The sequence below is a fragment of the Pseudomonas sp. Leaf58 genome, assembly GCF_003627215.1.
GTDB lineage: Bacteria > Pseudomonadota > Gammaproteobacteria > Pseudomonadales > Pseudomonadaceae > Aquipseudomonas.
This window is the reverse complement of sequence record NZ_CP032677.1, coordinates 1,489,665-1,543,879: the sequence shown is the minus strand read 5'-3', so window position 1 is coordinate 1,543,879 and position 54,215 is coordinate 1,489,665. Positions and strand designations below refer to the sequence as shown.

Annotated in this window: 55 protein-coding genes and 6 tRNA genes (2 of these 61 cut by a window edge); 30 read left to right on the top strand and 31 right to left on the bottom strand. The window is 62.8% G+C overall.

Annotated elements, in window-relative coordinates; translation table 11 throughout:
* Positions 1–444, bottom strand: the 5' portion of a protein-coding gene (locus DV532_RS07195; protein WP_056797353.1) for a glutathione S-transferase. 180 nt of this gene lie to the left of the window's left edge; the window shows 444 of its 624 coding nt (coding positions 1–444); the start codon lies at positions 442–444; its stop codon lies off the left edge, out of view.
* A gap of 235 nt (positions 445–679) precedes the next feature.
* Here DV532_RS07195 and DV532_RS07190 point away from each other — a divergent pair, with 235 nt between their 5' ends.
* Entirely contained in the window at positions 680–3,127 is a 2,448-nt protein-coding gene (locus tag DV532_RS07190; protein ID WP_056797356.1) for an acyl-CoA dehydrogenase, read from the top strand.
* A 67-nt stretch (positions 3,128–3,194) separates the two neighbouring features.
* Here DV532_RS07190 and DV532_RS07185 read toward each other — a convergent pair whose 3' ends face one another.
* On the bottom strand, positions 3,195–4,700 hold the full coding sequence (locus tag DV532_RS07185; protein WP_156675859.1) for a hypothetical protein: 1,506 nt from the start codon (positions 4,698–4,700) through the stop codon (positions 3,195–3,197).
* Positions 4,701–4,882: 182 nt separating this feature from the next.
* Here DV532_RS07185 and DV532_RS07180 point away from each other — a divergent pair, with 182 nt between their 5' ends.
* Positions 4,883–5,287, top strand: coding sequence for a PA2817 family protein (locus DV532_RS07180; protein WP_056797363.1), 405 nt, complete (start codon positions 4,883–4,885; stop codon positions 5,285–5,287).
* A gap of 219 nt (positions 5,288–5,506) precedes the next feature.
* Positions 5,507–5,992, top strand: a complete 486-nt coding sequence (locus tag DV532_RS07175) for a fimbrial protein (protein WP_162241112.1) — start codon at positions 5,507–5,509, stop codon at positions 5,990–5,992.
* A gap of 174 nt (positions 5,993–6,166) precedes the next feature.
* Here the strand turns inward: DV532_RS07175 and DV532_RS07170 are convergent.
* The 5 genes from DV532_RS07170 to DV532_RS07150 form a co-directional block, all read right to left on the bottom strand.
* Positions 6,167–6,242, bottom strand: a tRNA-Gly gene (locus DV532_RS07170).
* An 86-nt stretch (positions 6,243–6,328) separates the two neighbouring features.
* Positions 6,329–6,404, bottom strand: a tRNA-Gly gene (locus tag DV532_RS07165).
* A 3-nt stretch (positions 6,405–6,407) separates the two neighbouring features.
* Positions 6,408–6,483, bottom strand: a tRNA-Glu gene (locus DV532_RS07160).
* A 91-nt stretch (positions 6,484–6,574) separates the two neighbouring features.
* A tRNA-Gly gene (locus DV532_RS07155) sits at positions 6,575–6,650 on the bottom strand.
* A 4-nt stretch (positions 6,651–6,654) separates the two neighbouring features.
* Positions 6,655–6,730: transfer RNA gene (locus tag DV532_RS07150), tRNA-Glu, on the bottom strand.
* 289 nt (positions 6,731–7,019) lie between these two features.
* Between DV532_RS07150 and DV532_RS07145 the strand changes: the two genes are divergently transcribed.
* Complete coding sequence (locus tag DV532_RS07145; protein ID WP_056797369.1) at positions 7,020–7,787, top strand: hypothetical protein; 768 nt, start codon at positions 7,020–7,022, stop codon at positions 7,785–7,787.
* A gap of 129 nt (positions 7,788–7,916) precedes the next feature.
* On the opposite strand, the gene DV532_RS07140 is transcribed toward DV532_RS07145, so the two are convergent.
* On the bottom strand, positions 7,917–8,399 hold the full coding sequence (locus tag DV532_RS07140) for a GAF domain-containing protein (protein WP_056797372.1): 483 nt from the start codon (positions 8,397–8,399) through the stop codon (positions 7,917–7,919).
* Positions 8,400–9,287, bottom strand: a complete 888-nt coding sequence (locus DV532_RS07135) for an ATP-binding protein (protein ID WP_056797375.1) — start codon at positions 9,285–9,287, stop codon at positions 8,400–8,402.
* A gap of 71 nt (positions 9,288–9,358) precedes the next feature.
* Between DV532_RS07135 and DV532_RS07130 the strand changes: the two genes are divergently transcribed.
* Positions 9,359–11,716 carry a response regulator gene (locus DV532_RS07130; RefSeq protein ID WP_056797378.1) on the top strand — a complete coding sequence of 786 codons (2,358 nt, stop codon included), beginning with the start codon at positions 9,359–9,361 and terminating at the stop codon, positions 11,714–11,716.
* On the opposite strand, the gene DV532_RS07125 is transcribed toward DV532_RS07130, so the two are convergent.
* Together DV532_RS07125 and msrB are read right to left on the bottom strand one after the other, a co-directional pair.
* Positions 11,706–12,194, bottom strand: a complete 489-nt coding sequence (locus DV532_RS07125; protein ID WP_056797380.1) for a glutathione peroxidase — start codon at positions 12,192–12,194, stop codon at positions 11,706–11,708. The genes DV532_RS07130 and DV532_RS07125 overlap by 11 nt on opposite strands.
* 14 nt (positions 12,195–12,208) lie before the next feature.
* Positions 12,209–12,604: a peptide-methionine (R)-S-oxide reductase MsrB gene (gene msrB / locus DV532_RS07120; RefSeq protein WP_056797383.1), complete on the bottom strand. Its 396-nt coding sequence runs from the start codon at positions 12,602–12,604 to the stop codon at positions 12,209–12,211.
* A gap of 167 nt (positions 12,605–12,771) precedes the next feature.
* On the opposite strand from msrB, the gene DV532_RS07115 reads away from it, so the two are divergent.
* Both DV532_RS07115 and htpX read left to right on the top strand, forming a co-directional pair.
* A complete protein-coding gene (locus tag DV532_RS07115) occupies positions 12,772–13,983 on the top strand; it encodes a pyridoxal phosphate-dependent aminotransferase (RefSeq protein ID WP_004575940.1) in 1,212 nt (403 codons plus the stop codon).
* A 474-nt stretch (positions 13,984–14,457) separates the two neighbouring features.
* On the top strand, positions 14,458–15,345 hold the full coding sequence (gene htpX, locus DV532_RS07105) for a protease HtpX (protein ID WP_056797385.1): 888 nt from the start codon (positions 14,458–14,460) through the stop codon (positions 15,343–15,345).
* 157 nt (positions 15,346–15,502) lie between these two features.
* On the opposite strand, the gene DV532_RS07100 is transcribed toward htpX, so the two are convergent.
* A complete protein-coding gene (locus DV532_RS07100; protein ID WP_056797388.1) occupies positions 15,503–16,153 on the bottom strand; it encodes a thiopurine S-methyltransferase in 651 nt (216 codons plus the stop codon).
* Between the two features lie 101 nt (positions 16,154–16,254).
* Here DV532_RS07100 and DV532_RS07095 point away from each other — a divergent pair, with 101 nt between their 5' ends.
* A complete protein-coding gene (locus tag DV532_RS07095) occupies positions 16,255–17,022 on the top strand; it encodes a class III extradiol ring-cleavage dioxygenase (RefSeq protein WP_056797391.1) in 768 nt (255 codons plus the stop codon).
* A gap of 90 nt (positions 17,023–17,112) precedes the next feature.
* On the opposite strand, the gene DV532_RS07090 is transcribed toward DV532_RS07095, so the two are convergent.
* Both DV532_RS07090 and DV532_RS07085 read right to left on the bottom strand, forming a co-directional pair.
* Positions 17,113–18,792 carry a DEAD/DEAH box helicase gene (locus DV532_RS07090; protein ID WP_056797394.1) on the bottom strand — a complete coding sequence of 560 codons (1,680 nt, stop codon included), beginning with the start codon at positions 18,790–18,792 and terminating at the stop codon, positions 17,113–17,115.
* Between the two features lie 406 nt (positions 18,793–19,198).
* A complete protein-coding gene (locus DV532_RS07085) occupies positions 19,199–19,954 on the bottom strand; it encodes a spermidine synthase (RefSeq protein WP_056797396.1) in 756 nt (251 codons plus the stop codon).
* 117 nt (positions 19,955–20,071) lie between these two features.
* On the opposite strand from DV532_RS07085, the gene DV532_RS07080 reads away from it, so the two are divergent.
* Positions 20,072–21,418 carry a class II 3-deoxy-7-phosphoheptulonate synthase gene (locus DV532_RS07080; protein WP_056797399.1) on the top strand — a complete coding sequence of 449 codons (1,347 nt, stop codon included), beginning with the start codon at positions 20,072–20,074 and terminating at the stop codon, positions 21,416–21,418.
* A gap of 1,466 nt (positions 21,419–22,884) precedes the next feature.
* Here the strand turns inward: DV532_RS07080 and DV532_RS07075 are convergent.
* Positions 22,885–23,103, bottom strand: coding sequence for a DUF1127 domain-containing protein (locus DV532_RS07075; RefSeq protein ID WP_056797402.1), 219 nt, complete (start codon positions 23,101–23,103; stop codon positions 22,885–22,887).
* A gap of 96 nt (positions 23,104–23,199) precedes the next feature.
* Between DV532_RS07075 and DV532_RS07070 the strand changes: the two genes are divergently transcribed.
* A complete protein-coding gene (locus DV532_RS07070) occupies positions 23,200–24,051 on the top strand; it encodes a LysR substrate-binding domain-containing protein (RefSeq protein WP_056797404.1) in 852 nt (283 codons plus the stop codon).
* A 111-nt stretch (positions 24,052–24,162) separates the two neighbouring features.
* Here the strand turns inward: DV532_RS07070 and DV532_RS07065 are convergent, their stop codons facing one another.
* Positions 24,163–24,912 (bottom strand): sulfite exporter TauE/SafE family protein, encoded by a 750-nt coding sequence (locus DV532_RS07065; protein ID WP_056797407.1) that lies wholly within the window; start codon positions 24,910–24,912, stop codon positions 24,163–24,165.
* A 113-nt stretch (positions 24,913–25,025) separates the two neighbouring features.
* Here DV532_RS07065 and DV532_RS07060 point away from each other — a divergent pair, with 113 nt between their 5' ends.
* The 3 genes from DV532_RS07060 (at position 25,026) to DV532_RS07050 (ending at position 27,062) form a co-directional block, all read left to right on the top strand.
* Positions 25,026–25,979, top strand: coding sequence for a LysR family transcriptional regulator (locus tag DV532_RS07060; protein WP_056797409.1), 954 nt, complete (start codon positions 25,026–25,028; stop codon positions 25,977–25,979).
* A gap of 58 nt (positions 25,980–26,037) precedes the next feature.
* Positions 26,038–26,493, top strand: a complete 456-nt coding sequence (locus DV532_RS07055; RefSeq protein WP_056797411.1) for a MarR family winged helix-turn-helix transcriptional regulator — start codon at positions 26,038–26,040, stop codon at positions 26,491–26,493.
* Positions 26,494–26,633: 140 nt separating this feature from the next.
* On the top strand, positions 26,634–27,062 hold the full coding sequence (locus DV532_RS07050; RefSeq protein WP_056797414.1) for an organic hydroperoxide resistance protein: 429 nt from the start codon (positions 26,634–26,636) through the stop codon (positions 27,060–27,062).
* 60 nt (positions 27,063–27,122) lie between these two features.
* On the opposite strand, the gene efp is transcribed toward DV532_RS07050, so the two are convergent.
* Complete coding sequence (efp, locus tag DV532_RS07045) at positions 27,123–27,692, bottom strand: elongation factor P (protein ID WP_056797417.1); 570 nt, start codon at positions 27,690–27,692, stop codon at positions 27,123–27,125.
* Between the two features lie 48 nt (positions 27,693–27,740).
* Complete coding sequence (gene earP / locus DV532_RS07040) at positions 27,741–28,874, bottom strand: elongation factor P maturation arginine rhamnosyltransferase EarP (protein ID WP_056797419.1); 1,134 nt, start codon at positions 28,872–28,874, stop codon at positions 27,741–27,743.
* A 130-nt stretch (positions 28,875–29,004) separates the two neighbouring features.
* On the opposite strand from earP, the gene DV532_RS07035 reads away from it, so the two are divergent.
* Both DV532_RS07035 and DV532_RS07030 read left to right on the top strand, forming a co-directional pair.
* Entirely contained in the window at positions 29,005–29,397 is a 393-nt protein-coding gene (locus DV532_RS07035) for a hypothetical protein (RefSeq protein WP_056797422.1), read from the top strand.
* A 2-nt stretch (positions 29,398–29,399) separates the two neighbouring features.
* Positions 29,400–29,870, top strand: coding sequence for a GreA/GreB family elongation factor (locus tag DV532_RS07030; RefSeq protein ID WP_056797426.1), 471 nt, complete (start codon positions 29,400–29,402; stop codon positions 29,868–29,870).
* Positions 29,871–30,005: 135 nt separating this feature from the next.
* Here the strand turns inward: DV532_RS07030 and DV532_RS07025 are convergent, their stop codons facing one another.
* Entirely contained in the window at positions 30,006–30,944 is a 939-nt protein-coding gene (locus DV532_RS07025) for a LysR family transcriptional regulator (protein WP_056797429.1), read from the bottom strand.
* 118 nt (positions 30,945–31,062) lie between these two features.
* On the opposite strand from DV532_RS07025, the gene DV532_RS07020 reads away from it, so the two are divergent.
* The 4 genes from DV532_RS07020 (at position 31,063) to DV532_RS07005 (ending at position 35,831) form a co-directional block, all read left to right on the top strand.
* Positions 31,063–31,812 carry a 3-oxoacyl-ACP reductase family protein gene (locus DV532_RS07020; RefSeq protein ID WP_056797432.1) on the top strand — a complete coding sequence of 250 codons (750 nt, stop codon included), beginning with the start codon at positions 31,063–31,065 and terminating at the stop codon, positions 31,810–31,812.
* A gap of 128 nt (positions 31,813–31,940) precedes the next feature.
* A complete protein-coding gene (locus tag DV532_RS07015) occupies positions 31,941–33,113 on the top strand; it encodes an MFS transporter (RefSeq protein ID WP_056797435.1) in 1,173 nt (390 codons plus the stop codon).
* Positions 33,114–33,231: 118 nt separating this feature from the next.
* Positions 33,232–33,612 (top strand): hypothetical protein, encoded by a 381-nt coding sequence (locus tag DV532_RS07010; RefSeq protein WP_056797438.1) that lies wholly within the window; start codon positions 33,232–33,234, stop codon positions 33,610–33,612.
* 86 nt (positions 33,613–33,698) lie between these two features.
* Positions 33,699–35,831, top strand: a complete 2,133-nt coding sequence (locus tag DV532_RS07005; protein WP_056797441.1) for a TonB-dependent siderophore receptor — start codon at positions 33,699–33,701, stop codon at positions 35,829–35,831.
* A 119-nt stretch (positions 35,832–35,950) separates the two neighbouring features.
* On the opposite strand, the gene DV532_RS07000 is transcribed toward DV532_RS07005, so the two are convergent.
* A tRNA-Ser gene (locus DV532_RS07000) sits at positions 35,951–36,040 on the bottom strand.
* 43 nt (positions 36,041–36,083) lie between these two features.
* On the opposite strand from DV532_RS07000, the gene DV532_RS30850 reads away from it, so the two are divergent.
* The 4 genes from DV532_RS30850 to DV532_RS06985 all read left to right on the top strand — a co-directional run bounded on the left by DV532_RS30850 (position 36,084) and on the right by DV532_RS06985 (position 38,852).
* The gene (locus DV532_RS30850; protein ID WP_256659079.1) at positions 36,084–36,206 is read left to right on the top strand and encodes a hypothetical protein; all 123 of its coding nucleotides are present in this window, start codon (positions 36,084–36,086) and stop codon (positions 36,204–36,206) included.
* A 32-nt stretch (positions 36,207–36,238) separates the two neighbouring features.
* A complete protein-coding gene (locus tag DV532_RS06995; protein WP_056797445.1) occupies positions 36,239–36,928 on the top strand; it encodes a crotonase/enoyl-CoA hydratase family protein in 690 nt (229 codons plus the stop codon).
* A 158-nt stretch (positions 36,929–37,086) separates the two neighbouring features.
* Positions 37,087–37,806 (top strand): 1-acyl-sn-glycerol-3-phosphate acyltransferase, encoded by a 720-nt coding sequence (locus DV532_RS06990; protein WP_056797517.1) that lies wholly within the window; start codon positions 37,087–37,089, stop codon positions 37,804–37,806.
* Between the two features lie 74 nt (positions 37,807–37,880).
* Positions 37,881–38,852, top strand: a complete 972-nt coding sequence (locus tag DV532_RS06985) for a magnesium and cobalt transport protein CorA (protein ID WP_056797447.1) — start codon at positions 37,881–37,883, stop codon at positions 38,850–38,852.
* A 32-nt stretch (positions 38,853–38,884) separates the two neighbouring features.
* Here the strand turns inward: DV532_RS06985 and DV532_RS06980 are convergent, their stop codons facing one another.
* The gene (locus DV532_RS06980) at positions 38,885–39,604 is read right to left on the bottom strand and encodes an amidotransferase (RefSeq protein ID WP_056797449.1); all 720 of its coding nucleotides are present in this window, start codon (positions 39,602–39,604) and stop codon (positions 38,885–38,887) included.
* A gap of 526 nt (positions 39,605–40,130) precedes the next feature.
* Between DV532_RS06980 and DV532_RS06975 the strand changes: the two genes are divergently transcribed.
* The gene (locus DV532_RS06975; protein WP_056797452.1) at positions 40,131–40,931 is read left to right on the top strand and encodes a c-type cytochrome; all 801 of its coding nucleotides are present in this window, start codon (positions 40,131–40,133) and stop codon (positions 40,929–40,931) included.
* A gap of 68 nt (positions 40,932–40,999) precedes the next feature.
* Here DV532_RS06975 and DV532_RS06970 read toward each other — a convergent pair whose 3' ends face one another.
* The 4 genes from DV532_RS06970 to DV532_RS06955 all read right to left on the bottom strand — a co-directional run bounded on the left by DV532_RS06970 (position 41,000) and on the right by DV532_RS06955 (position 44,366).
* Complete coding sequence (locus DV532_RS06970) at positions 41,000–41,332, bottom strand: ribonuclease E inhibitor RraB (protein ID WP_056797455.1); 333 nt, start codon at positions 41,330–41,332, stop codon at positions 41,000–41,002.
* Positions 41,333–41,508: 176 nt separating this feature from the next.
* Positions 41,509–41,745 carry a hypothetical protein gene (locus DV532_RS06965; protein ID WP_056797459.1) on the bottom strand — a complete coding sequence of 79 codons (237 nt, stop codon included), beginning with the start codon at positions 41,743–41,745 and terminating at the stop codon, positions 41,509–41,511.
* 207 nt (positions 41,746–41,952) lie between these two features.
* Entirely contained in the window at positions 41,953–44,010 is a 2,058-nt protein-coding gene (locus DV532_RS06960; protein ID WP_056797462.1) for an LTA synthase family protein, read from the bottom strand.
* Positions 44,011–44,174: 164 nt separating this feature from the next.
* Positions 44,175–44,366, bottom strand: a complete 192-nt coding sequence (locus DV532_RS06955) for a PLDc N-terminal domain-containing protein (RefSeq protein ID WP_012271091.1) — start codon at positions 44,364–44,366, stop codon at positions 44,175–44,177.
* Between the two features lie 126 nt (positions 44,367–44,492).
* On the opposite strand from DV532_RS06955, the gene DV532_RS06950 reads away from it, so the two are divergent.
* Complete coding sequence (locus DV532_RS06950; protein WP_056797463.1) at positions 44,493–45,431, top strand: ZIP family metal transporter; 939 nt, start codon at positions 44,493–44,495, stop codon at positions 45,429–45,431.
* Positions 45,432–45,492: 61 nt separating this feature from the next.
* On the opposite strand, the gene DV532_RS06945 is transcribed toward DV532_RS06950, so the two are convergent.
* Positions 45,493–46,023: a hypothetical protein gene (locus DV532_RS06945; RefSeq protein ID WP_056797467.1), complete on the bottom strand. Its 531-nt coding sequence runs from the start codon at positions 46,021–46,023 to the stop codon at positions 45,493–45,495.
* Between the two features lie 59 nt (positions 46,024–46,082).
* On the bottom strand, positions 46,083–46,607 hold the full coding sequence (locus DV532_RS06940) for an ankyrin repeat domain-containing protein (RefSeq protein ID WP_056797470.1): 525 nt from the start codon (positions 46,605–46,607) through the stop codon (positions 46,083–46,085).
* Between the two features lie 266 nt (positions 46,608–46,873).
* Between DV532_RS06940 and DV532_RS06930 the strand changes: the two genes are divergently transcribed.
* Positions 46,874–47,146: a DUF3509 domain-containing protein gene (locus tag DV532_RS06930; protein ID WP_056797473.1), complete on the top strand. Its 273-nt coding sequence runs from the start codon at positions 46,874–46,876 to the stop codon at positions 47,144–47,146.
* A gap of 61 nt (positions 47,147–47,207) precedes the next feature.
* On the opposite strand, the gene DV532_RS06925 is transcribed toward DV532_RS06930, so the two are convergent.
* The 3 genes from DV532_RS06925 to aroC form a co-directional block, all read right to left on the bottom strand.
* Positions 47,208–47,744, bottom strand: coding sequence for an oxidase (locus DV532_RS06925; protein ID WP_056797476.1), 537 nt, complete (start codon positions 47,742–47,744; stop codon positions 47,208–47,210).
* Positions 47,744–48,898: an MFS transporter gene (locus DV532_RS06920; RefSeq protein ID WP_056797479.1), complete on the bottom strand. Its 1,155-nt coding sequence runs from the start codon at positions 48,896–48,898 to the stop codon at positions 47,744–47,746. The genes DV532_RS06925 and DV532_RS06920 overlap by 1 nt, the downstream gene beginning before the upstream one ends.
* A gap of 132 nt (positions 48,899–49,030) precedes the next feature.
* Complete coding sequence (aroC, locus tag DV532_RS06915) at positions 49,031–50,122, bottom strand: chorismate synthase (protein ID WP_056797481.1); 1,092 nt, start codon at positions 50,120–50,122, stop codon at positions 49,031–49,033.
* Positions 50,123–50,285: 163 nt separating this feature from the next.
* Between aroC and DV532_RS06910 the strand changes: the two genes are divergently transcribed.
* Together DV532_RS06910 and DV532_RS06905 are read left to right on the top strand one after the other, a co-directional pair.
* Positions 50,286–51,245: an alpha/beta hydrolase gene (locus tag DV532_RS06910; protein ID WP_056797484.1), complete on the top strand. Its 960-nt coding sequence runs from the start codon at positions 50,286–50,288 to the stop codon at positions 51,243–51,245.
* 65 nt (positions 51,246–51,310) lie between these two features.
* Positions 51,311–52,093: a hypothetical protein gene (locus DV532_RS06905; RefSeq protein ID WP_056797488.1), complete on the top strand. Its 783-nt coding sequence runs from the start codon at positions 51,311–51,313 to the stop codon at positions 52,091–52,093.
* 121 nt (positions 52,094–52,214) lie between these two features.
* Here the strand turns inward: DV532_RS06905 and prmB are convergent, their stop codons facing one another.
* Complete coding sequence (gene prmB, locus DV532_RS06900) at positions 52,215–53,123, bottom strand: 50S ribosomal protein L3 N(5)-glutamine methyltransferase (RefSeq protein WP_056797491.1); 909 nt, start codon at positions 53,121–53,123, stop codon at positions 52,215–52,217.
* Positions 53,124–53,303: 180 nt separating this feature from the next.
* Here prmB and DV532_RS06895 point away from each other — a divergent pair, with 180 nt between their 5' ends.
* Entirely contained in the window at positions 53,304–53,894 is a 591-nt protein-coding gene (locus DV532_RS06895; RefSeq protein WP_012271080.1) for a cysteine hydrolase family protein, read from the top strand.
* A gap of 84 nt (positions 53,895–53,978) precedes the next feature.
* On the top strand, positions 53,979–54,215 hold the 5' portion of the coding sequence (locus DV532_RS06890; RefSeq protein WP_056797494.1) for a hypothetical protein. It continues 84 nt past the right edge of the window; 237 of the gene's 321 nt are visible here — the first part of the coding sequence; the start codon lies at positions 53,979–53,981; the stop codon falls past the right edge of the window.

Below are 54,215 nucleotides of genomic sequence, written 5' to 3'. Positions count from 1 at the left end.
ACCCAGGGTTTCGTCGGCAATGGCCAGCAACTGGGCGCACTGCTTGTGCGCGGCGTTGATCGCCACCCAGTCGCGCTGGTCTTCCGGGGTGCGCAGCAGGCCCCAGAACAGCGGACGGAACGGTGCGGCGAAGGACGAGGTGGTCCAGTCCATCCACTTGTCGGCCAGGGCGCGCTGGCGCGGGTCTTCCAGGTACCAGCCCTGCTCTGCACCGTACTCGGCACACAGGTAGCGAACGATGGTATTGGACTCCCACAAGGTCAGGTCGCCGTCTTCGAGCATCGGCACCAGGCCGTTGGGGTTGCGGGCGCGGTAGTGCGGCTCGTTGACCACACCGAAGGCGCCGCCGGCGTCGATGGCCTCGAAGTCCAGGCCCAGTTCGTGGGCAATCCACAGTGCCTTGCGCACATTGCTCGAATTCTTGCGGCCCCAGATCTTCAGCATGGCAATCTCCTTATGAAATGCGCAGGAGGCACAGTCTACTCCAGAGTTTTACCGGCTGTACCGGCCCTTTCGCGGGCAAGCCCGCTCCTACAAAAGCGAAAGGGCCGGTACAGGCATACAACGCCCTGAAACTCTCACCGCCACACCCTGTCACTGTTCCGAAGCCGCCGCTCACAGCGTTACGTCTAAGCTGTCTGGGACGGCTCAAGCCCCCTGGCTCCAAGGAGGATCGATTATGTTGCTGTTGTGGTTGGTAGTGCTGGTGATCGGCGCGGCGTACCTCACGCATCGGCGCCTGGCGCCCTTGCAAATTCTCGGCATCATGGCGGCCTACGTGCTGCTGATGGGCATTTTCAGCAGTGCCCCTGGCTGGCTGCTGACCCTGATCTGGATCGTGCTGGCGCTGAAGATCGCCCTGGTGGCGCTGCCGGAGTGGCGGCGCAAGGTGTTCACCAGCCGGGTGTTCAACTGGTTCCAGCGTACCCTGCCGCCCATGTCGCAGACTGAGCGCGAGGCGATCGACGCCGGTACCGTGTGGTGGGACGGCGAACTGTTCAGCGGCCGCCCCGACTGGCGCACGTTGCTCGCCTACCCGGCACCGAAGCTGACTGAAGAAGAACAAGCCTTCATCGACGGCCCTACCGAAGAACTGTGTGCCATGGTCAGCGACTGGCAGATCGGCCAGGACCTGGACCTGCCGCCCGAAGCCTGGACGCATATCAAGGAGCACGGCTTCTTCGCCCTGATCATCCCCAAGGAATACGGTGGCAAAGGCTTTTCTGCCTACGCCCATTCTCAGGTGGCGATGAAACTTGCCACCCGCAGCGGCGACCTGGCCTCCACAGTGATGGTGCCCAACTCCCTGGGCCCCGCCGAACTGCTGCTGCATTACGGCACCGACGCACAACGCAACCACTACCTGCCACGCCTGGCCCGCGGCGAAGAAATCCCCTGCTTCGCCCTCACTGGCCCGCTGGCCGGCTCCGATGCCGGTGCCATGCCCGACACCGGCGTGGTCTGCAGGGGCCAATGGCAGGGTGAAGAAGTCATCGGCCTGCGCCTGAACTGGGAAAAGCGCTACATCACCCTCGGCCCAATCGCCACACTGTTGGGCCTGGCATTCAAGGCATTTGACCCGGACCATCTGCTGGGTGACGAGGAAGAGCTGGGCATCAGCCTAGCGCTGATACCCACCGACACTCCCGGCGTAGACATCGGCAAGCGCCACCTCCCCCTGGGCGCCGCCTTCATGAACGGCCCCAACAGCGGCAAGGACGTGTTCGTGCCGCTGAGTTTCCTCATCGGCGGGCAGGCCATGCTCGGCAAGGGCTGGATGATGCTGATGAACTGCCTGTCGGTGGGCCGTTCGATCTCCCTGCCCGCCGTCGGCACCGGGGCCGCCAAGTACACCAGCCTGGTCACCGGCCAGTACGCCAAAATTCGCGAGCAGTTCAACGTGCCGCTGGCGGCCTTCGAAGGCATCCAGGAGTCACTGGCACGTATTGGCGGCAATGCCTGGCTGATGGACAGCGCCCGCCTGCTGACCGCCAAGGCCGTGGACCTGGGCGAGAAGCCTTCGGTGCTGTCGGCGATCCTCAAGTACCACCTCACCGAGCGCGGCCGCGAGTGCATCCAGCACGCCATGGACGTGCACGGTGGCAAAGCCATCATCATGGGCCCGAACAACTACCTGGGGCGTAACTGGCAAGGGGCACCGATCTTCATCACGGTCGAGGGCGCCAACATTCTTTCGCGCAACCTGATGATCTTCGGCCAGGGCGCCATTCGCTGCCACCCGTTCGTGCTCAAGGAAATGGCCCTGGCCGGCCGCGAAGACCGCGACCAGGCGCTGCGCGAATTCGACGACCTGTTGATCAAGCACATGATGTTCGCCGCCGGCAACGCGGCCAGCACGCTGGTGTTCAACCTGGGGCTGGGCCGCCTGGAGAACGTGCCGGGCGATGCCTTGAGCCAAGGCTACTTCCACGCCCTCAACCGCCAGGCCGCCGCCTTCGCCCTGCTGGCGGACTTGTCGATGCTGCTACTGGGTGGCGCCCTCAAGCGCCGCGAACGCCTGAGTGCCCGGCTGGGTGATGTACTGAGCTACCTGTACTTGTCCAGCGCCGCGCTCAAGCGTTACCACGACCTGGGCTCGCCCGAGCATATGCAGCCCCTGCTGCGTTGGGCCATGGAAGAAAGCTTGGGCCAGGCGGAAAAGGCCCTCGACCGGCTACTCGACAACTTCCCCAACCGTTTTGTCGGCTGCGCGCTGCGCGTGCTGGTGTTCCCCTTCGGCCGCCGCCATACCGGGCCGAGCGATGAACTGGACGCCGAGGTGGCGGCGCTGATTGGGCGCAGCAAGGGCGACCCGGCGCTGGAGGAATTGCTCGCGGGCTGCTACAGGCCAACCGGTGAAGGCGACCCTGTTGCGGCGCTGCAACGGGCAAGTGATTTGCTGGATGAATCAGCGCCCCTGCAAAAAATGCTGCATCAGGCCATCAAGGCAGGCAGGGTAAAGGCAACCCAAGGCCAGTCGCCCGTCGAAGCAGCCGTTGACGCGGGCCTGTTACAGCCTGCCGAGGGCCAACGCCTGCAGGAAGCCGAGCAGGCCCGCCGGAAGGTAATCGAGGTGGACGCTTTCGACAAAGACCAGCTGGCACCCGAGCCGGGGCGCATTCGCTGAAAGTATGCAAGGATACCGACAGAGTCATTGAAGGCTCTGTCGGCTTGGCGAACGCTAAAACAAGGCGTTAGCTCTGGAACAACGCCACTGCCTCAGCAGACGAATAGAGCGGTATCGGGATGACGGTAAACGCCCAGTACAACAGCCGGTCGCTAGTTGTATCTCGCGCCCAAACAACCGTGAAGGGCGATGGATTGCTGGTGGCTGGGCTGAATACGCCAGTACTGGATACGCTCCCGTTACCCGAAGCAATGGCCCATTCGGTATCACTCGCCTCGACTTGAACTTCCTTCCCTGTATCAGGTGAGTAAAAACAAAAGGTAAGTTTAAACTTGCCACCTGCCAAGGACACCTTGAAATAATGGGTCACCGGTGCGTAGTACACTGCAAATGTAGCACAGGCACTTTCGCCACCTTGGGTGGCCTTGACCACATCAACCGTGAACCGTTTCGGAACGCTCGAAATAACGGCAGCCGGGCGATTGGTCTTGTTGTTCGCTTCCAGCACTACCTCGGCTTCCGATTTGGCCGGAGGGTAATAGTACCGAGCACTACCTTCTTTATCCACGCGCCCCAACCGGTCGCCCTCGAGCACCCAGGTCGCCAGGTCAGGGCCTGGCTGTAGCAAAACGGGCTGTTTGCCCTCGCCATTGGCGATGACGCGTACCAAGGGGTCAAGAGACAATGCGACTTTTAGTGGTTGAGCGCCCTCAGCCGATGAAAATTGCTCCCTGGGAGAGAAGTATTCCGTTCCATAGACCTTGGAGATTTTATCGTAAGAGCCATTTTCACGCTTGAGTTGGGGAGGCGGAAACACCAAGGAAGGGATCCATGCTTCATCGTAAGGGGGCTGGCCTTGGCCCACTTCAGGAAACGCCAGTTGGGAAAACAAGAAAATAGTGACATCGTCCACGCCCCGGCTATCAGGCAAACCTGCCAAGGCCGGCGCCTGGCCCTCCCCTGCTGCCACGCTCGTACTGACATACTGCAAGGCCATTGCCGTCGCATAATTGTACGGCTGGAAGATAACATCCAACGCATTCAACTTGCTGTTAACAGGCTGCCCGACCGAATAAATATCAACGCTTTTCTTGGCCTCGTAGCCACGTTTCAGTTTCAGCCGTAAAGTATCTTGCCCGGTGAATGAAAACTCCGGCACAACAGGCCACTGCAAGCGAACGACACCATCACCTCGATAAGCGAGCTTGCTGCCGAGCAGGGTGACTTGGATTGTCAGGATTTGGCTGCCGTCGTATCCAACCTCCCTGATTTCACGCAACCAGGCCGCATCGCCACCCGCCTCCAATACAAGGACTGCCTCCCGCTCACTCAGCAGCCGTTTATGGATTTCTACAACGGTGTCCGACCACTTCATTTGCGGGCGACCAAATACCAAAGATGCAGTTTTTCGCGTGATAGCATCAGTCTGCCTGTCGAGCAAAAGCGCCTCACCCGGGGTAAATTCATTCTTTGCGTAATAGACCTTCCAGCATCCATTCAACAGGCTGTACCACACCTGACTATAAACAATAGGAACCCCTGCACTCGGGGCCAAACTATTCGCACGAGCCATGGTGCTCTCCAAGTCAGGCCAAACGCCTGGCACCATGTAAAACCTGCTCGTCATTCCATTCAACTATCAAAAATGACAGGTACCCGAGTGCACAAACCGGCCACCCACCTGCTTAACCTATCGGTAAGGAGGTGATCCTCATTGAGGTATACTCACGCTTTTAGCTCGCCGAGGACCGCATCATGGCCACCCCCCACCTGGAATATCACCTGCAACTGCTGCAGCATCTGCGCACCATCCTGGTGGCTGTGGCCGAAGCCGAGCAGGTACCTGAAGAAAGCCATGCGTTGTTTCTGGAGCGCTTCGACGAACTGCTGAACCTGCTGCCACAGGATCCGCTGCATAGCCAATACCTGGGGCAGGACCTGATTTGCCAGGTAATCCAACGCTATCCACAAATCGCCCACCTGGTGCCACGCGATTTGCTCTGGTTCTTCGGTGGTGATTGCTTGCACTTCATGCCAGATGAAGAGCTGAACCTCTATCAACAGCTGGAAGAACGCCGCTATGAAGCCGAGCAAAATGGCGAACCCTTCGACTGGAACTTGCAGAAGCAGTTGATAACCGCTTCAGGTCAAACCCTCTGACCCAAGCGGCGCCTGATAAGCATCGCGTTCTCCAGGCACCAATACGACTTCCCTTACAGATTCCCTTTTGCGACCAACGATAGGCTTGCGCAATGCCAAGCCGGCGCCCACCCACTGGAGGCCGGCTCGACATACACCGATAAGTCAACTTCCTATCTGGATCGCACAATGAAACGTATCCTTGCTGTATTCGCCTTAGGCCTCAGCTGCAGTTCTGCCATGGCCGCCGACATCATCCAATTCGAAGGTAGCGTAAGTGCTGGCGGCACCTGCCCGATCAGCGTCGTCACGCCTGGCGGCCCTATCCTGCCCAAAATCTACCTTGGCGACTTCAAAGCCGATGACTTCAAAGAGCTAGGCCTGAAAACGCCGATGGAACGGTTCGCCCTGCGGGTTGACCCTACAACCTGCACTATCGGCCCCGGCGCCAAGGCAACCGTTAAGTTCAGCGCCAACTATGGCAGCGACCCGTCCGGCAAACTGTATGCACTGCAAAGCGGCGTAGGCTACAGCGAGGGCTTCGCGCTGGCCATCTACGACAAGAGCAACACTCAGCTCGCCCCTGATGCAGATTCTGTCGAATACGAGCTGAGCGAGACAGTGGTCACCGACATGAACTTCACCACACAGCTGCACACTACTGCAACCACCGTAAGTGAAGGACATATCGCTACCAGCGTGAACTTCCTGGTTGCCATTCCATAAAACCGCTCCCCGCAAGCGCAGCTCGCTGCGCTTGGCCAAGGCCGCATTGAAGTTCACCATCAGCTACCGCTGACCACGCCATAGGCGCCTTGAAACAGGGCGCCTTGGTAACGCCCATTTCAAATAGACGAAAACGAAGAAAGGGACTTTCGTCCCTTTCTTCGTTCTTCGATTTGGAGCGGGAAACGAGACTCGAACTCGCGACCCCGACCTTGGCAAGGTCGTGCTCTACCAACTGAGCTATTCCCGCATTTGAAACTTTTTACCGCTATCGGCGTGAAGCGCCATGAAGACCTTCACCACCACTGCACCGCATAGACGCCACAGTATTTAAACTGGAGCGGGAAACGAGACTCGAACTCGCGACCCCGACCTTGGCAAGGTCGTGCTCTACCAACTGAGCTATTCCCGCATTTGGCGTCCCCTAGGGGACTCGAACCCCTGTTACCGCCGTGAAAGGGCGGTGTCCTAGGCCACTAGACGAAGGGGACACACAACACTTTTCAGTGCACCAAGTTTGAACCTCACGATTCAGCCTGGATTTTCTTTTCCTGCCCTGCCGTTAAGCAGTGCCGGAGAAACTGGAGCGGGAAACGAGACTCGAACTCGCGACCCCGACCTTGGCAAGGTCGTGCTCTACCAACTGAGCTATTCCCGCAATTTGGCGTCCCCTAGGGGACTCGAACCCCTGTTACCGCCGTGAAAGGGCGGTGTCCTAGGCCACTAGACGAAGGGGACACGCTGCTAGCATTGCTGCTTGCTTTCACTCCCTGCCGCGTTTCGCTGTGTGCTTTACGCTGCAAGTGGCGCGCATTCTATGGAGGCTTGGGGAAGGCGTCAACCCCTTTGTAGAAATTTATTTAAATCAATGACTTCCGGGTGGCGGGGGTGCAGAGGCGGGTTGCCTGGTCGATATAAAAGAAAGGGTTGCCCGCAAAGGGGCCAGCATCGGCATATAGCCGCTGTTCGTCCCCAAGCGAACTCACTACACTCAAAGCTGTAATTCTTCTTCAGTGAGGCATTAACGGTGACACCACTTCTGATCACCCTGCTCATCGTGGCGGGTATCGCGTTGCTGATCGTGATCGGCTACCTCAACAATGTGGTCGAGAACGGCAAGCTCGAACGCGCCCGGCTGAAGGTCGAACTGGCCGACCGCCTGCGCCGCTGTGGCGAAATCACCGAGACGTTCCCAGGCCAGTTCATGACCCCGGCACTGAAGCTGCTGCTGACCCGCCTGGAGCTCAACCTCAACCAGCGGCAGTTGGCGGTGGACAAGCACAACGCCGAACTCAAGGCACGCATTGCCGAACTGGAGGGCCTGATCGCCCTGGGCGAGAAGCTCCCGGTGAACAACCCACCCGCCCCGATCCACACCGAGGCCAAGGCCAAGGACGTGCGCTTCTTGCTGGAGGCGCTGCACAACCAGGTGACCCGCGCCGCCCAGGAGGGCTTCCTGCCTACCCCCGAGGCCAAGCGCTGGATAAAGGAAGTTCGCCATATCCTGGTGCTGCTGCATATTGAGTTCTTCAACAACCTCGGCCAGCAGGCCCTGCAGAAAAACATGCCCGGCCAGGCGCGCCTGGCGTTCGAGCGCGGCGTGCAGTACCTGCGCAAGCAGCCAGAGCCCAAGGTTTATGAAGAGCAGTTGCGGTACTTGGAAAAATTGCTGGCCCGGGCCAACGCCCAGGTGCTGGACCGCATGGCCCCGGCAGAAGACGAGCACAACGAACTGACCGAAGGGCTCAAGACCGATGAGGAAGAGACCTGGAAGAAGAAGGCGATGTACGACTGATGCTTTAACCAGTACCGGCCTCTTCGCGGCTAAAGCCGCTCCTACAGGGGCCGCATCGCCTTCAGGCCTGGTGCAATCATTGTAGGAGCGGGTTTACCCGCGAAGAGGCCGGCACAGGCAACCCACCCGTCAGCAGTCGGTCAATTCCAGGAAAATCGCCGCCAAGCGCTCCAGCCCCGCCTGGTCCGCCTCACTGAAGCGCCCAAGCTTCGGGCTGTCCAGGTCCAGCACGCCAATCAACCTGCCCTCCTTCACCAGCGGGATTACCAGTTCGCTGTTGGACGCGCTGTCACAGGCAATGTGCCCCGGGAACGCATGCACGTCCTCCACCCGCTGGGTTTGCCGCGTCGCCGCCGCTGCCCCGCACACACCCTTGCCAAATGGGATACGCACGCACGCCACCTGGCCCTGGAACGGGCCCAGCACCAGCTGTTCGTTGCGGTTGAGGTAGAACCCCGCCCAATTCAGGTCGTCCAGCTGGCTATAGAGAAACGCCGAAAACTGCGCGGCATTGGCGATGAAGTCACGCTCGTCGGCAAACAGCGCCTGCACTTGCGCCGCCAGCAGGTGGTAGCCGTCGAGGCCGGCGCCACTGGCATTGAGGTCGATCATTTACTTTTGCTCCAGCAATTGCAGCCCGACCCAGTAGCGGGCGAACTGATAGGCACAACGGCCATTACGGTTACCGCGGCCGGTGGCCCAGCGCACGGCAAGGATGTCCAGGGCTTCGTCACGCTGCCAGCGCAGGCCGGCCTGGCGCGCCAGCTGGCCGACCCAGTGCTCGACCACGTTGAGGAAGTGTTCCTGGCTGAAGGGGTAGAACGACAGCCACAGGCCAAAACGGTCGGACAGGGCAATCTTGTCCTCCACCGCTTCGTTGGGGTGCAGCTCGCCGTCGACCATCTTCCAGTTTTCGTTGTCGCTCTGTTTTTCCGGCACCAGGTGGCGGCGGTTGGAGGTGGCGTACAGCAGCACGTTGTCCGGGGCTTGTTCCAGCGAGCCATCGAGCACGCTCTTGAGCACCCGGTAGTCGCCCTCCCCGGCTTCGAACGACAGGTCGTCGCAGAACAGGATGAAGCGCTGCGGCAGCTTGTGCAGCTGCTCGACCACGCGCGGCAGGTCGGCCAGGTGGTCACGCTCGATTTCGATCAAGCGCAGGCCAGCGCCGGCGTGTTCGGCCAGCAGCGCACGCACCAGCGACGACTTGCCGGTACCGCGCGAACCCCACAGCAGCGCGTGGTTGGCGGGCATGCCGTTGATGAATTGATGGGTGTTGCGGCCCAGCTGGTCACGCTGCTGGTCGACACCGATCAGGTCGCTGAGGCGGATGTCCAGGCTGACGTCCAGCGGCAGCAGGTAGCCGCTGCGGCCATCGCGCTGCCAACGGGCGGCCAGGGTGGTGGCCCAGTCGATGTCCGGGCGTTGTGCCGGCAACAGCGGTTCGAGGCGCGCCAGTACCGATTCGGCGCGGTCGAGGAAAGCGATCAAGCGGGCGTCCATGACAACTCCTACAAACTCAGATTCAAGGCTGAATGTGTGACAGCCCCACCAGCAGCCGGGGTTGATCGGCTATGCTTGCGCAGCGCAAGGGACGTGAAACCGGCTCGGGACTCATGGATATCAAGTTCACCAATCGCCTGTCATACAAGCAAGCCCGGTTGACAGTCCTGGTCGGCTTCATCCTGGGAACATTGCTCAGTCTCATCCAGATCGGCATCGATTATGCCAGCGAAGACGCGTCCATCAACCGCGAAGTGCGCGCGTTGCTGCAAATCAGCCACAACCCGGCCTCGCGCATTGCCTACAACATCGACGCGGAGCTGGCCCTGGAGCTCACCCGCGGCCTGCTGCAATCGCCAGCGGTCATCCGTGCGCGGCTGATCGACAATAACGAAACGGTGCTGGCCGACGTCGAGCGGCCGCGCCTGCAAAACCGCTACCGGCCACTCAGCGACTTTCTGTTCGGCGAGCAGCGCCAGTTCAAGGAGCGCCTGTACCTCACCCACATGCCCAAGGAATACCTCGGCACCCTGTACCTGGAAGTCGACACTTACGCCTTCGGCAGCCGCTTCCTCGACCGCGCCGGGGTCACCCTGCTCAACGGCTTCGCCCGTAGCCTGGTGCTGACCGGCATCCTGCTGGCGCTGTTCTACATGATGCTGACCAAGCCGCTGGTGACGGTGATCGGCGCCCTCAGCGTTCGCGACCCGCGCAAGCCCCTGCAAACCCGCCTGGCCTGCCCGCACGGCCACGAACACGATGAGATCGGCGTACTGGTGAAGGTCGCCAACCAGCAGTTCGTCAGCATGGCCACCGAGATCGAGCAGCGGCGCACCGCAGAAAACCGCCTTACCCAGTACCTCAACGAGCTGGAAGACATCGTCTCGGCGCGCACCACTGAGCTGAAAGCCAGCAACAACAGCCTCAGCCTGTCCAACCAGGAGCTGGAAGAAGCGCGCCGGCGTGCGCTGGACATGGCCCAGGCACGCGCCGCCTTCCTCGCCAACATGAGCCACGAGATCCGTACCCCGCTCAACGGCATGCTCGGCATGATCGCCCTGGCCCTGGACAGCCCGCTGCCCAGCGAGCAACGCCAGCAACTGGCGATTGCCCATGACTCGGGCAAGGTGCTGGTGGAGTTGCTTAACGATATTCTCGACTTGTCCAAGTTCGATGCCGGCCAGCTGGAGCTGGAGCGCATTCCGTTCGACCTGGGCTCGATGGTCGAAGACACCGCCAACCTGCTGTCGCAGAACACCGCGCAAGGCGTCGAGCTGACCTGCTTGATTGCCCGCGACTTCCCCAGCAGCGTGCTCGGCGACCCCACGCGGGTGCGCCAGGTGGTCAGCAATTTGCTGTCCAACGCCCTCAAGTTCACCCGCTTCGGCCGCGTGGATGTGCGCCTGGTGACCATCGTCGGCGGTGTGCGCCTGGAGGTGCGCGACACCGGCATCGGCATCCCCGCAGAAGCCCAGGCGCGGATCTTTCAGCCGTTCACCCAGGCCGGTGCTGGCATCACCCGCCAGTACGGCGGCACCGGCCTGGGCCTGACGCTGACGCGCAACCTGTGCAAGGCCATGCAGGGCCACCTGCTTATTCAGTCCGAGCCAGGCTTTGGTAGCCGCTTCTGCGCCGAGCTGCCACTGGCCGTACACACCGAGGCCATTGCGCCGGTGCCGCTGCACGGGCGGGTAGTGGCACTGAGCGCCGCCGGTAGCGGGCTAGACGAACTGTTACAAGACCTGCTGCCCGCCTGGGGCCTGGCCTACCAGCGCCAGGACAGCGGCGCCACGCTGGATGCCGCCGCCATCGACTTGCTGATCACCGATGACCTCGACCACCTGTTCGCCCTGCGCCCGGCGCTGAAAACCCCGATCCTGCTGGTGACCGCCTATGGCAACTTCCTGCCCAGCGAACAGTCAGTGGCCCTCGCCCCCCTGCATCAGCTGGCGCGGCCGTTGGCGCGCAACGCCTTGTACCAGACCCTGCGCCGCACCTTGCAAGGCCATGAGCCGGAACACCCGCTGGCCACCCCGGCCTTTACCCTGGAACAAGGCCGCGCGCGCATCCTGCTGGTAGAAGACAACCCAGTGAACCAACTGGTGGCCAAGGGCATGCTGGCCAAGCTCGGCTGCCAGGTGCAGCTGGCCACCCAGGGCGCCGAGGCCCTGGACCTGCTCGAACAGGATGAATTCGACCTGGTGCTGATGGACTGCAACATGCCGGTGATGGATGGCTACGAGGCCAGCCGGCGCATCCGCCAGAGCGGCCGGTGGCCACACCTGCCGATCGTCGCCCTCACCGCCAACGCCATGCCCGAAGAACGCGAGCGCTGCCGGGCAGCGGGCATGAACGACTACCTGGCCAAACCGTTCCGCCGCGAAGAGCTGTTGGCGTTGGTCGACCACTGGGTACCCGTCATCGGCTGAGCAGGCGCTCGATGTCCGCTTCCAGGGCCTGCGGCTTGGTAGTCGGGGCGTAACGCTTGACCTGGCCACTGGCTGGGTCGACCAGGAACTTGGTGAAGTTCCACTTGATCTTCTGCGAGCCAAGCAGGCCCGGGGCGCGCTGCTTGAGCTCGACGAACAGCGGGTGGGCGCCGGGGCCGTTGACCTCGACCTTGCGAAACAGCGGGAAGCTCACGCCAAAATTGCGCTCGCAAAACTGCGCGATGTCCCGCGCCTCGCCCGGTTCCTGCTTGCCGAACTGGTTGCAAGGGAAGCCCAGCACCACCAGGCCGCGTTCGCGGTAGGCCTGCCACAGCTGCTCCAGGCCCTTGTATTGCGGGGTAAAGCCGCACTGGCTGGCGGTGTTGACCACCAGCAAAGCCTTGCCCGGGAAGTCAGCCAGCACTTTGTGCTCGCCACCCAGGGTCACGCATTTGATGTCCAGCATCGATTCGGCCATGTTTCGGGCTCCGGTCAGTCGCGCGGGCGCAGGTCGATGCACACCGAGTTGATGCAGTAGCGCAGGCCAGTCGGCGCCGGGCCATCGGGGAACACGTGGCCCAAGTGGGCGTCGCAGCGCGCGCAAGTGACTTCGGTGCGGATCATGCCGTGGGAGGTGTCGCGAATTTCGATCATCGCGCTGTCCGCGATCGGCGCATAGAAGCTCGGCCAGCCGCAGCCGGAATCGAACTTGGTTTGCGCATCGAACAGTGGCAGGCCGCAGCAAATGCAGTGGTAGATGCCGTCGCGGCGCTCGCTGTTGTACTTGCCGCTGAACGGCCGCTCGGTGCCCTTGAGGCGGCATACCTGGTACTGCTCGGGGTCGAGCATCGACCGCCATTGTTCCAGGGTTTTTTCGATCTTTTGCATGTGGGAACCTCGGCAGGCTTAATTTCACCCCGCACCGTCTTTTCCGGGGCGCGGGTGGCACGTATATTAGTTGGCTTCGTGTGCCAGGCGTTCAGTCTGGCACCCGCTTCCTGCCCTTTCAAACGTTTCGGCGGGGCGTAGCGCGTTTTCTCAATCGGGATCCCATCATGCAGTTCAGCAAATCGAACAAGCTCGCCAATGTCTGCTACGACATTCGCGGCCCAGTGCTCAAGCACGCCAAGCGCCTGGAAGAGGAAGGCCACCGCATCCTCAAGCTGAACATCGGCAACCCGGCGCCGTTTGGCTTCGAGGCACCTGACGAAATCCTCCAGGATGTGATCCGCAACCTGCCCACCGCGCAGGGCTACAGCGATTCCAAGGGCCTGTTCAGCGCCCGCAAGGCGGTAATGCAATACTGCCAGCAGAAGGAAATCGAAGGCGTCACCATCGAGGACATCTACCTCGGTAACGGCGTGTCCGAACTGATCGTGATGTCGATGCAGGCGCTGCTGAACAACGGCGACGAAGTGCTGATCCCGGCCCCGGATTACCCGCTGTGGACCGCCGCCGTGAGCCTGGCCGGCGGCAAGCCGGTGCATTACCTGTGCGACGAGCAGGCCGACTGGTTCCCCGACCTGGAAGACATCAAGGCCAAGATCACCCCCAACACCAAGGCCCTGGTGATCATCAACCCCAACAACCCAACCGGCGCGGTTTACTCCAAAGAGCTGCTGCTGGGCATGCTGGAGCTGGCCCGCCAGCACAACCTGGTGGTGTTTTCCGACGAGATCTACGACAAGATCCTGTACGACGAAGCCGTGCACATCAGCACCGCCTCGCTGGCCCCCGACCTGCTGTGCCTCACCTTCAACGGCTTGTCCAAGTCGTACCGAGTGGCGGGCTTCCGTTCTGGCTGGCTGATCATCTCCGGGCCTAAGCACCACGCCCTGAGCTACATCGAAGGCATCGACATGCTGGCCAACATGCGCCTGTGCGCCAACGTGCCGGCGCAGCATGCCATCCAAACTGCGCTGGGCGGCTACCAGAGTATCAACGACCTGGTGCTGCCACCGGGGCGCCTGTTGGAGCAGCGCAACCGCACTTACGAGCTGCTCAACGATATCCCCGGGGTTAGCTGCGTGAAGCCGATGGGCGCGCTGTATGCGTTCCCGCGGATCGACCCGAAGGTTTGCCCAATCCTCAACGACGAAAAGTTCGCCCTCGACCTGCTGCTGTCGGAGAAACTGCTGATCGTTCAGGGCACGGCGTTCAACTGGCCATGGCCGGACCACTTCCGCGTGGTGACCTTGCCGCGGGTGGATGACCTGGAAGCGGCGATTGGGCGCATTGGCAATTTCCTGAAGGGTTATTCGCAGTAGGGTTCGACGGGGTTTCCGGGTTGGCGCGTAGATCGAGCGCCGCCCGCGCGGCGCTTCGCGGGCAAGCCCGCTCCCACATCTGTTTCAGGCCAATGAGTCCTGTGCCAGGTGGGTTGCAGCCTTGGTGCATGGCTGGAGATTGATGAAGAGCCGCGGCGCCCCCTCGATATCGAATGGAACAAACAAGGCGGACAGAGGTGAACTCACAGGAGTGACTGGCCTGAAACAGATGTGGGAGCGGGCTTGCCCCGCGAAGCGCCGCGCGGGCGGCGCTCGATCTCACCGACGCCACAAGCCTCAAGGCATACACCATTTCTTACATCCTGCAACGCTCTATCCCACAGCCCCCACGCCATCCTCTGCCATACTCCGCCGTACACAGTTTGAAATAGTCGCCCGATTGAATCGGCACGTCCGGCCCCTTATATACCCCGCAGTAAGCGACAACTCATCCGTCAGGAGAACGTAACAACCATGATGCGCATTCTGTTGTTTGTAGCCACCAACCTCGCGGTGGTGCTGGTTGCAAGCATTACCCTGAGCCTGTTCGGTTTCAATGGGTTCATGGCGGCCAACGGGGTCGACCTGAACCTCAGCAGCCTACTGGTGTTCTGCGCCGTGTTCGGCTTTGCCGGCTCGCTTATCTCGCTGTTCATCTCCAAGTGGATGGCGAAGATGACCACCGGCACCCAGATCATCAGCCAGCCGCGCACCCGCCATGAGCAGTGGCTGCTGCAAACGGTCGAAGAGCTGTCCCGTGAAGCGGGCATCAAAATGCCCGAGGTCGGTATCTTCCCGGCGTACGAGGCCAACGCCTTCGCCACCGGCTGGAACCGCAACGACGCGCTGGTGGCCGTGTCCCAAGGCCTGCTGGAGCGTTTTTCGCCCGATGAAGTGCGCGCCGTACTGGCCCACGAGATCGGCCACGTGGCCAACGGCGACATGGTCACCCTGGCGCTGGTGCAGGGCGTGGTGAACACCTTCGTGATGTTCTTCGCGCGCATCATCGGCAACTTCGTCGACAAGGTCATCTTCAAAAACGAAGAAGGCCAAGGCATTGCCTACTACGTGGCGACCATCGTTGCCGAGCTGATCCTGGGTATCCTGGCCAGCATGATCGTGATGTGGTTCTCGCGCCGCCGCGAATACCGCGCCGACGAAGCCGGTGCGCAACTGGCCGGTACCTCGGCAATGATCGGCGCGCTGCAGCGCCTGCGTGTGGAACAAGGCCTGCCAGTGCACATGCCTGACACCATGAAGGCCTTTGGCATCAATGGCGGTTTGAAGCACGGCCTGGCCGGGCTGCTGATGAGCCACCCGCCACTGGAAGACCGTATCGAGGCCCTGCGCCGTCGCGGTTAAGCCACCTGGTAACAAAAAAAGGGCGACTTCGGTCGCCCTTTTTTGTGCACGCCTGCACTGGCCTCTTCGCGGGTAAACCCGCCCCTACAGGTCCTCCACAGGCCTGAAGGCTGCGGGGTACCTGTCCCGCGAAAGGGCCCGTACCGGCCCCCAGCTGTCAGCGGCTAACCCGGTACACCCGCTCCAACAGGCTGGAGGCCCCTGCCTGCAGAAACTTCGGGCTCTCGCCAATTACCTGCACCACCTCCAACTCATCCACCTGCCACCCGGCAAACCCCTGCCGCAACTCTTCATCCCCTACCGAGAACGGCGGCCCGGGCAGCAACGACTGGTCATAATCCAAGGTCACCACCAGCCCACGGCAACTGGCCGGCAGCAATGCCGATAGCGCCTGCATGTACGCCGCACGCATCGGCACCGGCAAGGCAATCACCGCTGCCCGGTCATACAGCCCCGCACAGTCGCCAACATCCTCTGCGCGCAAGGCAAAGAAATCGCCACACCACAGCTGCACATCACCGCTGCGCCACACCTCGAAAGCCCCGCGTTGCTGCACTTCAGCTTCAAGCCCATGCTCACCGAAGAAGTCCTCCACCGCCCGCCGCGACAGCTCCACCCCCACCACCTGATAGCCCTGCCCCGCCAGCCATGCCAGGTCCAGGCTTTTGCCGCACAGCGGCACCAGCACACGACTGCCCGGCGCCAGGCCAAGCTTTGGCCAATACTTCTGCAGATAGGGGTTCACCTGCGCCTGGTGAAAGCCGATCTGGTTGTCGGCCCACCGCTGCTGCCAGAACGCACGCTCCATGATCACTCCCGATTTTTCGATGATTTGTCGGTAAAACTTGGTTTGGATTTCGATCTGTAGTTGATCGAAGATGAGTGCATCTTAACCTTCAGGACCTTGCCATGCTGCCCAGCCTGTTCATTTCCCACGGCTCCCCCATGCTTGCCCTGCAGCCTGGCGCCAGCGGGCCGGCCTTGGCCGGGTTGGCCAACCAGCTGCCACGGCCAACGGCAATCGTGGTGGTGTCAGCGCACTGGGAAAGCCGTGAGCTGCTGGTCACCAGTGGCGCACAGCCAGAAACCTGGCATGACTTCTATGGCTTCCCGCCAGCCTTGTATGCGCTGCAGTACCCGGCACCGGGTGCACCCAAGCTTGCCAGCCAGGTCAGTGAGCTGTTGAGCGCTGCGGGGCTAGCCGCCCGGCTGGACGCGCAGCGGCCGTTCGACCACGGCGCCTGGGTGCCACTGTCGCTGATGTACCCGGATGCAAGCATCCCGGTGGTGCAGGTTTCCCTGCCCAGCCACCTGGGGCCGGCGCTGCAGGTCAAGGTGGGCCAGGCGTTGGCGGGGTTGCGTGGCGCGGGCGTGCTGCTGATGGGTTCGGGCAGCATCACCCATAACCTGGGTGAGCTGGACTGGCATGCCGGGCCGGAAGTGATCGAGCCTTGGGCGCTGGCGTTCAGGGACTGGGTAGTGGAAAAGCTGCGGGCGGATGACCAGGAAGCGTTGCTGGGTTACCGGCAGCAGGCGCCGTTTGCGGTGCGCAACCATCCTAGTGATGAGCACCTGCTGCCGCTGTTCTTTGCCCTGGGGGCTGGGGGCAAGTTTGGGGTGGTGCACCAGGGGTTCACCTTGGGGGCGCTGGGCATGGACATTTATCGGTTCGACTGACGGGCCTCGTCACGGGCAAGCCCGCGAAGAGGCCGGCACAGGCAAAAAAAATCCCCAGCCTAGGCCGGGGATTTTTTCATTGCGCCAGGATCAATCCTCGCGATAGCGACGCAGCTTCAGCTGCTTGCCAGCCACGCGGGTGTCCTTGAGCTTGGACAGCAACTTCTCCAGGCCGTCTTCTGGCAGCTCGACCAAGCTGAAGCTGTCGCGCACCTGGATGCGGCCGATAGCGTCACGCGCCAGGCCACCTTCGTTGAGGATCGCGCCCAGCAGGTTCTTGGCAGCGATGCCGTCACGGGCACCCAGGGCAGTACGGCAACGCACGCGGCCTTCGGCCAGCGGCATTGGCGCACGGCGCTCGCGGTCACCACGGTCTGGGCGCTCGCCACGGTCAGCACGCTCGGTGCGCTCGCCACGCGGGGCAAAGCTCGGCACCAGCGGCTGCTCACGCTCTACCGCAGCCAGGTCCAACGCTTGGCCATTGGTGGCCTTGCGCAGCAGGGCCGAGGCCAGGGCACGGGCGCTGCAGCCCAGGTCGGCAGTCAGGCGGTCGAACAGTTCACCATGGGTGGCTTCTGCTTCGGCAACCAGCGGTGCCAGGCTATTGGTCAACTTCTTGATGCGAGCATCCAGCACAGCCTGGCCATTCGGCAGGCGCGCTTCGGCCACTTTCTGCCCGGTAACACGCTCGATCACCTGCAGCATGCGGCGCTCACGTGGGGTGACCAGCAGCAGTGCACGGCCTTCGCGACCGGCACGGCCAGTACGGCCGATACGGTGTACGTAGGACTCTGGGTCGTACGGCATGTCAACGTTGAACACGTGAGTGATGCGCGGTACGTCCAGGCCACGGGCGGCGACGTCGGTGGCGACGACGATGTCCAGGCGGCCATCTTTCAGCGAGTCGATGACGCGCTCACGCTGGTTCTGGGCGATGTCGCCGTTCAGCGCGGCAGCCTTGTAACCCTTGGCTTCCAGCGCGGCGGCCAGGTCCAGGGTGGCTTGCTTGGTACGCACGAAGGCGATCAGCGCGTCGAACTCTTCCACTTCCAGCAGACGCAGCACAGCCGGGATCTTCTGGTCGGCATGGACCATCAGGTGGGCCTGGTCGATCGCGGTAACGGTCTGGGTCTTGGTCTGGATCTTGACGTGCTTGGGCTCACGCAGGTGGCGTTCGGCAATCGAGCGGATCGACGACGGCAGGGTAGCGGAGAACAGCACGGTCTGACGGGTAGCTGGGATTGCGTCGAAGATCACTTCGAGGTCGTCCATGAAGCCCAGCTTCAGCATCTCGTCGGCTTCGTCCAGTACCAGGTACTGAACAGTCGACAAGACTTTTTCGTCGCGACGCAGGTGATCGCACAGGCGGCCTGGGGTAGCGACGACGATTTGCGCGCCGTTACGGATAGCACGCAGCTGCGGGCCCATCGGGGCACCACCGTAGACAGCAACAACGTTAACGCCTGGCATCTGCTTGGCGTAGGTTTCGAAAGCGGTAGCAACTTGCAGCGCCAACTCACGGGTTGGCGCCAGGATCAGGGCTTGCGGTTCGCGCTTGCTCACATCGATCTTGTTCAGGATCGGCAGGGCGAAGGCAGCGGTTTTACCGGTGCCAGTCTGCGCCTGGCCGATCATGTCGTGACCGGCGAGGATGATCGGGATCGATTGTTGCTGAATGGCGGACGGCTCTTCGTAGCCGGTAGCCACAACAGCAGCAACAATGTTCGGATTAAGATCGAGAGCGGCGAAGCCGCCGGTTTCCTGGGTCATGGGTCTGCCTCTAAGTGCATCCGCAAAGACCCATGCTGCAAAGCTGCACATGCCTTGAAAGACCAGAAGGTCACCCAGGCAGCTTTGTCGGCGGGGATTTGCGAAAACGATTGAAAAAGAAAACTTGGGAAGGTCCGCCTAGCGGACGTGCAGCCGAAGCTGGACTCGGAGGATTTGCACCACCTGATTTTGAGGTCCGCTAAAAGACCGGCGCGTACTATACCCGAAATAGTGCACATACGTGAGGAAAATTTTCACGGCGCCGGGCCAGCATCGAGCCATCAGCCATGAGCGGCTGAAACGATTCCTGTCTGCGATAGCACTGCGCCCGCGCGCCCAGGATATTCACCGCCCTTAAGTGCTGTGAGATCCCTGTGGGAGCGGGCGCGCCCGCGAACAAGCCAACTCAGGTAGCCGGGCGAATTTCGCGGATCAACCCCTCGAGGCTGTAGCCCAAGCGCGGCGCCAAGGCTTCGGCCCGAGCCCGCAGCCCGTCCAGGTCCAGGTTCTGCTCAAGGTCCGCCGGCACCAGCAAGATCACATTGCCCTCCTTCACCGGCAACTCCCAGTAGTGCCGGTGGTACAACCCGCGCAGCAAGGCCGCGCCCAATGGCCTGCCGTCGTCGGTGGCCCACTGGTTGATCACCAGCCAACCCTGCGGGTTCAACTGCTGCTGGCAGTTTTCCAGGAAGTTCCACGCCAGGTGCCCCACGCCCGGCCCGTGGTCGGTGTACAGGTCGACGAACAGCAGGTCGGCCTTCTCCGCGGTGGGCAGCAATTCCAGCGCATCGCCGATACGCACATACAGCCGCGGGTCGTCGTCCAGGCCCAGGTATTCCATGGCCAGGCGCGGCACGTCAGGGCGCAGTTCGATGGCCTCGATGTCGTCCAACGGCAAAAACTTCATGCAGGCCTGGGTCAGCGTGCCGGCCCCCAGGCCGAGAAACAGCGCGCTCTCTGGCTGCGCGTGGCACAGCGCCCCCACCAGCATGGCACGGGTGTAGTCGTACTCCAGCCAGCTGGGGTCGGCCGTGAACACGCAGCTCTGCTCGATGGCATCGCCAAATTCCAGAAAGCGGTAGTCGTCGACTTCATACACGCTGATGACGCCAAAGGCATCCTCCACCCGTGCCAGTAGCCGCTCTTGCCGTTCCGCCGCCATGCTAACCACCCTACCCGCGCAAAAACGCGCATTGTCCGTCAACACCCTTGATGCAACAAGCGCAGCGCCAACTGTTACCATGGCCGCAAGCCTACAACCGACAAAACCGAGCCCGAGATGAACCAACCGTGGAGCCCTGACAGCTGGCGCGCCCTGCCGATCCAGCAGCAACCGACCTACCCCGATGCCGCGCACCTGCTGAAGGTTGAACAGACCCTGGCCAGCTACCCGCCGCTGGTGTTCGCGGGCGAGGCGCGTGAGCTGCGCCGGCAGTTTGCCGAGGTCACCGAAGGCCGCGCCTTCCTGCTGCAGGGCGGCGACTGCGCCGAGAGCTTCGCCGAGTTCTCGGCGGCGAAAATCCGCGACACCTTCAAGGTGCTGCTGCAAATGGCCATCGTCATGACCTTCGCCGCCGGCTGCCCGGTGGTGAAGGTTGGGCGCATGGCCGGGCAGTTCGCCAAACCGCGCTCTGCGGGCGATGAAACCATCGGCGACATCACCCTGCCCGCCTACCGTGGCGACATCGTCAACGGCATCGGCTTCGACGCCAAAAGCCGCATCCCCGACCCCGAGCGCCTGCTGCAGGCCTACCACCAGGCCACCGCTAGCCTTAACTTGCTGCGCGCGTTCGCCCAGGGCGGGTTTGCCGACCTGCACCAGGTGCACAAGTGGAACCTGGACTTCATCGCCAACTCGGCGCTGGCCGACAAGTACCACCAACTGGCCAACCGTATCGACGAAACCCTGGCGTTCATGCGCGCCTGCGGCCTGGACAGCGCGCCGCAACTGCGCGAAACCAGCTTCTTTACCGCCCACGAGGCGCTGCTGCTGAACTATGAAGAAGCCTTTGTGCGCCAGGACAGCCTGACCGGCGACTACTACGACTGCTCGGCGCACATGTTGTGGATCGGCGACCGCACCCGCCAGCTCGACGGCGCCCATGTGGAGTTCCTGCGCGGCGTGCACAACCCGATTGGGGTCAAGGTTGGCCCCAGCATGAACCCCGAAGAGCTGCTCCGCCTGATTGACACGCTGAACCCGGCCAACGACCCGGGCCGCCTGAACCTGATCGTGCGCATGGGCGCCAGCAAGGTCGGCGACCACCTGCCGGGGCTGATCCGCACGGTCGAGCGCGAAGGGCGCAAGGTGCTGTGGAGCTCCGACCCGATGCACGGCAACACCATCAAGGCCAGCAGCGGCTACAAGACCCGTGACTTTGCGCAGATTCTGGATGAAGTGAAGCAGTTCTTCCAGGTGCACCAGGCCGAGGGCAGCCATGCCGGTGGTATCCATATCGAGATGACGGGGCAGAACGTCACCGAATGCATTGGCGGCGCGCGGCCGATTACCGAGGATGCGTTGTCCGACCGGTATCACACCCACTGTGACCCACGGATGAACGCCGATCAGTCGCTGGAGCTGGCGTTTTTGATTGCTGAGACGCTGAAGCAAGTACGGCGTTGAGGCTGGTGGGGGCATGCCTTGGGGTTTAGGGCGCCTGTGAGATCGAGCGCCGCCCGCGCGGCGCTTCGCGGGGCAAGCCCGCTCCCACATCTGTTTCGGGCCAATCACTCCTGTGAGCTCACCTCTGTCCGCCATGTTTGTTCCATTCGATATCGAGCGGCAAAGCTGCTCTTCATCCATTTCCAGGCATACACCAAGGCTGCAACCCACCTGGCACAGGAATAATTGGCCCGAAACAGATGTGGGAGCGGGCTTGCCCCGCGAAGCGCCGCGCGGGCGGCGCTCGATCTCACAGGCGCTGAAAAACTCCAGCCAGGCACCGAGCACTCACTCTCCTGTGAGCTCACCTCTGTCCGCCATGTTTGTTCCATTCGATATCGAGCGGCAAAGCTGCTCTTCATCCATTTCCAGGCATACACCAAGGCTGCAACCCACCTGGCACAGGAATAATTGGCCCGAAACAGATGTGGGAGCGGGCTTGCCCCGCGAAGCGCCGCGCGGGCGGCGCTCGATCTCACAGGCGCTGAAAAACTCCAGCCAGGCACCGAGCACTCACTCACTCTCCTGTGAGCTCACCTCTGTCCGCCATGTTTGTTCCATTCGATATCGAGCGGCAAAGCTGCTCTTCATCCATTTCCAGGCGTACACCAAGGCTGCAACCCACCTGGCACAGGAATAATTGGCCCGAAACAGATGTGGGAGCGGGCTTGCCCCGCGAAGCGCCGCGCGGGCGGCGCTCGATCTCACAGGCGCTAAAAAAACTCCAGCCAGGCACCAAGCACTCACTCTCCTGTGAGCTCACCTCTGTCCGCCATGTTTGTTCCATTCGATATCGAGCGGCAAAGCTGCTCTTCATCCATTTCCAGGCGTACACCAAGGCTGCAACCCACCTGGCACAGGAATAATTGGCCCGAAACAGATGTGGGAGCGGGCTTGCCCCGCGAAGCGCCGCGCGGGCGGCGCTCGATCTCACAGGCGCTGAAAAACTCCAGCCAGGCACCGAGCACTCACTCACTCTCCTGTGAGCTCACCTCTGTCCGCCATGTTTGCTCCATTCGATATCGAGCGGCAAAGCTGCTCTTCATCCATTTCCAGGCATACACCAAGGCTGCAACCCACCTGGCACAGGAATAATTGGCCCGAAACAGATGTGGGAGCGGGCTTGCCCCGCGAAGCGCCGCGCGGGCGGCGCTCGATCTCACAGGCGCTAAAAAAACTCCAGCCAGGCACCAAGCACTCACTCTCCTGTGAGCTCACCTCTGTCCGCCATGTTTGTTCCATTCGATATCGAGCGGCAAAGCTGCTCTTCATCCATTTCCAGGCATACACCAAGGCTGCAACCCACCTGGCACAGGAATAATTGGCCCGAAACAGATGTGGGAGCGGGCTTGCCCCGCGAAGCGCCGCGCGGGCGGCGCTCGATCTCACAGGCGCTGAAAAACTCCAGCCAGCCACCGAGCACTCACTCACTTTTCCAGCGGGTCATCCCAGAAATGCCGCTCGGCCTCTTGCTGGATATCAGCCCGGCTCAACCCCAGATCATGCAAGGCCGCATCGCTGAGGCTGGCCAACTGCTGGCGCTGACGGTGCAGCTGCAGCCAGCGAATAGGCCGCTGCAGGGCCGCATGCCACAGGTGGTTCAGGGAAAAAGCAGGTTGCTGGCTGCTGCTGACATAACCTTTCATCGTGAAGCCCTCCGTGTTGATGGCTTCAGTTTCACCCTGGGCATAAGATCAATCCAACGAATGTTTCTGATCCACTGCATCTAGGAGATTGATGCAATGTCCCAGTACCAGAGCCTCGATGCGGACGTGCTGCGCACCTTCGTCGCCATCGCCGAGCAAGGTGGCTTCACCCGCGCCGGCGAGGTGGTCAACCGCACCCAGTCGGCGGTCAGTATGCAAATGAAGCGCCTGGAAGAAGACATTTTGCAGCGCCAGCTGTTCGAGCGCGACGGCCGCCAAGTACGCCTGACGGCAGAAGGCCAAGTGCTGCTGGGCTATGCCCGGCGTATCCTCAAGTTGCACGGCGAGGTGTTCAACACCCTGCGCATGCCGCACATGGTCGGGGTGGTGCGCATTGGCACGCCGGACGACTACGCCATGCGCTTTCTGCCAACCATCCTGTCGAGCTTTGCCCAGGCCTACCCGCTGGTGCAGGTGGAGGTGCATTGCGACTCGTCCAAGCAACTGATGCTGCGCCAGGACCTGGACCTGACCATCGTCACCCGCGAACCGGGCAACGAAATTGGCCAGCTGCTGCGCCAAGACCGCTTGGTGTGGGCCGCCGCCGAAGGCTTCTGCCCGCAGGAGCAACGGCCCATGCCCGTGGCATTGTTCAATACCGACTGCTTCTGCCGCGCCTGGACCTGCAACGCCCTGGAGGCCCAAGGCATCGACTACCGCATCGCCTATACCAGCCCGAGCCTGGCAGCGATCTTTGCCATCGTCACCGCGGGGCTGGCAGTGACGGCGCAGTTGCAAAGCCTGATTGGCGGGAACATCCGCATACTGGGTGAGCGTGAAGGGTTGCCGCAGTTGCCACTGGCCAATGTGATGCTGGTGCGCAGTACCCAACACCCATCACCAATTACCGACTGCATGGCCGATTACATTGTCGAAGGGTTCAAGTGATTTGCGGCTGCTGCGCAGCCCATCGCCGGCAAGCCAGCGCCCACCGGGGTAGCACATGCCTTGCGGGCCATGCGGGCGGGGTGGGAGCTGCCGCAAAGCGGCCCCAAGGCTTCAAAGCTCAAAGCCAAGCATCACCGCACACACCACCAAAAACACGCAGAACATCGCCCGCCACACCTTCTCCGGCAACGCATGGGCCAACTTCACCCCCCAGCTGATGCTCAGCAACCCACCGACCGCCAACGGAACCCCCACCCCCCAGGCAACGCTGTGGTGCACCCCGTAGGTCACCAAGGTGACCAAGGTACTCGGCGCCGCCAACGCCAGCGACAGCCCTTGCGCCACCACCTGGGTGGTGCCGAACACACTGGTCAAAATCGGCGTGGCCACCACCGCCCCGCCCACCCCGAACAAGCCGCCCATGGTACCGGCGAAGCTGCCCAGCACCCCCAGCCACGGCCAGGCATGACGCAACTCGGCGCTGGCCGGCGCAACCTTCATGAACATGCGGGCCACGTTCCACACCGCCAGCGCCACCAAAAAGCCGACAAAACCCAGGCGCATGGAGTGCGCATCCAGCCCCACCGCCCAGATCGACCCTAGCCAGGCAAACACGAAGCTGCACAGCGACAGCGGCACGGCGTGGCGCAGTTCGATGCGGTTGCGCTGGTGATAACGCCACAGCGCCAGCAGCACGTTCGGCACCACCATCACCAACGCCGTGCCCTGCGCCAGTTGTTGGTCCAGGCCAAACAGCACGCCCAACGCTGGGATAGCGATCAGCCCGCCGCCTATGCCAAACAGGCCACCCATGGTGCCCAAGGCCGCGCCCAGCACGATATACAACAACCACTCGATCATCAGGGCCTCATCCGCCTGTAGTCATAATGCGAGCATGCTAACGATTGCGCGCTGGCAGGGAAACGCACAGCAGCGCACAATGGCTGTGCGTTTTTCGCAAAAGCAAGGTAGCCATGAGCCCCGATACCCTGACCGATCAGCTGAGCCTGTTCCTCGACGTGCTGGAAACCGGTAGTTTTTCTGCCGCCGCCCGCCGGCACCCGCTGACCCCGTCCGCCGTAGCCCGACGCATCGACAGCCTGGAAAACGCCGTGGGCAGCCGCCTGTTCACCCGCAGCACCCACGCCGTGCGCGCCACACCGGCGGGCAATGCGTTTGCCGAACGGGCCAAGCGCATCATCGAGGAGCTGCGCCTGGCCCGCGCCGAAGCCGTGTCGCTAAGCAATGCCCCCGAAGGGCTGATCCGCATCGACGCCCCCGCCGCATTTGGCCGCCGCCACCTGGCCCCGGCCATCGCCGACTTCCTGGTGGCTTACCCGGGCCTGGACGTCCAACTGCGCCTGATCGACAGCTTCGTCGACCTGCATGGCAGCCACCTGGGCGAGGTCGACCTGGTATTGCGCGCCGGCCCGCTGGCCGACACCCGGCTGGTCGCCACGCCACTGGCCTACATGGTGCGCATCGCCTGCGCCAGCCCCGCCTACCTGGCAAGCCGCGGCGTCCCCACCTGCCCCAGCGAACTGCCTGGGCACGATGGCCTGGACTGGGACGGCCTGGCACCGCCATTCGCCTGGCGCTTCAACGTGGCCGGGCAAACCCGCCTGTACCGCCCTTCGCGCATGCGCATGGCCGCCAACAACGCCGAAACCTTGCTGTTCGGCGCCCTGGCCGGTTTAGGGGTAGCCCACCTGCCTACTTGGCTGATCAGCGAATACCTGCTGCGGGGCGAACTGATACCGTTGTTTTGCGATGGCGGCTTGCCGGCAGCCGAGACCAGCGGCATCTATGCGTTACGCCTGGCACATGAAACGAACTCTCGCAGCCGTTTGCTGCTCGAATTCCTCAAGAGCCGCTTCAGCCCGATTCCACCCTGGGACCTGGCCTTACGCAGTGAACTGCGCGAGTAATGCGCGCACTAATGATCAGCGTGCCAGATTTTCCCATTGATTACCTTCAAGGACCTGCATGAACGCCGACACCCAAGCCTCCTGTGACGAGCTGCTGCTGGACAACCAGGTCTGTTTCGCCCTGCACTCCACCTCGTTGCTGATGACCAAGGTTTACAAACCGCTGCTGCAGGCCCTGGGCCTGACCTACCCGCAGTACCTGGCAATGCTCGTGCTGTGGGAGCATGACGGCCTGACCGTGGGTGAAATCAGCCAGCACCTGCTCACCGACCCCGGCTCGCTGACCCCGCTGCTCAAACGCCTGGAAAGCGAAGGCCTGCTACAGCGCAACCGCAGCCGCGAGGACGAACGGGTGGTGCTGGTGCAACTGACCGAGCAAGGCCGCGCCCTGCAACAGCAAGCCAGGGACGTGCCGCAGTGTATCCTCAAGGCCAGTGGCCGCAGCCTGGAACAGTTGCAACAGCTGCAAGCCGACCTGCTGGCGCTGCGTGAGAGCCTGCAGAAAAGCCTCTGACGGCTATGCTGTGCAATGGCCGTTCAGATGAGCGGTGACGATTTATCTTGCGCGCTAACTAATTGCGCGCTAATTTAAATCCACACCCACCCGCGCCTACCGCCAAACCGTAAGCGCACAGCACATTAGCGAGGCTCAAGATGCAAAAGGTCACTCCGCTGTACATCGCAGAAGCTACCTCTACCGGTGGGCGCGACGGCAAATCCCGTTCCAGCGACGGCAAGCTGGTGGTTAGCCTGAGCACCCCCAAGGAACTGGGCGGTGCGGGTGGTGACGGCACCAACCCCGAGCAGATGTTCGCCGCCGGTTACTCGGCCTGCTTCATTGGCGCCTTGAAATTCGTGGCCGGGCAAGAGAAGAAAGCCCTGCCCGCAGATACCTCGATCACCGCGAAAGTGGGCATCGGCCAAATTCCAGGTGGTTTTGGCCTGGACATCGACCTGCACATCCACCTGCCGGGCTTGGCCCAGGCCGATGCCGAAGGGCTGGTGGAAAAGGCGCACCAGGTGTGCCCGTACTCCAACGCCACCCGCGGTAATGTGGATGTGCGCCTGCACGTGACCGTTTAAGCTTTACCCGGCATAAAAAAACCCGGCCAAGGCCGGGTTTTTTGCGTTTCACAAGAAGGATTACTTCTTGGAACGGCCTTTGAAGCTGTTGTCGCGAGTGTCGATGTCGATAAATTCATCGATCTGGATGAAGTCGGCAACCTGAATCTCGGTACCGTTCTTCAGCTTGGCAGGCTTCATGACCTTGCCCGAGGTATCGCCACGTGCGGCGTTCTCGGTGTAGACAACCTGACGGCTGATGGTGGTCGGCAGTTCAACCGATACCAGGCGGCCTTCGAAGAACACCGCTTCGCAGATGTCTTCCATGCCTTCTTCGATGTACGGCAGAACGGCGTCGATGTCTTCGGCGTTCAGTTCGTACATGGTGTAGTCGGTGGTGTCCATGAAGGTGTACGAGTCACCGCTGATGAACGACAGGGTCGCTTCTTTGCGATCCAGGATCACGTCGTCCAGCTTGTCGTCCGCACCGTATACGGTTTCGGTCTTGTAGCCGGTCAGCAGGTTCTTCAGCTTGGTCTTCATGATCGCGCTGTTACGGCCCGACTTGGTGAACTCAGCTTTTTGAACCAGCCACGGGTCGTTGTCGATCCGCAGTACGGTACCGGGTTTCAGTTCTTTACCAGTTTTCATTACGAAGTATCCGAATCTGGATGGATTTATAAAAATCGAGGCCGCATATCATAGCCAATTTCGGTAAAACTGTACCAGCGTCATGGCAAGGTCCGGCTGAGTGGCCTGTCGCGCCGCCCAAAGCCGGGCATGCTGCTGCAGTTCTGGCCAATGCTGGCGGGCCGCCTGCCAGGCCTGGCCCATGTCGCCACCCATGTTCCAGGCACGCCACAGGCCAAGCAAGGCGGCATCAGCTTTGCCTGACAGGCCGCGTCGATAATGCGCTAGAAACGCTTCGAGCTTTTCCCAGTGGGCATTTTCATCTTGCACATAGATGTGCCACAGCATCGGCTGCCCGGCCCATTGCGCACGCACGAACGAGTCTTCGCCGCGCACGGCGTTGAAATCGCAACTCCACAGCAGCCGGTCGAAGTCGTCCTGGCTGACAAAGGGCAGCACCTGCACGGTCAGGGCGCCACGCTTGCACACGCTCCCCACGTGCAGCGGTGCCGCGCCAAGCCACTGGCTTAGCCCAGCGACGATGCGCCCTTGCGGCACCAGCAGGTGGCAAGGTTGCGCGCCTGCGGCCAGGGCATCGAGCCAATCGGCCAATTGTGGGTTTTCGTAGGCGAACAGCGAAATCAGCAACGCCCCCGCCTGAGGGGCGACGCCAAGCCCATGCAAAAAGGCTTGGCGAGCCTCGGCCGACTGCTGGAACGTGTCACGCCGCGCCAGCAGCGAACCTTCGCGCAGCAAGCCGCCGGTTTTGTCGGTAAAGCCAGGGAAGAAAAACACCTTGCGCAGGCCATTGGGCTGCGGCGAAGGCAAACCATGGCAGCCCTCAACCCAATCCTCAGCACTGAGGTATTCGAGGTTCAGCCAGAGCGCAGGTGTTGCGCGGGTACGCATGGCCTCGACATAGGCCGCCGGCAACTGGCAGGCGAACGCACCGATCACCACGTCGGCTGGCGCCACCGGCACCCAGGCGCGTGGCCACTGGCGCACATCCACCCCCTGCTGCCACTGCTGCACGGCGTTGGCATCGGCCCCAGGGCACATGGGCGTGAACGCGTTGAGGTCATCTACCCACAGGCGCACCGCCAGCCCGTGCTCGGCTACCAACTGCCGGGCCAGGCGCCAAGTCACGCCGATATCCCCGTAGTTGTCGACGACGCTGCAGAAGATGTCCCAGGTGGCGTTCATGCGCCCCTCCCGTTCGGGTACGAAAACCGCGAATTCTGCGGTTTAATTGTCGCCAACAAAAGCACCCGCACGGAAAAATGCCCACACGCATGCGACAATGCACCCCGACCCACCCTGCCAGGAGGCAGCCATGCCCCGCCCCCGCGAACTGAAGATCACCCTCAAGCCGTTGCCGCTGATCGTGTGCGTCGCCTTTGGCCTGTGGCTGGGCGCCGTGGCCATTGCCGCCAGCCTGTGGCTGGCCCTGCAGCTGTGGCCGCAGCAGGTGCAGCCGCTGGCCCAGGCCGTTGCCCCAAGCGCTTACCGGCCCGCCGCAGCGCCCGCCGCTGCCGAGGATGCTCAGGCGCAAATGTTCGAGCGTTACAAGGGCATTTTGCACACGCAGGAACTGCAACAGGCCGCCGAGGCCGCCCAAGGCAACCCGCGCAACCTCAACAGCCCCAAGTGCCAGTTCTGGCTGCAGCAGAACCGCACCGCGCCCACCGATAAAAGCCAGGCCAATGTGCTGGAGTTCTGTTACTAACCATGGACAAGCCCCGCTTGCTGGCGCAGATCGTCGCCACCCTCGAACATGACCTGGACGTGCTGACCCGCGCAGCACAAACGGCTTATGAGGCCGCCACTGCCGAAGAGAACGTCGCCGAAAACAAGTACGACACCCTGGGCCTGGAGGCCTCATACCTGGCCACCGGCCAGGCCCGGCGCAGCGCGGAGATCCGCCAGAGCTTGCTGATTTACCAGCAATTACTGCTGCGTAATTATGACCCGGCACGTGGGGTGCAGGTGAGCAACCTGGTAACCCTGGAGGATGCCGATGGCGGCCAGCGCCGGCTGTTCCTCGGGCCCGAGGCGGCGGGGTTGAAGATTGGCGAGGGGGATGGGCTGGTGACGGTGATTACCCCGCGTTCGCCGCTGGGGCAGCAGTTGCTCGGCAAGAAGGTTGATGACGAGGTGAACCTGGGAGCCCAGGCATCGTTGATTGTCGATGTCGTCTGAGCGGGTTTTTGAAGGTTGCCTGTGCCGGCCTCTTCGCGGGTAAACCCGCTCCTACAAGTACTGCCCCCCTCAGGCTGGTGCGACCCCTGTAGGAGCGGGTTTACCCGCGAAGAGGCCGGTACAGGCGATACCCAGCTAAAGCGTTTGCAAGGCATCGAACCGCCCCGCCAGCCCCTGCTCGGCAAACTGCTCCACCACAAAATCGATAAACGCCCGGGTCTTGCCCGGCAGTAACTTGTGCTCGGCGAAATACAGGCTGATATACCCATCGTCCACATACCAGTCCGGCAGCACCCGCTGCAGCCGCCCGCCCTCCAGGTATGGCACGGCAAACGGCAGGCTTACCAGAGCAACCCCCAAGCCCTGCTCGGCCACCGCGCAAGCTGCATCGGAATCGCTCATGGTCATGGCCTGGCGCAACTGCATGGGCTGCTGCACCTGCCAGCGGCTGGTCAGCGGCCATGAGCGCACCCGCCCGGTCTGCGGCGAGCGAATCAAGATACCGTCATGCCGCTGCAGGGCCTGTGGATCGTCGATGGGCGCATGGCGGGCCAAGTACGCTGGCGCCGCCACCAGCACCCGGTGCGCGGGGGTCAACTTGCGTGCCACCACCCCCGGTGGCAGTTCAAAGCCACCGCCAAGCGCCGCATCAAAGCCCTGGCCGATCAGGTCGACTTGGCGGTTGTCGAAATGCCAGTCCGGGGTAATGGCTGGGTAGCGACGCAGAAACTCAGCTAGCAAGGGCAGCACATACAAGCGCCCAAACACGGTGCCCATACTCACCCGCAACAACCCAGCCGGCTGCCCCTCGGCACTGGCCAGGTTGGCCACGGCGTACTGGATGGTGCGAAAGCTGTCACTGACTTCGCCGAGAAATCGCTGCCCCGCTTCGGTCAGGGTCAGCTTACGGGTACTACGCTGGAACAACCGCACCCCGAGGCGCGCTTCCAGCTGGGCAACATGCTTGCCCACGGCGGCCGGGGTCAGGCTAAGGCGCCTGGCCGCCTCGGCAAAGCTGCCAACCTCGGCGCTGCGAATGAAACACTCCAAGGCGTTGAACGATTCCACGGCCATGATTGCCAACCAAAGGTTTACTCTGCTGATAGTGATTGCCATCTTATCAGCAGGTAATCGAGCGCCGATACTGTGCCCATCCAAGGCATTTCGGCCTGGCTTGCAGCAGGAGATCAGCATGTCCAAGCAATACACTCTCGAAGGCAAAGTGGCCCTGGTACAGGGCGGTTCCCGCGGCATTGGCGCGGCCATCGTGCGGCGCCTGGCCCGCGAAGGCGCGCAGGTGGCGTTCACCTATGTAAGCTCCGCCGGCCCGGCAGAAGCACTGGCCCGGGAAATTACCGAAAACGGCGGCCATGCCCTGGCCCTGCGGGCCGACAGCGCCGACGCAGCAGCCGTGCAGCTGGCCGTGGACGACGCCGTAAAAGCCTTCGGCCGGCTGGATATTCTGGTCAACAACGCCGGCGTGCTGACGGTAGCCGCGGTGACCGAATTCGACCTGGCCGACTTCGACCACATGCTTGCCGTGAACGTGCGCAGCGTGTTTGTCGCCAGCCAGGCCGCGGCGCGCTACATGGGCCAGGGCGGGCGCATCATCAACATTGGCAGCACCAACGCCGAGCGCATGCCGTTTGCGGGCGGCGCGCCCTATGCCATGAGCAAGGCGGCGCTGGTCGGCCTGACCCGCGGCATGGCCCGCGACCTGGGGCCACAAGGTATTACCGTGAACAACGTGCAGCCGGGGCCGGTGGACACCGACATGAACCCGGCCAGCGGCGAGTTCGCTGAAAGCCTGATCCCGCTGATGGCCATCGGGCGGTATGGCGAGGCGGATGAGATTGCCAGCTTCGTCGCTTACCTGGCGGGGCCTGAGGCGGGGTATATCACCGGGGCCAGCCTGACGGTGGATGGTGGGTTTGCAGCCTGATTGAAGGATGGCCTGCACCGGCCCCTTCGCGGGTTTACCCGCGAAGGGGCTCGCACGGATTGACGCAATTCCCTCAATCGGCTTGCTCCGTGGATAATTCTCCTTTACCTGCCCGTTACGAGAACCGCATGTATACCCCCACCTTGAGTCGCGCACTCATCCTGCTGAAGGCCACCGCCACCGGCCTGGCCGTGGCCAGCAACTACTACGCACAACCGCTACTGCACAGCATCGCGCAGCAGTTCGGCCTGAGCACCGCCAGTGCCGGCAGCATCGTCATTGCCGCGCAGCTCAGTTATGGCGCCGGCTTGCTGCTGCTGGCGCCGCTGGGCGACCTGTTCGAACAGCGGCGGTTGATCACCGTCATGACTGCCGTTGCCACCCTCGGCCTGGTCATCAGCGCCTGCGCCCCCAGCCTGCCCTGGCTGATCCTCGGTACGGCGCTGACCGGGCTGTTCTCGGTGGTGGCGCAAATTCTGGTGCCCATGGCCGCCAGCCTCAGCGAGCCACACCTGCGCGGGCGCGCTGTAGGCACATTGATGAGTGGCCTGTTGCTGGGCATTCTGCTGGCGCGCACCGCGGCCGGTTTCATGGCCGAGTTGGGCGGCTGGCGCAGCATTTACGTGCTGGCCGCGTTGCTCATGGCCATCACCGCTGTGGCGCTGTACCGCAACCTGCCACAGCACCACAGCCACGCCGGGCTGAAATACCCGGCGCTGATCGGTTCGGTGTTCCGCCTGTTCCGCGAAGAGCCGGTGCTGCGCCTGCGCTCGCTGCTCGGCCTGCTGGCGTTTAGCCTGTTCGCCCTGTTCTGGACGCCATTGGCGTTTCTGCTGGCGCAAGGCCCGTACCACTATTCGGACGCCGTGATTGGCCTGTTCGGCCTGGCCGGTGCAGCGGGTGCCCTGTCGGCCAACTGGGCCGGGCGTTTGGCCGACCGTGGCAAGGGCGCGCTGGGCACCACCGTGGGCTTGGTGGTGTTGCTGCTGTCATGGGTACCGCTGGGTTTTGCCGAGCAATCGTTGCTGGCCTTGCTGCTGGGCGTGTTAATGCTCGACCTGGCGGTGCAATTGGTGCACGTCAGCAACCAGAATGCGGTAATTGCCTTACGGCCCGAGGCACGTACGCGGCTGAATGCCGGGTATATCACCTGTTACTTCATTGGCGGGGCGCTGGGGTCGTTGCTGGGCACGCAGTTGTTCCAGCACCAAGGCTGGATGGGGATCGTGGTGGCCGGGCTGCTGATTGGCGGGCTGGCGTTGCTGGCGTGGCTGGTTGCCGCCCGCAAAGCCGCGGCGTAATCCGTGCGGGGCGACATTGCACCGCACTACCCTCCGTCGAATTGCCGTTGACTTGCCTGCCGGGGCAGCGCTGAGTAGGCGCTGCTGGTCAAAGCCCTTTCCCTGACAGGACGACTTTATGACAAGGCTCACGGTGCAATCCGGCGATTTCTTGCAAGGTGAAGGCGAGTATCGCAACGGATCGCTCACACTCAAGACCCCGCGCAGCCCCGCCCCGGGCGAGCGGATTTCCCTGGCGCGCATCAGCGACCTGCGGCTGGCCAGCCTGGAGCCCAGCCGTAGCCTGGGCAGCGCCCTGGGCTGGGGTGTGGCCGGGGCCTTGGTAGCCGGGCCAGTGGGGTTGCTGGCCGGGCTGTGGCTGGGTGGCAAGGAAGAACAAGCCACCTTCCTTGCTACTTTCAAGGACGGGCGCAAGCTGATGGCCATTACCGATGGCAAGACCTGGTCGAAAATCGATGACAACTGGCGGCAGCACAAGCGCCCGGCCAACCAAGACTGAATATTGCGGGGCCCTGATCGTTTCAGGGTGAAGACGGCTGGTAAGATGCCGCCTTTTTCATGGCCTGTGCCCTCAGGAGCCCCCGCATGCCCCCGCGTCACCCCCGCCTGCCCCTGAGCCTGCTCAGCCTGGGCCTGGCCCTGCAGTGCCCGCAAGTGCTGGCCGAAGACAGCGTGTTACTGGCCCCGCTGCAGGTGTCCGACACTTTCACCAACGATGGCTACCAGGCACGCCAGGCCGCGGTAGGTGGCTTCCAGCCAGCGCCCGTGCTCGACACCCCTGCCGCTATCAGCGTGTTCAGCCAGCAGCTGCTGGAAGACCGCCAGGTGCGCAAGCTCAGCGAGGTGCTGCAAAGCGACGCCTCGGTGGGCGAAAGCTATGCCCCCATCGGTTACTACGAAAACTTCAACGTCCGCGGCTTCGAGCTGAATGCCGCCAGCAGCTACCGCATCAACGGCCAGACCATCGCCGGCGAGCAGAACGTGGCGCTGGAGAACAAGCAACAGGTGGAGTTGCTCAAGGGCCTGTCCGGGCTGCAGAGCGGCGTGTCGGAGCCGGGCGGCCTGGTCAACTACGTGACCAAGCGCGCCGAAGACGTACGCAGCGTCACGCTATCGAGCAACGAACAAGGCGAGCGCTACCTGGCCACCGACTTGGGCGGCTGGTTCGGCAGCGAGCGGCAATTTGGCCTGCGGGCCAACCTGGCCCACGAAGACATCCGCTCGTACGTCGACCACGCCGACGGCAAGCGCGACTTCGCCGCGCTGGCGTTCGACTGGCAAATCAACCCGGATGCCACCCTGCAACTGGATGCTGAATACCAGCACCGAGAACAGCCCTCGGTGCCCGGTTACCAGCTGCTCGGTGGCAGCGCAGTACCCCACGGCATCGACCCGGACGACCGCCTGGCCTACCAGCATTGGGCCAAGCCGGTGCAGAACGACTCGCTGAACCTGGGCGGGCGCTTCGACTACCGCTTCAACGAAGCGTGGACCGGTACCTTGAGCGCCTCGCGCAGCAAGGTGGTGATCGATGACTACAGCGCGTTTGCCTGGGGGTCGAGCGAAGGCGCGTTCTTTGCCAGCAATGGCGACTATGACATCTACGACTTCCGCAGCCCCGACGATACCCGCCGCACCGATGAGGCACAGGCCATGCTCAACGGGCGCTTCGATGCGCTGGGCGTGGGCCATGAGCTGACGGTGGGCGCCAGTGCGCAGCGGCGTACGCTGGACCAGCGCCCGTACTACAACGAGTGGCTCGGTACCGGCAACATCTACACGGGCGCCCCGGCCCTCGACCCGTCAGACAAACCCGTTGGCGCCAGCGAACGCCGCCTGGACAGCCGCCAGTACGGCCTGTTCGTCAGCGACCGCATCAGCTTCAACGAACAATGGCAGACCGTGCTGGGTGCTCGTGAAGTGCGCCTGGATGAAAAGACCTGGGACGAACAAGGGCTAGCCGGCCGCCATACCCGCCAGTACCAACTGTTGCCCAATGCTGCGCTTATCTATAAGCCACAGCCAAACACCTCGTTATACGCCAGCTATTCCAAAGGCCTGTCTGCCGGCGGTACGGCACCGTGGTTTGCCACTAACGCGGCTGAAATCCTCGCCCCCACCACCTCACACCAACTGGAACTGGGCCTGAAGCACGACTGGCAAGGCCTGAGCTTCAGCGCCGCGTTGTTCCAGATCCGCCAGGCGTACCAGTACGCGCGCCCGGACGGCGCCGGTAACTTCACCTACGTGCAGCAAGGCCAACAGAAAAACACCGGCCTGGAGCTAGGCGCCAGTGGCTGGGTGACCTCGAACCTGCAACTGCAGGCCAGCGCTGCGGCCATACGGGCCCGGGTGCAGAACAGCGGTACCGAGGCTTATGAAGGCCACCAGGCGATCAATGTGCCCAAGTTCCGCGCGGCGCTGCAGGCGGAATACACCCTGCCGGTGCCCGGGCTGGCACTGCTGGGCGGCGCGCGGTATAGCGCCAGCAAGTACGCGAGCCAGGCGGGGAATGTGGCGGTTGGGGGGTATTCGGTGTTCGATGTGGGCAGCCGCTACCGCACGCGTATCGGCGGATATGACACGGTGCTGCGGCTGACGGTGGATAACCTGTTCGACAAGCGTTATTGGCGCGATGTGGGGGATTACCTGGGGGACAACTACCTGTTCCAGGGGGCGCCGCGTACCGCCAGGTTGTCGGCTTCGGTGAACTTCTAGATTGCGGGGGGCGCGTTGCGCCCCTTCTGCGACACGAGGCCCCCGCACAGCAGCGGCCTTTTTACGCGCGCACAACAAAAAGCCCCCGGCTTTTCAGCGCGGGGGCTCTTCATAGAATGTGGCGGTGAAGAAGGGATTTGAACCCTTGATACGATTTCTCGTATACACACTTTCCAGGCGTGCTCCTTCGACCACTCGGACACTTCACCGTTTCTCTTCAAGCCTTGCAGCCTGTCGAGGTGCGCTAATTTAGTGAAAGACCTTCCCTTTGGCAAGCATTTTTTTCAAATTTTTCATGTATTTGCATTTGCGCTGCGCGGCACCCTGACCGACCAGTCAGCCTTACTGCTTTACCTCGCCCGTGGCGCTGGGTAACGTCGTCGCCACGCCAACAAAAGGACTCTGCCATGAGCGAGCTGATTACCTACCACGCCGAAGACGGCATCGCCACCCTGACCCTGAACAATGGCAAGGTCAATGCCATCTCGCCCGAGGTCATCACCGCCTTCAACGCCGCACTCGACCGCGCCACGCAAGAGCGTGCGGTGGTGATCATTACCGGGCAGCCCGGCATTTTGTCTGGTGGTTACGACCTCAAGGTGATGACCAGCGGCCCTCAGCAGGCAATCAGCCTGGTCACCGCCGGTTCCACCCTCGCCCGCCGCCTGCTGTCGCACCCGTTTCCGGTCATTGTCGCCTGCCCAGGCAACGCCGTGGCCAAGGGCGCGTTCCTGCTGCTGTCGGCTGACTACCGCATTGGCGTCGAAGGGCCGTACAAGGTGTGCCTGAACGAAGTGCAAATCGGCATGACCATGCACCATGCCGGCATCGAGCTGGCCCGCGACCGCCTGCGCCGCTCGGCCTTCCACCGCTCGGTGATCAACGCCGAGGTGTTCGACCCGCAGGGTGCAGTGGACGCCGGCTTCCTCGACAAGGTGGTGCCGGCTGAACAGCTACAAGACGCGGCACTGGCCGCAGCGCGGGAGCTGAAGAAGCTGAACATGCTGGCGCACAAGAACACCAAGCTGAAAGTGCGCAAGGGGCTGCTGGAGGCGTTGGACCAGGCGATCGCGCTGGACCAGCAGCATATGGGTTGAATGCACTGGCCTCTTCGCGGGCAAGCCCGCTCCTACAACGGGGTAGACGTGTAGGCGCGGGCTTGCCCGCGAAGAGGCCGGCACAGGCTGGCACCAAGGTTTGCCCCAACCAGTGCACATCCGTACACTGCCCGGCGACTTTTGGTGTGAGCCGTACCGTGCTTTATTCATTGCGCATGTTCCTGCTGTCGCTGCATTTTCTGGTCGCCGGCGCCCTGGGCCTGGTGATTGGCCTGTGCCGCCCCTTCAACCCCGACAACAGCCGCCTGTTCGCCCGCCTGTATAGCCTGCCGGCCACCTGGCTGATGCGCATCAAGGTCAAGGCCGAGGTCGGCCCGTTATGGGACCAGCCGCCTGGCTGCGTGATCATTGCCAACCACCAGTCCAACTTCGACCTGTTCGTGCTGGGCCAGGTGGTGCCACAACGCACCGTGGCCATCGGCAAGAAGAGCCTGCGCTGGCTCCCGCTGTTCGGCCAGCTGTTCTGGCTGGGCGGCAACGTGTTGATCGACCGCAACAACGCCTACCAGGCGCGTAAGGCCATGCAAAAGACCACCCAGGTGCTGCAGGACGCCACCTCGATCTGGATTTTCCCCGAAGGCACACGCAATGCCGGCGAGCACCTGTTGGCCTTCAAGAAAGGCGCGTTTCACATGGCCGTCGAGGCCGGTGTACCGATCGTACCGGTGTGCGTCAGCCGCTATGCCGGGCGCCTGGGCCTGAACAGCTGGGGCCAGCGCACGGTGATCGTGCGCTCGCTGCCACCGATTGCCACGGCAGGCTTGAGCCAGCAGGACGTGCCCGCACTGGTCGAACAATGCCGCGGGCAGATGCAGCAGTGCATCGACCGCATGGAAGCGGAACTGGCCAACGGCTAGGCCAGCCCAGGTTGCTCTTGCGCCCACTACAGCCCAAGCTGTAACCCGTGTTCAACCGGAATAAGCGGACAACCATGGGTCGAGTCGTGGCATCGGCGGTGTACAGCGCCGGCAGAAAAGTCACCAACATCAGCATCGACGAAGGCAGCGAGTGGGCGCGCAAGCCGGGGCATTTTGTGTGGATCGGCCTGGAAGAGCCCAACGCCGAAGAACTGGCCAACCTGCAGCGCCAGTTCAACCTGCACGAACTGGCCATCGAAGACGCCCTGGAAAAGCACAGCCGGCCCAAGCTGGAAACCTTCGGCGACGCACTGTTCATCGTCACTTATTCGCCGGTGCGCCACGAAGGCAAGCTGGAGTTCATCGAAACCCACATTTTTGCCGGCAACGGCTACATCATCACCTGCCGCAATGGCCACTCCAAATCCTACGCCCTGGTGCGCCAGCGTTGCGAGGCACGGCCGTTGCTGCTGGAGCACGGCGAAGACTTCGTGCTGTACGCCCTGCTCGACTTCGTCACCGAGAACTACCAGCCGGTCAGCGAGGCCATTCATGGCGAAATCGAAGAGCTGGAGCAAAGCGTGCTTGGCGGGTCCCTGCAAGAGGACGACATCCGCCGCCTGCACAGCCTGCGCCGCGACATCCTGCGCCTGCGCCGCTATGTAGCACCGATGGTCGAGGTGAGCGAAGAACTGCAGCGCCTGAACTTTCCGTTCATCGACAAAAACATGCGCCCGTACTTCCGTGATGTGCAAATCCACGTGACGCGGCAGATGGAAGACCTGGCCGGCATCCGCGACATCGCCAGCCAAACCATCGAGATCGGCATGTTGCTGGAGTCGTCACGGCAAAGCATCGTGCAACGCAAGTTCGCCGCCTGGGCAGCTATTTTGGCGTTCCCCACGGCGATTGCCGGGATATACGGGATGAACTTCCAGAACATGCCGGAACTGGGGTGGCATTACGGGTATTTCGGGGTACTGGGGTTGATTACGGCGGGGTGTGCGGGGTTGTATGCCAGCTTCAAGAAGTCTGGCTGGCTTTGAGCTTGTGGGGGCCGCGTTGCGGCCCCCGGCCATTACGCCGCGTCGTGCCGCTGGATAAACCGCAACATCCACTCCCCTACCAAGTCGCCCTGGTGCTCGCTGGCCAGGCTGGCCACGGCCTTGTGGTACACCTCATCGCCCAGGTGCTCCTGGCGTGCATCCAGCAGCGCGCGGGAGTAGTCATGGACGAATTCCGGGTGCCCCTGGAAGCACAGCACTTGGTCACGAATGTGGTACGCCGCGTTCGGGCAGAAATCGCTGGAGGCAATCACCGTGGCACCTTCCGGCAACTCGGTCACCTGGTCCTGGTGGCTGATCAGCAAGGTTAGTTCCGACACCTCCGGGTCCATCCACGGGGCATGGGCCGCCAGCGAATAGCGGTGGATGCCCACCCCCCAGCCCTGCTCGGCCCGCTCGGCCTTGCCACCCAGGGTCAACGCCAGCAGTTGGTGGCCGAAACACACACCCAACAGCTTCTCGCCACGCTCGTACAGTTTCAGCAGGTAGGCCTTGAGGGTTTGGATCCATGGATCGGTACCGAACGAATCGGCCTTGCTACCCGTTACCAGGTAGGCATCGAACACTGCGTCATCGGCGGGATAGTCGCCGTTCATCACGTTGTACACACGAAATTCTGCCGCGATCGGCTGACGCGAGAACAGTTGCTCGAACATCCTTCCGTAGCCCTGGTACTGCGCGGTCAACTCCGGTCGCAGGACATCGGTTTCAAGGATGCAGATGCGTAACGACATAGGGATAGTCCTGAACGACATGGGTGGGAAACTGCTGTAGAGACTGACGCGAAAGGCACGTACAAGCAAGTAGGCTGCACTGACGAACGGTCATATTTCATCGCCGCTCGGCTGGCACTTGCGCCGCCCTCTAGCCAGAGCATGCCAGCGGGATGGCACATGGCCTCATAGCCACTAAGCACCCATTTTTTAGTTACTTAGAACAAACAGTTCTCAAATATGGATAACACACACCCTACTGTTGGTTGTATATCCACATTCAAGAGGCAGGCAGTGTTGGCGCCATAACGCCACTGCGATCGACCCGAAGCGCGACAAGGAAGCCAACGGGTATTCAGGAATAACAACAAGAAGGCGGTCCGCCATGTTCAGACAATCGAAAATTCGCCAAGCTGGGCTCATTCTCTTCGCCACGACTTTGCTGCTGATACTGCCGAACCTGACACGTTTATTCGGCTGATGTGCGCTGTGGCGCAAACTGGCAACGCGCAGGTAACCTGCTGGCCTTGATGGTCGGAGATTACCCATGCGCCACTGCCTTGCCCTGTTAGCGTTGTTCCTGAGCCTGCCGCTGTCGGCGGCGCAACTGCACCTTGAACTGGGTGCCACGTCGCGCCAGTGGAGCAGTGCCCAATTGCTCGAGCACCCGCAGGCCCGGGACATCAGCATCGAACAGGACGTGTCTTATAAGCGCCCCATGCACTATCGGGCGGTGCCGCTGGCCGCGCTACTGGAGGGTGTGAGCGCCAGCGAGCACCTGCAAGCCGTGGCCTTGGACGGTTTTGCCGCCGAAATGCCTGCTGCCCCACTGTTGCAGCAAGGGCCTGCACAGGCCTGGCTAGCCGTGGAAGACCCGGCCAAGCCGTGGCCGGCATTGGGCCAGGGCCAACCGAGTGCGGGGCCGTTCTACCTGGTGTGGACCGCGCCGCAGGCCAGCGGCATTCGCCCGGAGCAGTGGCCGTTCCAAATTTCCACTATCCGTAAGCTGGCCGCTGTCGAGGCGCGCTTTCCGACACTGCTGCCCGACCCGCAACTACCGGCTGACAGCCCGGTGCGCCAAGGCTTTGCCCTGTTCCAGCAAAACTGCCTGGCGTGTCACCGGCTCAATGGCGCGGGGGATGCGCAATTGGGGCCGGATTTGAATGTGCCGCACAACCCCACCGAGTACTTCCGGCCTGAATATCTGCGCCAGCTGATACGAGACCCGCAAAGCCTACGGCGCTGGCCGCAGGCGAAAATGCCAGGGTTTGCCGAAAGTGTATTGAGCGAGCGGGAGCTGGATGCATTGTTGGCTTATCTGGGGCATATGGCTGGGCGCAGGCCTTGAGGGCAGTGTGTGCTTCTTCGCGGGCTTGCCCTGTCCCACAGGCCCGCGAAGATGGCAACACAAAACGCTCAGGCGATGGGCCGCTCGTGCTTGACCCCCCACCCTTCCACCTCACCACCATAAGGTGACACCAGCTGCTCGAAGGCCTCTTCGAAGTCGCCAATGCCGCCATAGGTGGCATACATGACTTTGCTCAGTTCCAGGTGCCAGGCACCGTCGCCCAGCTCCTTCACCTGGGCATTGAGGGATTCACCGCGAAACTGCCCAGCCGCGCGGCGGGCCGCTGCTTCGTCGGGGAATATGGCGTAAAACTCGATGGGATGAATTTGGGTGAAGTCAAAACCGCCTGCTTTCATCTGGCGCAGGACGTTGCTGCTGATATCGTCGTTTTGGCTGCTCATGAAACGTCCTCCTGAATAATGCGATGGATAGACTTTCCGTGCACTACGCACCTGCCGGCAGCGGCCGGGCAGTTCGAGCTGATGCAAGACGCGAATGAATGCGCTGCCAACAAGCAGAAAAAACAGGCACCTTCATGCAGCGTAGCGCCTGCCAGGGCACCACGCAAACGTGTGGTTCAGGGCGCTTCGTGGATGCTGGTGATGGTGACGCCGCTCTGCTCCTTGAGCCAGCGCGCCGTGGGGGAAATGGTGCGGTCCTGGAAGTCGTTAAGGTCCAGCTCGTCCATCACCGGGAACAGGTGTGAACGGATGGCCCGCGCGGCGTCCTCTTCACTGGGACGGTGCTCGGCATGCAGCAGCAGCGAGGACGGTTCGCCTTTCTGATCGGCAAAGATGACTTCCCACTCTTTCATTGAACGAGCCCTCCCAATCAAGGAAACCAGGTGTGCGTTGCCTGAATAACTGACCTTGAGGCGGTGGGAATGTTCAGTCAGGGGGCGTTTGTGGTGGGTCCATTCGCGGGCACGCCCGCTCCCACAGGTACCGCACAAGCGTCGAACCTTGTGCAGCTACCTGTGGGAGCGGGCGTGCCCGCGAATGGGCCGCAAAGCGGCCCAAATTTACTTCGGCGTACCGTGCACGACACCCGCGGTGTTGTCCAACAGGCTCTTGGTCGCGGTCTGGATGTACGCTTCCAGCTTTTTCAGCATTTCTGGCTGGTCTGGGCTTTCGATCAGCTCGGCCTTGAATTCGCTGCCCAGCTGGTAGCGGTACATGCGCGGGGTCATGTCCTTGGACTCGATCAGGATGCGGTCGCCCTGCACCAGGCCGACGATCTGCTCGCTGCCCGATGGCTTGATCATGCCCACGCCCTGGTCGCCCTCAGGCAGGTTGAGCAAGTCGCGGCCCCAGCACTGGTGACGGGTCTGCCCCCCCAGGCGGCCCATGATGGTCGGCACGATGTCGACCTGGGTGCCCACGGTGTGGTTTACCGCACCGAACTTCTCCTGAATGCCTGGGGCAATCAGCAGCAGCGGTACGTTGAAGCGCCCCAGGTCCAGCTCGGTGACCTGCTGTTGGTTGCCAAAACCATGGTCGCCGACAATGACGAACAGGGTGTCCTTGAAGTACGGCTCTTTACGCGCCTTCTCGAAGAACTGGCCCAGCGCCCAGTCCGAATAGCGCATGGCGGTCAAGTGCTCGTCCAGGCGGCCCTGGCCTGTTACTGGCTGGACCGGCAGGTCCTTGGGCAGGGCGTACGGGGTGTGGTTGGACAGGGTCTGCAGCAGCGCGTAGATCGGCTTCTTGCCATCGTGCTTGGCCAGTTCCTGGTTGCCACGGTCGAACATGTCCTGGTCGGACACGCCCCAGGTCGGGTCGGAGAACACCGGGTTGACGAAGTCGTTACGGCCAATGAAGGTGGTCATGCCCTGGTTGCCAAAGAACCCGGACTGGTTGTCCCAGGCAAAGTCGCCGTTGTAGACGTACACGTCGTCATAGTCGCGGGCGCTGAGCAAGGCCGGCAAGCCAGACAGCTTGTGGCCGCCTTCCGGGGTTTGCATCAGGTATTCGAAGCCTGGCAGGTTGGGGAAGCAGGCCATGGTGGCGAACATGCCCTGGTGGGTATGGGTGCCGTTGGAGAAGAAGCGGTCGAACAGCAGGCCTTCTTTGGCCAGCTTGTCGAAGTACGGGGTGATGTTGTTGGGGCTGCCCAGCGCGCCCACCGAGTGGCCGGCGAAGCTTTCCATCAGGATCACCACCACGTTCTTGATTGGCAGGGTGCGCTCGGCCGGCGGCACGAAGTCGCGGCGGATGGCAGCCTCGTCGGCATCGACCAAGGTGTCGTTGGCGGTGAGCAGCTGTTCACGCACGCTTTGCGTGGCCACGTCCTGCTTCAGCACCGGCTTCCAGATGTTGGCGCGGTCCTCGCCGAAGCGGCTCTTGGCGGCGTCGATCAGGGTCAGGGTGCCGTTCAGGCCCAGCTGGTTGACGAAGTTGGAATCGGTGGTAAAGGCATCACCCCAGCGCATGGGCGGGCCCTGGCGCAGGGTGCCACGCGCGGCCACCACGGCCACCAGCAGAATCACCATGAACACCGCCAGGCGGTTGTACCACGGTGCCACACGCTGCACACCCTCGCCGCGGGTCATGCGGTCGATGCCCTTGAACAACAGGCTTAGCAGCCAGGTGCCGAACGCCCAGGCCAACAGGTAGCGAACTACCGGGAAGCCGTACCAGAGCATGCTCAGCACGGTTTTCGGGTCTTCCTTGATGTACTGGAACACCAGGCCGTTGAGGCGCTGGTGGAACTCGCGGTAGAAGTCCATTTCCATCAGGCCAAGGAACATCACCACGCTGGAGGCGAGGGTCAGCCAGAAGCGGAACACGCCCCGCCGGGCCATGGCCCACGGGCTAAGGATGGCCAGCAGTAGCGGAATGCTGAGGTATACCACCACCCGCAGGTCGAAGCGCAAGCCGTTAAGGAAGCCTTCGGCCACGGTCGCATAAGGGGTATCGCCGATCATGTCGCTGTTGTAGACCAACAGCGCCAGGCGCACGAGGCTGAGCATCAGCATGATCACCAGGCCGCTGAGCAGCGTATAGGCCAGGTGGGATTTCAGGGTCGGCGAGAACGACGCTCGCGCGCCCCGTTGCTTCAGGGCGTCCGTGTTAGCCATGAATGGGAAAGTCCTAGGATTGCGGGTTTGCGGGGTGGCGCTGGCGCTAGACCAACGCAGCATTGTGCGGGTGCGGATTCTGTTTAAACCAATGTGAAAATTTTGTCACGGCCCCATTTCTGACTATGTCAGTACTGCCAGGGTAGGTAGGCGCTGCGCAGGGTTCAAATGCGCACATTCCCCCGCGGCCCAGCAATCGCCCAGATCACCAGCCCCACCACCGGCAGCAAGGCGATCAGCAGTATCCACAACACCTTGATGCCCACTTCGCTGCCACTTTTGATCACATTGAGGATGGCCCAGATATCCAGCGCCAGAATAATCAGCCCAACCAGGCTGTTGAATGTCGACCCCATGGCAAAACTCCTGTCAAAGGCTTTTGCTGCACAGCATAGCCAGCTATCACGTCGATAGAAGGGAATCCTTGGCAGTTGCCGCAGGTCCCTGAGTAGACTGCCGGTACCCATTGATTCGAGGTTCACATGCCCCCCGCCCACAGCCAAAGCGCCGCCCCACCCTCGCTGCTGAATGCCTGGCGCCAGCAGCTCGTGAACACCCCCTGGCTCAGCGCCGGCCTGGGCCTGAGCTTGCTGGCGGTGCTGCTACTGCTGGCGGCCAGCCTGTGGAACGCGGTGAACGGCGACCACGCCGACCACCTGCACCTGGCCACCCTGGGTGGGCTGTCTGGCTTTGGCGCCACCGCGCTGGGCGCGGTGCTGGCGGTGGTACTGCGCGATGTCAAGGCGCGCACCCAGGACGTGATGCTGGGCTTTGCCGCCGGCATGATGCTGGCCGCCAGTTCGTTTTCGCTGATTTTGCCGGGCCTGGATGCCGCCCGGGCGATCACCGGCAATGGCCCGGCGGCAGCTTTTACCGTGGTGCTGGGCATGGGCCTGGGCGTGTTGCTGATGCTGGGCCTGGACCGCTTCACCCCACACGAGCACGAAAGCACCGGCCCGTGCGGCCCCGAGGCTGAGCGCATCAGCCGGGTGTGGTTGTTCGTACTGGCGATTACCCTGCACAACCTGCCTGAAGGCATGGCCATTGGCGTGAGCTTCGCCAATGGCGACATGAGCATCGGCCTGCCGCTGACCAGCGCCATTGCCATTCAGGACATCCCCGAGGGGCTGGCCGTGGCCCTGGCCTTGCGCGCCACCGGGTTGTCGAGCCTGAAGGCCGCACTGGTGGCGATTGGGTCGGGGCTGATGGAGCCCCTGGGGGCGGTGATCGGCCTGGGGATTTCCACCGGCTTCGCCCTCGCCTACCCCATCAGCATGGGGTTGGCGGCGGGGGCGATGATTTTTGTGGTGAGCCACGAAGTGATCCCCGAAACCCACCGCAACGGGCATCAGACGGCGGCGACCCTGGGGTTGATGGGTGGGTTTGCGGTGATGATGTTCCTGGATACCGCGCTCGGCTGAGGCTCAAGCTGCCTGTGGCGGCCTCTTCGCGGGCTTGCCCGCGAAGCAGCAAACGATACAGTCAGATGTGTACAGCTACTTTCAAGGCTTCAAGGGCCGGCTCGACCTTGATGCCCAGCTCTGCCCCCAGCGCCAGCACCCGCGCCAGGTCGTGCTGCCCGACCATCACCACCTGCAACTCGTCATCCAGCAGCTGGCTGAAGTTGAGCAGCACATAACCACCCGCCTCTTTGTTCAGCGCGCCCATCTGCACCTGGATGCGGTTGAGCGCTGTCAGCGGCTCGGTACGGGCCAGTTGCTTGGGCTTGAGGGTGAACGGCACGCTGTTGTCGAACGAGTCGCTGATTTGCTGGAACAGCTGCTGGTAGCTGTCGGCCTGAAACACCACGGTGTCCGGCAGGCTGCCCAGCACTACCCATTCGCCCAGCGGGATGGGGAAGCTGTCGTCGTAGTTGATATCGGGGTTGGCTGCCAGGAAGGCGGCCGGGTCGGCGTAGGCCTGGGCGGCCTCGTCGGCGATGCGCTCGATATCTTCCTCGCGCATGCAGCCAGCGCCAATGAGGCTGATGAATTCGAGCAACTGAGTTTTCATGAAAGGGGCCTGCGACGGGTGAAAAGTCGCCAAGGATAGCCGCAAATGCCCCCTTGCTGTTAGCCGGCCAGCGCTTGCAGGCGCGCCGCGGCGTCCACTGCCCCCATGGTTTGCGCCGCCATCAGGGCGGTGGCGCCACGCGCATCCTGGCGGGCCGGGTCGGCGCCCTGGGCCAGCAGGTAGTCGAGGATTGCGCTGCGGTTGAACATGGCTGCCAACATCAATGCCGTGCGCCCGTCCTGCGCGGCAGCGTCCACCGGCACGCCGTGCTCCAGCAGCAAGCGGACCATATCCAGGTCACCCTTGAATGCAGCCCCGGCGATTGGCAGTTGGCCGTTGTCATTGGCAAGCAGCGGGTCGGCGCCGTGTGCCAGCAGCACGCGCACAGCATCGTGGTGGCCGTGGTAGCTGGCCAGCATCAGCAGGGTATCGCCCTTGTGGTTGCGCAGGTTGGCCGGCAAGCCGCTGGCAAGCAAGCGCCCGAGCATCGTGGCATCGCCCTGGCGGGCACATTCGAACACTTGCTCGGCGAAGGCAGCGGTTTCTTCATCGGTCATGGTGACGGGCGCGGTGTGGCTGGACATCGGGAACCTCCTGGCATAAATGATTGCCCAAGTTTTTGTCAGGCAAGCCATTACCGTCAAAGGTTCAGATTCTATTGGCCCGATAGCCAACGAACGGTCCGTGCAAAATGCACTGTGCAAAATGCACGACCATGCAGCCTGCACGATGCCGCCTCTACTAAAACTCCATAACACCTTGTATTTACTGGTGTTTCTTGCAAAACAAGTTTTGGCACGGTCACTGCAAACATCAACTCACGACTGCCACCCAACAGCCAGGAGTTGATATGGACCTCATCCAGGACAAGTTCGTTTCGGTATTTTCGGCCTACCAGGTGAATACCCAACCGCGGCCCGACGGCGGTGTGCTGCTGACCCTGCGCGCCGCTGATGGCAAAGTCACCCGCCGGGTGTTGACCTACGCACAATTGCACAGTGCCGAGCAGCTATCGTGGGCGATCAGTGCCATTCGCCGAGATTTGGCCGAGCAAGCCAGTGAACTGCCGGTCATCACCATGCTGCAAAGCCAGCAGCGGTTTGCCTTGCCGACCTATCGCTGATTTTTTGAATGAGCGATTTGGCCTCTTCGCGGGTGACCCCGCGAAGAGGCCGGCAACACCATTACAACTCGTCAATTCCCAAAAACGCCCGCGCCGTCACATCCCCGGTAAACCGCGCCTGCACACCCTGCTCGCTGGCATACAGCCGCAACGCCAGGCAAAACGGTGCCTCGCCCAGTTCCACCCAGCGCCGCGCGCCAGCCGGGATAACCAGCTGGTCGCCCTTCTCGCACAACACCGAATACACCCAGCCCCCCAAACGCAAGCCAACCTGAGCCCGCCCGCTAACCACGGCAAACACCTCTTCGGCGGCATGCTCATGCTCATCGCGCACATCCACCTGTGCCGGGGCCTCACCGTGACGGTTAAGCATCACGAAGGCCTTGCTGCCATGCGCCGTCATCAACTGGTCCAAGTACCCGCGGCAAGCGCCCAGCACCTCGTCCTCGGGCGTGCCCGGGCGCACGTGCAGGCCATGCTCGGCATGGGCAAAGCGCACCCCCTGCGCGGCCAGGGTGGCGGCGATGTCGTCAGGGTGGGTCAACACCTTGTTCGGCAGGTCCGGGCTGGAGGGGTGGAAAACGCTGAGAATGCTCATCAGGGGCGGGTCCTGGTTGGTGGCGAACAAAGGGCAATGATAACGGCTGCCGCCAAGGCTGCGGCACTGGCCATACCAAAGGTGAAGGTGGGCCCCAGCAATTTCCAGCTGTAGCCCGAATACAGCGCCCCCAAGGCACCACCGGTGCCCGACAGCGCCGCATACAGCGCCTGGCCCTGGCCCTGCTGGCGGGCGCCGAAGCTGCGCTGGACAAAGGCGATGCAGGCAGCGTGGAAGCAACCGAAGGTGGCCGCGTGCAGCAGCTGGGCGAAGACCAGCACAACCGGCTGCTGGGCCAGGTTGCCCAACAGCAGCCAGCGCAACGCCGCCAACAGGAAGCTGACCAGCAACACGCGCTGCACACTGAAGCGGGCGAACAGCCGGCTCATGCCCATGAACATCAGCACCTCGGCCACCACCCCCAGCGCCCACAGCAGGCCGATGGCACCGCGGGTGTAGCCAAGGTGTTCCAGGTGCAAGGTAAGGAAGGTGTAGTAAGGCCCGTGGCTGAGCTGCATCAGCGCCACGCAGGCATAGAACGCGACCACCCCGGGCGCCCGCAACTGCTGCAGAAAACCGCCCGCGCCGCTGCGCTCGCCCTGCTCCACCGGCTGGGCATTGGGCACCCACAGGCTGGCGGCGACGATGCCGGCCATGATCGTGACCAGCGCCACCGGGTAGATATCCAGGCTTAGCCACTCGAACAGCCGCCCCAAGCCAACCACGGTCAAGATGAAACCGATCGAGCCCCACAGGCGCACCTGACTGTAGCGCGCGGTTTGCCCGTGCAGGTGGGCCAGGGTAATCACTTCGAACTGCGGCAGCACTGCATGCCAGAAGAACGCGTGCAGGGCCATGACCAGCGCCAGCCAGGCGTAGCTTTTGCCAAAGAAGATCAGGGCGAAGGTGGCCAGGGTACACAGCGCACCCAGGCGCACGATCAGCAGGCGCTGGCCGGTGCGGTCGCCCAGCCAGCCCCACAGGTTGGGGGCCACGCAACGCATGAGCATGGGGATGGCCACCAGCTCGCCGATGCGCGCCGGGGAGAAGCCCAGGTGGTCGAAGTACAGCGCCAGGAAGGGGGCGGTGGAACCGAGCAGGGCGAAGTAGAACAGGTAGAAGCTGGACAGGCGCCAGTAAGGGATGGGCTGCATGGAGTGGCCTTGTGGGGACCTGGGCCGGCCTCTTCGCAGGTGAACCCGCTCCCACAGGGATCGCGCAAAGCTTGAGGGCAGCGCTGTACCTGTGGGAGCGGGTTCACCCGCGAAAGGGCCGGTGCAGGCGGATCAGCGCTGGCCCAGCACCGGGGTGTTCACCTTCACATCGGCATTCTGCGCACGGTGGCGCAACAGGTGATCCATCAGCGCAATGGCCATCATCGCCTCAGCGATCGGCGTGGCGCGGATGCCCACGCACGGGTCGTGGCGGCCTTTGGTGATGACGTCCACCGGGTTGCCATCAACGTCGATCGAGCGGCCCGGGGTGGTGATGCTGGAGGTTGGCTTGAGAGCCAGGTGAGCAACGATCGGCTGGCCCGAAGAGATACCGCCAAGAATGCCGCCTGCGTTGTTACTGAGGAAACCTTCCGGGGTCAGCTCGTCACGGTGCTCGGTGCCGCGCTGGGCCACGCTGGCGAAACCGGCGCCAATTTCCACACCCTTGACCGCGTTGATGCTCATCAGCGCGTGGGCCAGTTCTGCGTCCAGGCGGTCGAAGATCGGCTCGCCCAAGCCCGGCATCACGCCTTCGGCGACCACGGTGATCTTGGCACCGACCGAGTCCTGGTCACGGCGCAGCTGGTCCATGTAGGCCTCCAGCTCTGGCACCTTGCTTGGGTCGGGGCTGAAGAAGGCGTTGTGCTCCACCGACTCCCAAGTCTTGAACGGGATTTCGATCGGGCCCAGCTGGCTCATGTAGCCGCGCACGGTGATGCCCTGGGTGGCCAGGTACTTTTTGGCGATGGCACCGGCGGCCACGCGCATGGCGGTTTCGCGGGCCGAGCTGCGGCCACCGCCGCGGTAGTCGCGGGTGCCGTATTTGTGGTGGTAGGTGTAGTCAGCGTGGGCCGGGCGGAACAGGTCCTTGATCGCCGAGTAGTCCTTGGACTTCTGGTCGGTGTTGCGGATTAGCAGGCCAATCGAGCAGCCGGTGGTACGGCCCTCGAACACGCCGGAGAGGATTTCTACCTCGTCGGCTTCCTGGCGCTGGGTGGTGTGCCGGCTGGTGCCGGGCTTGCGCCGGTCGAGGTCGTGCTGCAGGTCGGCGAGGGAAATTTCCAGGCCCGGTGGGCATCCATCGACAATGGCGACCAACGCCGGGCCATGGCTTTCGCCAGCGGTGGTGACAGTGAACAGCTTGCCGTAGGTATTGCCGGACATGGACGCTCCGCGAGTTCTGCCTGAGGTGGACGAAAGCGGCAGTATACAGATGGATCGGTTGCCTGTGCTGCCTCTTCGCGGGCAAGCCCGCTGCTACATCGAGCCGCCCACGAACCTTCCCGCAAACATTGGGTCAAACCGTCATCTCCCCAGGTAGTACCGCATGATGTCGCGCATCGTCGCCCTCTTCCTCCTGCTGTGCAGCGGCCTGGCCCAGGCCGCCCCCACCGTGCTGCAACGCCCCATCGACCTGGACACGGGCCAGGGCGTGCTGCACGGCAGCCTGCTGTTGCCGCAACAGGCCAGCCCGCCGCCGGTGGTGTTGATCATCGCGGGCTCCGGCCCCACCGACCGCGACGGCAACAACCCGTCCGCAGGCCGGGTCGACAACCTCAAGCGCCTGGCCCTGCTGCTGGCCAACCAGCACATTGCCAGCGTGCGCTACGACAAGCGCGGGGTGGCGGCCAGCCAGCCGGCCACGCCCGACGAACGCAACCTCAGCGTGGAGCGCTACGTGGCCGACGTGGTCGCCTGGAGCCAGAAGCTCAAGGCCGACCCGCGCTTTGGCCCGCTGATTCTGATCGGCCACAGCGAAGGCGCACTGATCGCCAGCCTGGCCGCCGAACAGGCTGGCGCAAGCGCCGTGATCACCCTGGCCGGCAGTGGCCGGCCGCTGGCCGAGGTGCTGCGCGAGCAACTGGCCCAGCGCCTGCCCCCCGCGCAACTGGCCAGCGGCAGTGCCCTGCTCGACCGCCTGCAAGCCGGGCAAACCAGCCTGGAGGTGCCGGCACCGCTGCGCCAGGTGTTCCGCCCCAGCGTGCAGCCGTACCTGATTTCGCTGTTCCAGCAAAACCCGGCGGCGGCCTTCGCCCGCCTGCCCATGCCCGCGCTGATCGTGCAGGGGCGCAACGACGTGCAGGTGGCGGTGGTCGACGCCGAGCGGCTGAAGGCGGCCAAGCCGGACGCACAGCTGGTGCTAATCGATGGCATGAACCACATGCTGCGCATTAGCCCCAAGGCCATGAGCCAGCAACGCGACAGCTACCTCAACCCCGAGTTGCCACTGGCGCGGGAGCTGGGCGAGCGGATTGTGACGTTTATTCAACATTTGCCTTCGGCGTGAGGGAAATCGGCTCAGGTCCTTGAACAGCCTGCCGATACAGCAGGCATAGCTGAGGACAAGCCCCGATGACAACCGCCCCCGCCGCCGCAGAGCCGGCTGAAGCCCCCCAGGAAAGCACCGCCCTGCCGTGGGCCGAGCTGGCCGTCGAACATTTCCAGTTGTTGCGCCTGGCCGCCCTGCCCACCGACCGCAACAGCGGCGCGCGGCCGCTGCGCTTCGTGCAGTTCGGCTATGCCGAACGCCACGACAAGGCCCACAGCCTGCTGCGCATGGAAATCCAGCTGCCCGGGCAGAAGGTGCACAAAGAGCAAAACCGCCTGGACATTCGCGTCGACCACACCGAGCGCCTGGTGCGCATTGGCAATGAACATGGCCTGCAACTGGAGCCGCTGAACCGTGGCATCGGCCGCTTCCTGCTGGCCCAGGCCGCGCAATGGCTGCAGCGCAAGTGGTCGCATTACCGGGTCGAGGGCATGCCCTTGCCAAGCAAGGATGCGCTGAACGAGGACTCACGCCTGCGCCGCGACCACTGCCTGCGCGGGGCGGGTATCGAGGTGGAGTACGAAGACAGCCAGCACCTGAAGGGCCGTACCGTGGAAATGGCGGTGGGCCAGCTCAAGGGGGCCTGGAACAGCGAGCGCTTGCAGCGGGTAGAGATTCTCGACGCTGCCGACCTGCTGCAGCAGGCTGACCAGCAGTTACAGGAGAAAGAAGGGCAACTGCGCGAGCGCGACGAGCGCGTGGCCAAGTACCGGCGGGAAGACAGCGGTTTGCGCTTTACCATTACCTGCCTGGTGGCGTTTGCGGTGTTTCAGGCTGGGTTGTTGATCTGGATCGCTACCCGCTAGACCGCGTCGCCTGCTTCGCGGGCTAGCCCGCGTCTACGGGAACACCACAGGGCTGAGCATTGTGGGGTACCTGTAGGAGCGGGCTTGCCCGCGAAGGGCTGCAAAGCAGCCCCCATCAAGGTCAGACCCGGGCTTTGAACAGCTCCTGATGCTGGCGGCACTGCTCGGCGGTGAGCATGAACACCCCATGCCCGCCGCGCTCGAATTCCAGCCAGGTAAAGTCCACCTCGGGGTACAGCGCCTCGACATGCACCTGGCTGTTGCCCACTTCGACTATCAGCAAGCCCTTGTCGGTCAGGTGGTCCGCCGCCTCGGCCAACATGCGCCGCACCAGGTCCAGGCCATCGTTGCCACAGGCCAGGCCCAGCTCGGGCTCGTGGTGGTACTCGGCCGGCATGTCGTCGAAATCTTCGGCATCGACATACGGCGGGTTGGACAGGATCAGGTCAAAACGCTGCCCCGGCAAACCGGCAAAACCATCGCCCTGCACGGTATACACGCGGGTATCCAGGCCGTGGCGCTCGATGTTCTGGTTGGCCACCTCAAGCGCCTCGAACGACAGGTCGGCCAGCACCACTTCGGCCTGCGGGAACACGTCGGCAGCAACGATACCGATGCAGCCCGAGCCGGTGCACAGGTCGAGGATGCGCGCCGGCTCGCTCGCCAGCCACGGTTCGAAGCGCTTTTCGATCAGCTCGCCAATGGGCGAGCGCGGTACCAGCACGCGCGGGTCGACGATGAACGACATGCCGCAGAACCAAGCCTCACCCAGCAAGTAGGCGGCCGGCACGCGCTCTTCGATACGGCGCTTGAGCAAGTGCTGCAAACGTACCCGCTCGTCGTCCTCGAGCATGCAGTCCAGGTAGCTGTCGGCCACCTCCCACGGCAGGTGCACCGCGCCCAGCACCAACAACCGGGCCTCGTCCCAGGCGTTGTCGGCACCGTGGCCGAAGAACAGGTCATGCTCGTGGAAGCGGCTGACCGCCCAGCGGATGTAGTCGCGCAGCGTGCGCAGACGGGATGTGATCACGGGGTACTCCTAATTCAGACCGGACAAAAGTCTAACAGCCCCACCCGCACATTTGTTCCTTTGCCTTACCCAACGGCTAGCCACAGGCCAGTAACCATGCCGCTTGCGATGTCAACCATTCCCATTGGCGTCAAGGCAGGGGAGAATAGGTATACAAAAGCCCTATCCAAGGAGCCCTTGATGTCCGTTCCAACCACGATGTTCCGCCTCACTGGCCGCGACTACCCGCCGGCCAAGCTGAGCCACGCCAGCCTGATCATCATCGATGCGCAAAAGGAGTACCTCAGTGGGCCCCTGCAGCTGTCGGGCATGGACGAGGCCGTGGCCAACATCGCCAGGTTGCTCGACGCCGCGCGCAAGAGCGGCCGTCCGATCATCCATGTTCGCCACCTGGGCACTGTCGGTGGCCGCTTCGACCCACAAGGGCCGGCCGGCCAGTTCATTCCGGGGCTGGAGCCACTGGAAGGCGAAATCGTCATCGAAAAACGCATGCCCAACGCCTTCAAGAACACCCAGCTGCATGAGACGCTGCAGGCGCTGGGCCACCTCGACCTGATCGTCTGCGGTTTCATGAGCCACTCCAGCGTCAGCACTACCGTACGCCGCGCCAAGGACTATGGTTATCGCTGTACCCTGGTGGAAGACGCGTCGGCCACCCGCGACCTGGCATTCAAGGATGGGGTGATCCCGGCCGCGCAGATTCACCAGTGTGAAATGGCCGTGATGGCTGACAACTTCGCTTGCGTGGCCCCCACCGCCAGCCTGATTTAAGCAGCTAGGTGACCGCCCGGCAGCCGGGCGGAACCCGAAAGGTGGCAGCAGGTCGAATTCCGGATATCCACAGAGGAGAGCGGAATGAAGCTCAAAGGCAGTTTCGACGCCAAGCGCTTGCGCCCGCGCCAACCGCGTAACTGGGGCGCCCGCCTGGCGGCCGGCCTGTCGGCCCTGCTGGCAACCCTCGGCGTACTGCTGGCGATGGCTGGCGTCGCGGGCCTGCTGGGCAACTACCCTGCCCTGCAGGAGCTCAATGCCAACAAACCGCTTTCCAGCGTTTTGACCGTGGCGGGCTTGCTGCTGCTGTGGTTGGGCGTG

Bases quoted from the DNA above. Each gene is read 5' to 3' on its own strand.
- DV532_RS06905 (WP_056797488.1), top strand. From the start codon at position 51,311: ATGACAACCGCCCCCGCCGCCGCAGAGCCGGCTGAAGCCCCCCAGGAA.
- DV532_RS07140 (WP_056797372.1), bottom strand. From the start codon at position 8,399: ATGATCGACCTCAATGCCAGTGGCGCCGGCCTCGACGGCTACCACCTG.
- DV532_RS07075 (WP_056797402.1), bottom strand. From the start codon at position 23,103: ATGAAAGGTTATGTCAGCAGCAGCCAGCAACCTGCTTTTTCCCTGAAC.
- DV532_RS07015 (WP_056797435.1), top strand. From the start codon at position 31,941: ATGTATACCCCCACCTTGAGTCGCGCACTCATCCTGCTGAAGGCCACC.
- DV532_RS07115 (WP_004575940.1), top strand. From the start codon at position 12,772: ATGCAGTTCAGCAAATCGAACAAGCTCGCCAATGTCTGCTACGACATT.
- htpX (WP_056797385.1), top strand. From the start codon at position 14,458: ATGATGCGCATTCTGTTGTTTGTAGCCACCAACCTCGCGGTGGTGCTG.
- DV532_RS06980 (WP_056797449.1), bottom strand. From the start codon at position 39,604: ATGTCGTTACGCATCTGCATCCTTGAAACCGATGTCCTGCGACCGGAG.
- DV532_RS07005 (WP_056797441.1), top strand. From the start codon at position 33,699: ATGCCCCCGCGTCACCCCCGCCTGCCCCTGAGCCTGCTCAGCCTGGGC.
- DV532_RS06995 (WP_056797445.1), top strand. From the start codon at position 36,239: ATGAGCGAGCTGATTACCTACCACGCCGAAGACGGCATCGCCACCCTG.
- DV532_RS07035 (WP_056797422.1), top strand. From the start codon at position 29,005: ATGCCCCGCCCCCGCGAACTGAAGATCACCCTCAAGCCGTTGCCGCTG.
- DV532_RS07060 (WP_056797409.1), top strand. From the start codon at position 25,026: ATGAGCCCCGATACCCTGACCGATCAGCTGAGCCTGTTCCTCGACGTG.
- DV532_RS07025 (WP_056797429.1), bottom strand. From the start codon at position 30,944: ATGGCCGTGGAATCGTTCAACGCCTTGGAGTGTTTCATTCGCAGCGCC.
- DV532_RS06955 (WP_012271091.1), bottom strand. From the start codon at position 44,366: ATGGGGTCGACATTCAACAGCCTGGTTGGGCTGATTATTCTGGCGCTG.
- DV532_RS07185 (WP_156675859.1), bottom strand. From the start codon at position 4,700: ATGGCTCGTGCGAATAGTTTGGCCCCGAGTGCAGGGGTTCCTATTGTT.
- DV532_RS06950 (WP_056797463.1), top strand. From the start codon at position 44,493: ATGCCCCCCGCCCACAGCCAAAGCGCCGCCCCACCCTCGCTGCTGAAT.
- aroC (WP_056797481.1), bottom strand. From the start codon at position 50,122: ATGTCCGGCAATACCTACGGCAAGCTGTTCACTGTCACCACCGCTGGC.
- DV532_RS07085 (WP_056797396.1), bottom strand. From the start codon at position 19,954: ATGGCGGCGGAACGGCAAGAGCGGCTACTGGCACGGGTGGAGGATGCC.
- DV532_RS07070 (WP_056797404.1), top strand. From the start codon at position 23,200: ATGTCCCAGTACCAGAGCCTCGATGCGGACGTGCTGCGCACCTTCGTC.
- DV532_RS06970 (WP_056797455.1), bottom strand. From the start codon at position 41,332: ATGAGCAGCCAAAACGACGATATCAGCAGCAACGTCCTGCGCCAGATG.
- DV532_RS06975 (WP_056797452.1), top strand. From the start codon at position 40,131: ATGCGCCACTGCCTTGCCCTGTTAGCGTTGTTCCTGAGCCTGCCGCTG.
- DV532_RS07175 (WP_162241112.1), top strand. From the start codon at position 5,507: ATGGCCGCCGACATCATCCAATTCGAAGGTAGCGTAAGTGCTGGCGGC.
- DV532_RS07095 (WP_056797391.1), top strand. From the start codon at position 16,255: ATGCTGCCCAGCCTGTTCATTTCCCACGGCTCCCCCATGCTTGCCCTG.
- earP (WP_056797419.1), bottom strand. From the start codon at position 28,874: ATGAACGCCACCTGGGACATCTTCTGCAGCGTCGTCGACAACTACGGG.
- efp (WP_056797417.1), bottom strand. From the start codon at position 27,692: ATGAAAACTGGTAAAGAACTGAAACCCGGTACCGTACTGCGGATCGAC.
- DV532_RS07135 (WP_056797375.1), bottom strand. From the start codon at position 9,287: ATGGACGCCCGCTTGATCGCTTTCCTCGACCGCGCCGAATCGGTACTG.
- DV532_RS06895 (WP_012271080.1), top strand. From the start codon at position 53,304: ATGTCCGTTCCAACCACGATGTTCCGCCTCACTGGCCGCGACTACCCG.
- DV532_RS07190 (WP_056797356.1), top strand. From the start codon at position 680: ATGTTGCTGTTGTGGTTGGTAGTGCTGGTGATCGGCGCGGCGTACCTC.
- DV532_RS06920 (WP_056797479.1), bottom strand. From the start codon at position 48,898: ATGCAGCCCATCCCTTACTGGCGCCTGTCCAGCTTCTACCTGTTCTAC.
- DV532_RS07055 (WP_056797411.1), top strand. From the start codon at position 26,038: ATGAACGCCGACACCCAAGCCTCCTGTGACGAGCTGCTGCTGGACAAC.
- DV532_RS07065 (WP_056797407.1), bottom strand. From the start codon at position 24,912: ATGATCGAGTGGTTGTTGTATATCGTGCTGGGCGCGGCCTTGGGCACC.
- DV532_RS07130 (WP_056797378.1), top strand. From the start codon at position 9,359: ATGCTTGCGCAGCGCAAGGGACGTGAAACCGGCTCGGGACTCATGGAT.
- DV532_RS07090 (WP_056797394.1), bottom strand. From the start codon at position 18,792: ATGACCCAGGAAACCGGCGGCTTCGCCGCTCTCGATCTTAATCCGAAC.
- DV532_RS07180 (WP_056797363.1), top strand. From the start codon at position 4,883: ATGGCCACCCCCCACCTGGAATATCACCTGCAACTGCTGCAGCATCTG.
- DV532_RS07020 (WP_056797432.1), top strand. From the start codon at position 31,063: ATGTCCAAGCAATACACTCTCGAAGGCAAAGTGGCCCTGGTACAGGGC.
- DV532_RS06965 (WP_056797459.1), bottom strand. From the start codon at position 41,745: ATGAAAGAGTGGGAAGTCATCTTTGCCGATCAGAAAGGCGAACCGTCC.
- DV532_RS07125 (WP_056797380.1), bottom strand. From the start codon at position 12,194: ATGGCCGAATCGATGCTGGACATCAAATGCGTGACCCTGGGTGGCGAG.
- DV532_RS06945 (WP_056797467.1), bottom strand. From the start codon at position 46,023: ATGAAAACTCAGTTGCTCGAATTCATCAGCCTCATTGGCGCTGGCTGC.
- DV532_RS06940 (WP_056797470.1), bottom strand. From the start codon at position 46,607: ATGTCCAGCCACACCGCGCCCGTCACCATGACCGATGAAGAAACCGCT.
- DV532_RS06930 (WP_056797473.1), top strand. From the start codon at position 46,874: ATGGACCTCATCCAGGACAAGTTCGTTTCGGTATTTTCGGCCTACCAG.
- DV532_RS07030 (WP_056797426.1), top strand. From the start codon at position 29,400: ATGGACAAGCCCCGCTTGCTGGCGCAGATCGTCGCCACCCTCGAACAT.
- msrB (WP_056797383.1), bottom strand. From the start codon at position 12,604: ATGCAAAAGATCGAAAAAACCCTGGAACAATGGCGGTCGATGCTCGAC.
- DV532_RS06960 (WP_056797462.1), bottom strand. From the start codon at position 44,010: ATGGCTAACACGGACGCCCTGAAGCAACGGGGCGCGCGAGCGTCGTTC.
- DV532_RS06985 (WP_056797447.1), top strand. From the start codon at position 37,881: ATGGGTCGAGTCGTGGCATCGGCGGTGTACAGCGCCGGCAGAAAAGTC.
- DV532_RS06910 (WP_056797484.1), top strand. From the start codon at position 50,286: ATGATGTCGCGCATCGTCGCCCTCTTCCTCCTGCTGTGCAGCGGCCTG.
- DV532_RS07010 (WP_056797438.1), top strand. From the start codon at position 33,232: ATGACAAGGCTCACGGTGCAATCCGGCGATTTCTTGCAAGGTGAAGGC.
- DV532_RS06925 (WP_056797476.1), bottom strand. From the start codon at position 47,744: ATGAGCATTCTCAGCGTTTTCCACCCCTCCAGCCCGGACCTGCCGAAC.
- DV532_RS07080 (WP_056797399.1), top strand. From the start codon at position 20,072: ATGAACCAACCGTGGAGCCCTGACAGCTGGCGCGCCCTGCCGATCCAG.
- DV532_RS07050 (WP_056797414.1), top strand. From the start codon at position 26,634: ATGCAAAAGGTCACTCCGCTGTACATCGCAGAAGCTACCTCTACCGGT.
- DV532_RS07100 (WP_056797388.1), bottom strand. From the start codon at position 16,153: ATGGAGCGTGCGTTCTGGCAGCAGCGGTGGGCCGACAACCAGATCGGC.